Raw genomic sequence first — 57,671 nt, forward strand, 5'->3', positions numbered from 1 at the left:
TCTTGCTCAGCCACATGTCACGCATCGAACCATCCTTGATCTGCATCGGATAGACGTGCTCGGAACGATCGATCGCGATGTCGATGAACACCAGCCGGTCTTTCATCGCAAAGGCCTCTTCCAGCTTGGGCTTGAGATCTTTCAGGCTGGTGATGCGAATACCGACGTGGCCATAGGCCTCGGCCAGCTTGATGAAATCGGGCAGCGACTCGACATAGGAGTGCGAGTGGCGACCGTTGTAGGCCATGTCCTGCCATTGGCGGACCATGCCCAACACACCGTTGTTCATGTTGACGATCTTCACCGGCAGGCCGTACTGCATGCAGGTGGACAGCTCCTGAATGTTCATCTGGATGCTGCCTTCGCCCGTGACGCAGGCGACGTGGTCGTCAGGGAAGTTGAGCTTGACGCCCATGGCTGCGGGGAAACCGAAGCCCATGGTGCCCAGGCCGCCGGAGTTGATCCAGCGATTGGGCTTGTTGAAGCGGTAGTACTGCGCGGCGAACATCTGGTGCTGGCCGACATCGGACGTGATGTAGGCATCGCCGTTGGTGACTTCGCACAATGTTTCGATCACGGTCTGCGGCTTGATGACGTCGCCGTCGCCCTTGTCATAAGGGAACAGGCCGCGGTCGCCACGCCATTCGTTGATCTGCTTCCACCAGGCATCGGCGGCCGCTTTGTCGGGCTGCTCGCCGATTTCCTTGAGGATCGCCTGCATTTCCGTCAGCACGCTGTCGACAGGGCCCACGATGGGCACGTCGGCCTTGATCAGCTTGGAGATCGAGGCAGGGTCGATGTCGACATGAATGATCTTGGCATTGGGGCAGAACTTGGCCGGGCCATTCACCACACGGTCATCGAAACGCGCGCCAACGGCGAAGATCACGTCGGCATTGTGCATGGTCATGTTGGCGGTGTAGCTGCCGTGCATGCCGAGCATGCCGATGAACTGATCGTCGCTGCCCGGGAACGCACCCAGACCCATGAGGGTGTTGGTCACCGGCAGATTCAGCGATTTGGCGATGGCCGTGAGCGCTTCGGAGCCGCCGCCCAGGATCACGCCACCGCCGGCGTAGACCACCGGACGCTTGGCGGCCAGGAGCATTTCGGCGGCCTTGCGAATCTGCCCGGAATGGCCACGTACAGCGGGGCTGTAGGAGCGCAGCTTGACCTTCTTCGGATAGACGTACTCGAACTTTTCAGCCGGGTTGGTCATGTCTTTGGGAATGTCGACCACGACGGGACCAGGGCGACCGGAGTTGGCCAGGTAAAACGCTTTCTTGAGGATTTCCGGGATCTCGCTGGCGTGCTTGATCATGAAGCTGTGCTTCACGATCGGACGCGAGATGCCGATCATGTCGGTTTCCTGGAAAGCATCGGTCCCTACCATGGTGCTGGGCACCTGGCCAGACAGGATCACCATCGGGATCGAGTCCATGTAAGCGGTGGCGATGCCGGTAATGGCATTGGTTGCGCCGGGGCCGGAGGTGACCAGCACCACGCCTGCCTTGCCGGTGGCTCGGGCATAGCCATCAGCCATGTGAGTGGCGGCCTGCTCGTGGCGAACCAGGATATGTTCGACTTCCGGTTCCTTGAACAGGGCGTCGTAAACATGAAGGAGAGCACCACCAGGGTACCCGTAGATATGCTTAACGCCTTCGTCGCGCAAAAAACGGACGACCATTTCAGCGCCGGATAAGAGCTCCACGATGTTCACCTCTAAAACGCCAGAATACCGTCCTTGATGGACGGGTCTTAATAGGTTTACTGCCAAGCAGAGCATGAGCGAAAACGTCAGCACTGACTGAGCAAGTATTGGGATCACCCCAGAGTGTTGCGGGGGGTCCCACCCAGCGCGAGGTAACGCGTTGCGGGGTGTAACAGGCGGCGCGGGTATGCGCCTCATGATCTGCTTGGCGGGTCTGCTTCTGGCAGTCCCCCTACAGCGGAAACTGGATTCTTCTGATTCAGCGGCTTCAAGTCAAGAAAAATTATTGCCGATATTTCATCAGGATGATTAGTTGCCACCACGTTTATCTTTTGTTGCAGCAGAAAAACGAACATTCCAACGAAAAAGAGCCGCAATCTGCGGCCCTTGGAGTAAAAAGCGAAGAAATCAGGCGGAGGGATCGATCAAACGGTCGAAGGCTGCCAGTAGTCGGCGCAGCTCGCGACTCTGCTCCGGACGGCTGGCAAACACCGTTTCGGCCATCACCAGAACACCAGACGCATTGGGCAGCGCATGGCCGCCCTCGATGATCTGGGCCATGCGCGGCAGGAAAATCCATTGCAGCCACTGCTCGAAGGGCATGGTGTCGACGGCAAACGGGACGGTACTGGCCAGCGCCTGCGCGCTGGGCGCTTGGGTCACCCACCAGCCTTGCACCTTCAATTCTCGCTCGATGAGCAGGAGGTGGTCAGCGATGTCCAGCACGCGCTGCTCGACCGTCACAGGCTGACCTTGGCTTTCTGCCGTGCCAGCGCTGCCCCGGCGCTATCGCCTTGCTTATCACGGGCCTGGGCAATGGTGTTCCACAGTTCGGCCTGCAGGCTTGGGCGACCATTGGCGTACGTCAGCGCGCGACGCGCGAGCTGCTCGGCCTGCGGCGCATCACCCTGATTCAAGCGCACTTGCGCCAGGCGGAAGAGCACCTGGGGTTCACGCGGCGCGATGCGCTGCGCGCGCTCGAGGCTCGATGAAGCGCCATTGAAATCGCCACTGACCTGCTGTTGCTGCGCCGTCGTCAACAACGCCAGCACCGGACCGTCGAGTTGCTCGTCGGCAGACAGCTCGGTGGAACGCGTGTTCTGCGGAATGCCCGAGGGCGTGCTGGCCCGCGGTGCGGCTTGCGGGCTGGACATCGAAGCGATGTCGAAAGGCTCGTCTGCCACCGGATTGGGGTCGGAGGTGACAGGTGCGGTATTGATCGGCGCCGTGCTGATCGGTGCGGCAGTGCTGCCAGCCGGGAATGATTGGATCGGCGAGGCGCCCGCGCCCTGCGGGATCATCACCGTCACCCCGGAATCCTCTGGCAGCGACTGCGCCTGAGCCGTTCCGTTCCTGGGCGTTGCGGCAGCCGTTTGCCGTTGCTGGATGCGCTCGCTGTTGGACACGCGAGAACTGGAATCAACCACCGGGATGTTGCCGCGCGGCACGCTGGCACACCCCTGCAGTACGGCCATGGCCGTCAAGACTGGAACCCACCACTTGTTCAATTCACGCCCTCTCATGCTCTAGTGCTCAATTGATCCAGCCCTTGACCCAATCCATCACCGAATCATCAGGCGCTTGCTGGCTCGCGCAGGCAGCGCCGGCCGCGGGCTCACTGCCGCGAATATACGGCATCTGAACGGCACCCGGACAGCTCTGGTCCGAGCCCTGCCCGGTGTTTGGATCGATCCACGCCTGGATGACGTTGTCAGGTTGTGGCATGTCCAGCGGCAGCGGATCGGCCTTGTGCATAAAGCTGGTCCAGACCTGCAAGGCACCGGTCGCGCCGGTGAACGGCGTGGTGCCGTTGTCGTCACGGCCCAGCCAGACCACTGCCAGCAGGTCCTGGCTGAAGCCGGAGAACCAGCTGTCACGCGAATCGTTGCTGGTGCCGGTCTTGCCCGCCAGGGTCAGGGAGCTTGGCAGGACACTGTAGACCGAGCGCCCGGTGCCTTCACGCATCACCCGCTGCATGGCGTTCTGCACCAGATAGATGGCGCCCCCATCGAAGGTCTGCTGAACCTGGAACGGGTAACGCTTGAGGGGTTCGCCTTCCGCGGTCAGCACGCTGCGGATGCCACGCATGGGCGTGTTGAACCCCCCATTTGCAATGGTCTGGTACATGGTCGCAACCTGCATCGGCGACATGCCACCGGCGCCCAGCAACATGGCCGGGTACGGCTTCCAGTCCACATCCACCCCGAGCCGGCCGATGGTCTTGATCACACTCGGCACGCCCACTTGCAGGCCGATCTTGGCCGTGGAGAGGTTGTAGGAGTTGGCCAGCCCCTGATACAGGTAGATGGTGCCGTGTGGCCGGCGGTCGTAGTTCTGCGGACGCCATACCTGGCCATCGGCGCCCTTGACCGAGAAGGCCTCGTCTTGCACCAGGCTGGTCAGGGTGAAGGTGCCCGGTTTTTCCAGCGCGGTCAGGTAAACGGCGGGCTTGACCAACGAGCCGATCGGTCGTACTGCGTCGATGGCCCGGTTGAAGCCGGCGAAACCGGACTGACGGCTGCCGATCAGCGCCTGTACTTCGCCGGTTTCCGGATTGCTGACCACCATCGCCGACTCGACAGCATCCGAGCCCTTGCGTCCTGCCAGACGCTTGAAGGTCTCGGACATGGAGGTTTCGGCCTTCATCTGCAGGATCGGATCGAAGCTGGTGAAGATGCGCAGGCCTTCTTCGGTCAAGTCTTCGTCGCGGTAGTCCTGGCGCAGCTGGCGCTTGACCAGGTCGAGGAAGGCCGGGAACGAGCTGTCCGCCAGGCTGCCACGGGTGGTGACGCCCAAGGGCATTTTTTTCGCGGCATCGACCACCTCCTGGCTGACCACCCCTTGCTGGGCCACCAGGTCGAGCACCAGATTACGCCGCTGCAGGGCGCGCTCCGGATAGCGACGCGGGTTGTAGTAGGACGGCCCCTTGACCATGCCGACCAACAAGGCGATCTGGTGCAGTTTGAGCTCCGATAGCGGCTGGCTGAAGAAGAACTGGCTGGCCAGGCCGAACCCGTGCACAGCACGCTGACCATCCTGGCCGACGAAGACTTCGTTGAGGTAGGCCTCGAGAATTTCGCGCTTGTCGTAATGCAGTTCCAGCAGCACCGCCATCATGGCCTCGGTGAGCTTGCGGCTGAGGCTGCGCTCGCTGGTGAGGTAGAAGTTCTTGACCAGCTGTTGAGTCAGGGTACTGCCGCCCTGGCGCATGGTACCGGCCGACGTGTTGACCCAGATCGCGCGGGCGATGGATTTGGGTGATACACCGTGGTGGCTGTAGAAATCCCGGTCTTCGGTGGCGATCAGGGTTTCGAGCAGGTACGGAGGGACCTGATCGATATTGATGAGGATGCGGTCTTCGAGATTCTTCGGGTAGATGCCGCCGATCATCAGCGGTTCGAGCCGTACCACATCCAGCTTGCCGCCGTTGGCGCCCGCCAGGCCGGCGACGTAGTCGCCCGAGAAGCGCACACGCACGAACTGCGCAGGCTCCATGCCTTCATAGAACTGGAAACCGCGCGTGTTCAGGTCGACCGTGTTGCCGTTGACCGAGGCCTGGCCCGGGCTGCCGGCCGCGGTTTCACGGCGGTAGCCCAGCGCGTCGAGTTCGGTGAGGAAATCGTTCTTGCTCAGCTTCTGGCCGACGAACAGCTCAAGCGGCCGTGCGTACACCTTTGCCGGGATGGTCCAGCGCTTGCCCGAAAACTTCTCTTGCACGGTGGCATCGAGATAGACGGCAAAGCCTGCAAGCAGCACCAGGCCGACCAGACTGAGCTTCAGGGCCCAGCCCAAGAGGACGCGGGCGCGGCCAGGAACGGGTTTTTTCGCGGTACGGGATTTTCGGGATCGAGTCATGGCGGCGGATTATACGCACTTTACTTTGGCTGGGCAGACATCCCAGCGGTTTGCAGGGGAGGCCCCATTGACCATAATGACCCCTTTGAATTCCCTGCCCTCTTGAAGGATCGCTCGTGAGCCAAGCCCTGATCAACGCGCTGCAGAACAGCGCCCTCTACCCTCACCCTGTGGACGGGTTCGAACTCATCGAGACCCACATCTCCTGGGTCCTGCTCACCGGCGAATACGCCTACAAGATCAAGAAACCGATGAACTTCGGCTTCCTCGATTTCACCGAGCTGGGTCAGCGCCAGCATTTCTGCCAGGAAGAGCTGCGCCTCAACCAGCGCCTCACCGACGACCTGTACCTGGACGTGCTGCCGATCACCGGCAGCGCCGAAGCGCCCTGCATCGGTGGCGAGGGTGAAGCGATCGAGTATGCGCTGAAAATGCGCCAGTTCCCGCAACGCCAGATGCTCAGCGCCTTGCAGGCCGACGGCGAACTGACCGCCAGCCACATCGACCAGATGGCCCGGCAAATTGCCGAGTTCCACCTTGCGGCACCGAAGGTGGACGACAGCAATCCACTGGGCTCGCCAGACAGCGTGATGGCACCGGTGGAACAGAACTTCGAGCAGATCCGCCCGTTTCTCAAGGACGCGGCAGACCTGCAACAACTCGACAACCTGCAAGCCTGGGCGCACAGCAGTTTCGAGCGCCTGCATGCACTGCTGGCGTCGCGCAAGGCCAACGGGTTCGTGCGCGAGTGTCACGGCGACATCCACCTGGGCAATGCGACGCTGATCGACGGCAAGGTGGTGATTTTCGACTGCATCGAGTTCAACGAGCCGTTCCGCATGACCGACGTCTATGCCGATATCGCGTTCCTGGCCATGGACCTCGAGGACCGCGGCCTGAAATGGCTGGCGCGGCGGTTCATCAGCCAGTACCTGGAGCTGACCGGGGATTACCAGGGCCTCGAACTGCTGAACTTCTACAAGGCCTATCGCGCACTGGTGCGGGCCAAGGTGGCGCTGTTCAGCCTGGCGCCGGACGCTGATGGCGTACAACGCGCTACGACCCTGCGCACTTACCGCAACTACGCCAACCTGGCAGAGAGCTACAGCGCCATTCCTTCGCGCCTGCTGGCGATCACCCACGGCGTCTCGGCGGTGGGCAAGAGCCATGTGGCAATGCGTCTGGTCGAGGCGCTGGGGGCCATTCGGGTACGTTCGGATGTCGAGCGCAAGCGTCTGTTCGGTGAGCAAACGGCAGACGCCGGCTCGCTGGCCAGTGGCATCTACGACGCCGATGCCAGCACGGCGACCTACCAGCGCCTGCATGAACTGGCGACGATGATTCTCAAGGCCGGCCTGCCGGTGGTGCTTGACGCCACCTACCTCAAGCAGCATCAGCGCCAGGCCGCTGCGCACATTGCCAACGACACGGGCGTGCCGTTCCTGATTCTCGATTGCCAGGCGCCGGAGGCGGTGATCATGAGCTGGCTGGAGCAACGTCAGGCCGAGCAGGTCGATCCGTCCGATGCCACGCTCGAGGTGGTCAAGGCTCAGCAAGCGAGCCGTGAGCCGCTTGACCCGCACGAGCTGCTGCAGAGCAAGCGGGTCGACACGCACCAAGCCAGCGGCATGGATCAGCTGATCGAGCAGATTCGTCAGCGCCTGCCAGGCCTGTAACGTCGCTGAAACACCTTCGTCGGGGCCCGGTCGCGGCCCCGCACGGCGCGCATGCGCCTTGCCCATGCCCCGCTACACTTGTGATGCTCACTCGCTGAAGATTTCCCCAAACGACACCGTTCAGCCATCGCAAGGAGGCCCGATGAATGATGAGTTGCGGCATCTCAAGAACCTGGGCAAGACCTCCACACAATGGCTTCACGCCGTTGGCATCCACACCATTTCCGATCTGCGTCGCCTGGGCGCGGTCGGCGCGTACCGTGCGGTACAACTGCGCGGATTTCGCGTCTCGAAGGTGTTGCTGTATGCGATAGAGGGCGCTCTGCAGGATGTTCACTGGAACGACCTGCCAGCAGAACGCAAGCAAGCACTGCTCGGGCAACTGGACGCCAAGTCCTGAACGCAAAAATAGTGAAATAAAAGATCACAAAGGGTTGACGTAGAAATGAGAATCGTTATGATTCTCACAACTGGTCGCGAGACTGGTTGGATAAGCTGAAAGCCCTTGGTTCGGACTCTCAGATTATCTCCTCATCAGGCTAATCACGGTTTTTGACCCGGCAATTTGCCGGGTCTTTTTTTGGCCGACGCTTTTGTGGATGAGGGGGGACGATGATCTGGTCCATCATCTGCCGCAACCAGATCAGGGGCCGTTCTCATGCGCCTTTCACGGCTTGCGTATGAGAGCGGCCCCTGCGCGGGTCAGCCTTTGCGAATTCACGATCAGCGCATGATGATCAGGGGATGCCCGCGTTCCGGGTGCGCTTGCACCAGCACGTCGATCCCGAACACTGCGCGCAATGCCTGGGGTGTCAGCACCTGGGCCGGCGTATCCAGCGCATGGCAAGCCCCCTGCGCCAGCAGCAGGATGCGGTCGCAATAGCGCGCCGCCAGGTTCAGGTCGTGCAGGATCACCATCACCGCCGCACCACGTTCGGCCACCCCACGCACCGCTTGCAAGGTCGTGTGCTGGTGCAGCGGATCGAGCATGGACGTCGGCTCGTCGAGCAGCAAGGTGGTTCCCGCCTCACCCGGCCACAGCTGGGCGAGCACGCGCGCCAGGTGCACCCGCTGCCGCTCACCGCCAGACAGCTCCAGGTAGCTACGCTCACACAGATGCCAGGCATCGGCAGCCTGCAAGGCGGCTTCGATCACCTGCCGATCGTGCTGCTCGCCGGTATCGAAAGGCAGCCGACCCAGGCCCACCACTTCCTCGACACTGAATGAAAACCCCAGGCTCGACACCTGCGGCAAGACCGCCAGGCAACGTGCCCGAGCCTGCCCGGCCCAGCTGGCCAGGTCACGGCCCTGCAGACTGACCCGCCCCGAACTTGGCCTGAGCTCACCACACAGCACACTCAGCAGGCTGCTCTTGCCCGCCCCATTGGGCCCGAGCACGCCCACGACCTGGCCGCTGTGCAGTTGCAGGTCGATGCCGCGCAGCACCTGCGTGGTGCCACGACGCAGGTGTACCCCCTGGACCTCCAGCATCACCCGCGTCCTTGTATCAGCAGAAACAGAAAGAACGGCGCGCCGATGAAGGCCGTGACAATCCCGATGGGTAGTTCAGCCGGCGCCAGTGCCAACCGCGCGATGAGGTCGGCGAACAACAGCAGCGTACCGCCCGCCAGCAACGAGGCTGGCAACACGATGCGGTGATCGGGCCCCGCCAGCATCCGCACCAGGTGCGGCACCACCAGACCGATGAAGCCGATCAGCCCGGCCGCCGCCACGGCCGCACCGACGCCAAGGGCGGTACAGAACACCAGTTCGCGCTTGAGCCGTTCCACGTCGACACCCAGATGACGCGCTTCCGATTCGCCGAGCAACAGCGCATTGAGGGCCCGGGCCCGGCGCGGCAACCATAGCGCGACGCCGCCGGCCACCAGCAGCAATGGCCACAAGCGCGGATAACTGGCGCCATTGAGGCTGCCCAGGTTCCAGAAGGTCAGGGTGCGCAGTGTGGCGTCGTCGGCCAGGTAGGTGAACAGCCCTACGGCGGAACTGGCCAGTGCGGTCAGCGCGATGCCCGCGAGCAGCATGGTCGCGACGCTGGTCTGACCGTCACGGCGGCCCAGGCGGTAGACCAGCGCCGTCACTCCCAGCCCTCCGAGAAAGGCGCAGACCGATAACAGATACGGCGCGAACGCCTCATTGATGCCGCCCAGCCAACTGCCGCCCACGATCGCCACGGCCGCGCCCAGTGCAGCGCCACTGGCCACCCCGACCAACCCAGGATCGGCCAGCGGATTGCGAAACAAGCCCTGCATGGCCACCCCAGACAACGCCAGCACGGCGCCAACCGCCAGCCCCAGCAAGGTGCGGGGCAGACGAATCTGCCCCAGGATCAGCTCGGCCTGCCCCAGCCCTTCACCCGACAGTGGCATGCCCAGCAGCCGCAGCCCGGCCCGCAGCGTATCGCTCAGCGGCAAGCTGACCGGCCCCAGCGCCAACGACAGCCAGACGGCCAGCAGGCACAACAGGCTCAGGCTGATGAACAGCGTTCGCGGCGCCAGCAGCCGCCTCATTGACCCGAGCTGACCTGGCTGTCGGGATAGAACGCCTGCAGCAATGACTGCAAGGTCGCCGGCAGGCGTGGCCCGAGGCCGCCCACCAGCAGGGTGGGATCGAGCGAGATGACACGTTTTTCACGCACCGCCCGCGAGCCCGCCAGCGCCGGGTTTTTTCTTGAGCAACGCCTGCAAGGCTGCGTCGCCCGCCAGCGCGCGGTCGGACACCACCAGCACGTCCGGATCGAGCGCGGCCAGCGCTTCCACCGACAGCGGTTTGTAACCCTGATGAGCGGCCAGGTTGCGCCCGCCGGCCTGCTGCAACAGCCACTCGGCGGACGTGCCCTGCCCTGCCATCAGCGGCTTGCCGCCCGCATGGCCGACCAGCAGCAGTACACCAGGTGCCGGTTGCCGGGCTTGAGCACGTTTGACAGCCGCAGCGATGGCGTCGATCTGCTGGTGATAACGGCTTGTCAGTGCTGCCGCCTGCTGCTCGGCGCCGAGCAACACACCGAGCCGCTCGAGGTTGTCATCCAGCGCGGTGAGGGTAGCGTCGCTGGAAAACAGCTCCACCCGCACACCGGCCCCCTGCACCTGCTGCACGACCGGCGGCGGGCCCATTTCATCGGTCCCGACCAGCACATCAGGACGCAGGCTGAGAATGCCTTCGGCCGACAACTGTCGCTGATAGCCCACACTCGGCAAGGCCTTGAGCGATTCAGGGTGCTGACTGGTGGTGTCGACCCCCACCAGACGCGCTTCCCCGCCCAGTGCACTGATCCACTCGCTCAACGCACCGCCGGCACTGACCCAGCGCTGCGGCAGGTCAGCGGCAGGGGCCAGGGTGGGCAACGCGACAACGGCGCACAGGGCGAGCAGAGCGAGTGGCTTGCGTATCATCGGAAATCCTCGTTCAAAGCGGGTGACGCGCCTTGTGCGGCACGACGCAACTGCGCACCCTACACGGCCGGCACGAAGCGTGGCGGCAATTTGATAATTATTCGCATTGAAGCGTCAAGCGACGCCCGCGTTCCCAAGGTTGAACCGTCCATGGATTTTCTGTGCCCCTCCAATGCCCTGCCCGAAGGCACCAGCCGCACGTTCAGTGTGGGCGATCTCGAACTCTTCGGGGTGCGTCGGCAGGGCCGCGCGTACCTGTACCGCAACCGCTGCCCGCATCGCGGCATCGCCTTGCAGTGGTCTGCCGAGGCCAGCCTGCTGGAGCCCGGCGCGCAGCTGATCGAATGCGCCCATCACGGCGCACTGTTTCTCATCGACAGTGGTGAGTGCGTCGCCGGGCCTTGCGAGGGCGAAATGCTCGAATCCCTGGGCTGCCATGAAGACGAGCGCGGCCTCTGGCTCACGCGCCCAGCAGCACCGGAATCGCCCGATCGATGAAGATCTGCCCGGCATCGAGCCTGGCGCCATAGGCCAGGACCTCCACGCCGTCGGCAACCGCGGCGCGCAATGCCTGGCCATACGCGGCATCGATTTCATCGGCCGGGCGCACGGCCTCCACGCCTGTCAGGTTCACGCAGTACAACTGCACTGCGCGCACGCCCTGCCGCGCCAACGTGGCCAGCTCGCGCAGGTGCTTGGCGCCGCGCTGAGTCACGGCATCGGGGAACGCCGCCACCGACGAGTCGGGATAACCCAGCGTCACGCTCTTGACCTCGACATACGCCGGGCCGCTGGGATAGTCCAGGCGAAAGTCGATACGGCTGCGCTCTTCCCCATACGCGACTTCACGCTTGAGCGCGGTGAAGCCGGCCAGCTCGCGGATCACCCCGCCACGCAACGCCTCTTCGACCAACGCGTTGGCGCGGCCGGTATTGACGCAGGCCAACCGCCCTTGCGGGGTCTCGCTGAGCTCCCAGGTGCCGGGCAGCTTGCGCTTCGGATCATTCGAGCGGCTGAACCACACTTGCCCGCCTTCGACCATGCAATTGAACATCGAGCCCGTATTCGGGCAGTGGATGGTCAGTTGCTCACCGCTGGGCAACTCGATATCGGCCAGAAAGCGCTTGTAGCGGCGCAGCAAGCGACCTTCTTCCAGCTCGGGTTGAAAGCGCATCAGCCCTGCCAGCTCCGCAAGCCGCGAGCAATACGCTCCACCGCCTGTTCCAGGCGCGGCAGGCTCTGGGTGTAAGCGAAGCGCACATGGTGACCGGCCAGGTGACGGCCAAAATCCAGCCCTGGCGTGAAGGCCACGTGCTCGGTTTCGAGAAAGTGCCGGCAAAAGGCAAAGGCATCGCCGCCGAATGCGCTGATATCGGCGTACAGGTAGAACGCGCCCTGAGGCTCCACGGCAATCCCGAAGCCCAGGTCGCGCAAGGCGGGCAGCAGGTAGTCACGGCGGCGCGCGAACTCGGCGCGGCGCTGTTCGAGGATGCCCAGGGTGTGCGGCTCGAAACAGGCCAGGGCCGCATGCTGGGCCATGCTCGGGGCACTGATGTAGAGGTTCTGCGCCAGCTTTTCCAGGTCAGCCACCGCCGCCGGCGGCGCCACCAGCCAGCCCAGGCGCCAGCCGGTCATGCCGAAGTATTTGGAAAAGCTGTTGAGGACGAAGGCCTGGTCGTCGACCTGCAGCACGCTTGGGGCATCCATGCCGTAGGTCAGGCCGTGGTAGATCTCGTCCACCACCAGATGGCCGTGCCGCGCATGGACTGACCGGGAGAGGCTGGCCAGCTCGTCCTTGTCCAGCACCGTGCCAGTAGGGTTGGCAGGCGACGCCACCAGCGCGCCCACGGTGTCGGTATTCCAGTGCCGCTCGACCAGGCCTGCGGTCAGCTGGTAGTTCACCTCGGGCCCGACCGGTACCAGTTGCGCGCCGCCTTCGACCAGGCGCAGAAAGTGCCGATTGCACGGGTAGCCTGGGTCGGCCAGCAGCCAGTGCTTGCCCGGATCGACCAGCAAGCTGCTGGCCAGCAGCAAGGCGCCTGAGCCCCCGGGGGTGATGAGGATGCGTTGCGGATCGATGTCGAGCCCGTAGCGCTGGGCATAGAAGCCGGCGATGGCCTCGCGCAGCGCGGGCAATCCGCGCGCGGCGGTGTAGCGGGTGTGGCCGGCAGCCAGGGCGGCCTGACCCGCGGCAACGATGGGCGCGGCAGTGGTGAAGTCGGGCTCGCCGATCTCCAGATGGATAACGTCGTGGCCCGCGGCTTGCAGCTCGTTGGCCCGCGCCAGCAAGGCCATGACGTGGAAAGGTTCGATGGCGCGACTGCGTGCGCTGTAGGGCTGCGTCATGGGCGGCTTCTCGCTGAAGGCTGGGCTGGAAGATTTCTTGCTACCCCGCGCCGAACGCGCCAGACACGGCGCTGTCAATACGCAGGATCGGGCAGGGTAGCGCACCCCCGATCTATCTGGTAAGTTCGGCGGCTCGCAGTCGCAGGGCCGGCGGTCGCCGGAGATGGAGCATCCTGCGCATAGGATCAGATGAGTGAGAGGCGGTCTATTCATGTCCACCGTAGAAAAGCAAAAAACCGGTCAGACCATGTACGGTGTCGAGCCCTATAAGGAAACGAAGGGCGAAGAGTACATGGGTGAGCCCATGAGCAAGCACTTCACCAAGCTGCTGACCGCTTGGAAAGGTGAGTTGATGCAGAGCGTCGACCGCACCGTGGACCACATGAAAGACGAGGCAGCGAACTTCCCTGACCCGGCCGACCGCGCCAGTCAGGAAGAAGAGTTCGCTCTGGAGCTGCGCAATCGCGATCGCGAGCGCAAGCTGATCAAGAAGATCGACAAGACCCTGCAGAAGATTCTTGACGAAGAATACGGCTGGTGTGACAGCTGCGGCATCGAGATCGGCCTGCGCCGACTGGAAGCCCGCCCAACTGCCGACCTGTGCTTCGACTGCAAGGAAATTGCCGAGAAGAAGGAAAAGACCAGCGGCAAGGGCTGATGCTTGTCAGTTGAGTCGAGTTGAATGAGCTGGGGCTGCCTGGCAGCCCATCGCGGCTGACCGGAGCGCCGGACCGGCTGCTCCCACACACTGGTATCAACCTACAAGATGGCACCAGACTGTTGGAGCAGCCCGTCAGCCGCAGTGGGCCACCAACTGGCTCCGATCATTCAACTGGCTGGCATCAAGCGGCGAAGGCCAATCTTCTTCCATCTGAACGGGGCGCACTGAGCGCCCCGTTTCGTTTGTGTGCACTCCCTGATCATGACCGACTCTCGCTACATCGGACGTTTCGCTCCCACCCCCAGCGGCCTGCTGCACTTTGGCTCGCTCGTCGCGGCGCTGGCCTCCTGGCTCGATGCTCGCGCCGTGGGGGGCCGCTGGTTGCTACGTATCGAAGACACCGACCCGCCCCGGGAAATGCCCGGCGCTCGCGACGCCATCGTGCAGACCCTCGAATGCTATGGCCTGGAATGGGACGGTGAGGTGGTGGTGCAGAGCGAGCGGCATGCGGCTTATGCCGGCGTGGTGGATAGACTGTTCAACCTGGGCCTGGCGTACGCCTGCACCTGCTCGCGCAAACAACTGGAACGCTACAACGGCGTTTATCCCGGCTTCTGTCGGAACGCGGGCCATGCGCGGGAAGGCGCGGCCATTCGTCTGCGTGTGCCAGAACTGCTCTACCGTTTCACTGATCGCGTGCAAGGCAACGTCGAGCAGCACCTGGGGCGCGAGGTGGGCGATTTCGTCATTCAGCGCCGTGACGGCCTGTACGCCTACCAACTGGCCGTGGTGCTGGATGATGCCTGGCAGGGGGTCACGGATGTGGTGCGCGGCGCCGACCTGCTGGACAACACCCCGCGCCAGCTCTATCTGCAGGAACTGCTGGGCTTTCCCCAGCCGCGCTACCTGCACATCCCGTTGATCGTGCAGCCCGACGGACACAAGCTGGGCAAGACCTACCGCTCGCCTGCGCTGGCCGCCGACCAGGCCACGGCACTGCTGCTGCGCGCCTTGCGGGCGCTGGGGCAGGCCACCGAGCCTGCGCTGCTGCAGGCCTCCCCTGCCGAGGTACTGGCCATCGCCCGCCAGCGCTGGCAGGTCGAGGCCATCCCGCGCCGGGGCAGCCTCGCCGAAGCCGACCTTCACTAGAAGACTTGCCCCAACGGCCGAAGCCCAATAGATTCGGCCCCTTGGTTTCAAGGCAGGGAAGCGAGCCCCCTGGCGTCGCCCCTGCTCGACCTGCCTGTGTCCGCACGCCCACTCATCGAGGCCAGCATGTACATCTATCGTTTGGTCCTGCTTCTGGTGGTGGGGATCTACCTGTTCTCCCCCGCCATCATGGACTGGTGGATCGACCCCACCGGCGCCTGGTACCGACCGTACCTGCTCTGGCTGATCCTCATCGTCGTCACCTTCATTCTGCAGAGCCAACGAGATGCCGATGAGCTTTAGCCTCACCCAGATGATCCTGCTCAGCGCCGGCTACCTGCTGGTGCTGTTCGGGGTGGCCTGGATCAGTGAACGCGGCCTGATTCCGCGCGCCGTCATCCGCCACCCGCTGACCTACACCCTGTCCCTCGGGGTCTACGCCAGTGCCTGGGCCTTCTATGGCTCGGTCGGCCTGGCCTATCAGTACGGCTATGGTTTTCTCGCCTGCTACCTGGGGGTGTCGGGCGCCTTCCTGCTGGCACCCGTGCTGCTCTACCCGATCCTCAAGATCACCCGCACGTATCAGCTGTCGTCGCTGGCCGACCTGCTGGCGTTTCGCTTTCGCAGTACCTGGGCAGGCGCGCTGACCACGATCTTCATGCTGATCGGCGTGCTGCCGCTACTGGCGCTGCAGATCCAGGCCGTGGCCGACTCGATCAACATCCTCACCGGCGAGCCGGTCAAGGCACGGGTCGCCCTGGCGTTCTGCGTGCTGATCAGCCTGTTCACCATCTTCTTCGGCTCACGCCACATCGCCACGCGCGAAAAGCACGAAGGGCTGGTGTTCGCCATTGCCTTCGAATCGGTGATCAAGCTGCTGGCGCTGGGCGGCATCGGCTTGTACGCGCTGTACGGCGTGTTCGGCGGACCGCACGAACTGGAAGTCTGGCTGCTGCAGAATCAGACCGCGCTCGCCGCCCTGCATACGCCGTTGCAGGAAGGCCCTTGGCGCACGCTGCTGCTGGTGTTCTTCGCCTCGGCCATCGTCATGCCGCACATGTACCACATGGCCTTCACCGAGAACCTCAACCCGCGCTCGCTGGTGAGCGCCAGCTGGGGGCTGCCGCTGTTCCTGCTGCTGATGAGCCTGGCGGTGCCGCTGATTCTCTGGGCCGGCCTGCGCCTGGGCGCCAGCACCAACCCTGAATACTTCACCCTGGGCCTGGGCATTGCCGCCAACAACAAGGCCCTGGCGTTGCTGGCCTACATCGGCGGGTTATCCGCCTCGAGCGGGCTGATCATCGTCACCACCCTGTCGCTGTCAGGCATGGCGCTGAATCACCTGGTGCTACCGCTGTACCAACCGCCAGCAGAAGGCAACATCTACCGCTGGTTGAAATGGACGCGGCGCGCCTTGATCGTCGCCATCATCGCCGCCGGGTTCGTCTTCTACCTGACCCAGAACAACCACCAGAGCCTGGCCAATCTGGGCATCGTGGCCTTCGTTGCCACGCTGCAGTTTCTGCCGGGCGTGCTGTCGGTGCTGTACTGGCCGACCGCCAACCGGCGCGGCTTCATCGCCGGTCTGCTGGCGGGAATATCGGTGTGGATGGTGACCATGCTGTTGCCGCTGGTGGGCAATGTGCAGGGCTTCTATATCCCGCTGCTGGACATGATCTACGTGCTCGACGACACCAGCTGGCACATGGCGGCCATCGCCTCGCTGGCGGCCAACGTCTTGCTGTTCACCCTGATCTCGCTGTTCACCAACGCCAGCAGTGAAGAAGTCAGCGCCGCCGAAGCCTGCGCGGTGGACAACGTGCGCCGCCCGCAGCGACGCGAACTGCATGCCGCCTCACCGCAGGAATTCGCCACGCAACTGGCCAAGCCACTGGGCGCCAAGGCGGCGCAAAAAGAGGTGGAACAGGCCCTGCGCGACCTCTACCTGCCGTTCGACGAGCGTCGGCCTTATGCCCTGCGGCGTTTGCGCGACCGCATCGAGGCCAACCTGTCCGGCCTGATGGGCCCGAGCGTGGCGCAGGACATGGTCGAGACCTTCCTGCCGTACAAGTCGGGCAATGAAAACTACGTCACCGAAGACATTCACTTCATCGAGAGCCGGCTGGAGGATTACCACTCGCGCCTGACCGGCCTGGCTGCCGAACTCGATGCGCTGCGCCGCTATCACCGGCAGACCCTGCAAGAGCTGCCGATGGGCGTGTGCTCGCTGGCCAAGGACCAGGAAATCCTCATGTGGAACCGGGCCATGGAAGAACTGACCGGCATCGCCGCCAAACATGTGGTCGGCTCACGCCTGATCACCATCGGCGAACCCTGGCGCGGCCTGCTGCTGGGCTTCATCAACCTGCCCGATGAACACCTGCACAAGCAGCGCCTGGCTCTGGAAGGCCAGCCCCGTTGGCTCAACCTGCACAAGGCGGCCATCGACGAGCCACTGGCGCCGGGCAACAGCGGGCTGGTACTGCTGGTCGAAGACCTCACCGAGACCCAGGCGCTGGAGGACAAGCTGGTGCATTCCGAGCGGCTGGCCAGCATTGGTCGGCTTGCCGCCGGGGTGGCGCACGAGATTGGCAACCCCATCACCGGCATCGCCTGCCTGGCGCAGAACCTGCGCGAAGAACGCGAGGGCGATGGCGAGATCATCGAGCTGTCGAGCCAGATTCTCGAGCAGACCAAGCGGGTGTCGCGCATCGTTCAGTCACTGATGAGCTTCGCCCACGCCGGCGGCAGCCAGCAGAACAGCGAAGAGCCGGTGTGCCTGGCCGAGGTCGCACAGGATGCCATCGGTCTGCTGGCGTTGAACCGGCGCAATTTCGAAGTGCAGTTCTTCAACCTGTGCGATCCGCAGCACTGGGTCGAGGGTGATCCACAGCGCCTGGCCCAGGTGCTGATCAACCTGTTGTCCAACGCCCGCGATGCCTCGCCACCCGGCAGCGCAGTGCGGGTACGCAGCGCCTTGAGCGAAGCCAGCGAGCACATGGTCGACCTGATCGTCGAAGACGAGGGCAGCGGCATTCCGAAGAACATCATGGACCGCCTGTTCGAGCCGTTCTTCACCACCAAGGACCCGGGCGAAGGCACCGGCCTGGGCCTTGCGCTGGTCTATTCGATTGTGGAAGAGCATTATGGACAAATCACCATCGACAGCCCCGCCGACCCCGAACGGCAGCTAGGCACCCGGATCCGCGTTACCCTGCCACGGCATGTCGTAGCGACGTCCCCAGACATTCGAGACCGTCGAGAGAATTGAATCAATGCCGCACATTCTGATCGTCGAAGACGAAACCATCATCCGCTCAGCCTTGCGCCGCCTGCTCGAGAGAAATCAGTACCAGGTCAGCGAAGCCGGTTCGGTACAGGAAGCCCAGGACCAGTTCAGCATTGCCACGTTCGACCTGATCGTCAGCGACCTGCGCCTGCCCGGCGCACCCGGCACCGAGCTGATCAGGCTCGGTGAGGGCACGCCCGTACTGATCATGACCAGCTATGCCAGCCTGCGCTCGGCCGTGGACTCGATGAAAATGGGTGCGGTGGACTACATCGCCAAGCCGTTCGACCACGACGAGATGCTCCAGGCGGTGGCGCGCATCCTGCGCGACCGACCCAAGGCGGCCACACCGGCACCGGCGGCTGAAATCCGCAGCGGCGGTGGCGGCCGATCAGCGGCAGCGGACAAACCGGCCAGCGCCAATGCCTCCGGCGACATCGGCATCATTGGCTCCTGCCCGCCGATGCTCGACATGTTCAGCAAGATCCGCAAGGTCGCGCCCACCGACTCCAATGTACTGATCCAGGGTGAGTCCGGTACGGGCAAGGAACTGGTCGCGCGGGCGCTGCACAACCTGTCGCGACGGGCCAAGGCCCCGATGATTTCGGTCAACTGCGCAGCCATTCCGGAAACCCTGATCGAGTCCGAGCTGTTCGGGCATGAAAAAGGCGCCTTTACCGGTGCCAGCGCCGGGCGCGCCGGTCTGGTCGAAGCGGCGGACGGTGGCACGCTGTTTCTCGATGAAATCGGCGAACTGCCGCTTGAAGCGCAGGCACGGCTGCTGCGTGTGCTGCAGGAAGGTGAAATCCGTCGAGTGGGTTCGGTGCAGTCGCAGAAGGTCGATGTGCGCCTGATCGCTGCGACCCACCGCGACCTCAAGAGCCTGGCCAAGGCCGGGCAGTTCCGCGAAGACCTGTACTACCGGCTGCACGTCATTGCCCTGAAGCTGCCGGCACTGCGCGAGCGGGGCGGTGACGTCAACGAGATCGCCCATGCCTTCCTGGCCCGCCAGCGCACCCGCATCGGCCGTGATGACCTGAGCTTTTCTGCAGAGGCCGAGCAGGCCATTCGTCACTACAGCTGGCCAGGCAACGTGCGCGAGCTGGAAAACGCCATCGAGCGTTCGGTGATCCTCAGCGAGAGCCCGGAAATCTCTGCAGACCTGTTGGGGATCGACATCGAACTGGGTGATCTCGATTACCGTGATCCGCTGGACCAGCTGCCCTCCTCGGCGACGGTCAGTGGCAATGCCAGCCATGATCCGAGCGAGGACCTGTCGCTGGAGGACTACTTCCATCACTTCGTGCTGGAACACCAGGACCACATGACCGAAACCGAGCTTGCGCGCAAGCTTGGGGTCAGTCGCAAATGCTTGTGGGAGCGTCGCCAGCGCCTGGGCATTCCACGTCGCAAGAGCAATGCCACCAGCGAGAGCTGATCGTCATCAGGGTGCGGGGCTCCCGCACCTGTCCCGCTACGCCCCCCGCCCTGAAAAAAGCTGTTACCTCTACACGAGACGTAACAGTCCACGAGGCAAACGGTAACGAATAAGCTTATTCCAAACCGCCTCGGCACCCCTCGAAAAACGCCAAAACCCCCGAAATCACTGGGTCTTGCCAAAGTTGGCACGGCACCTGCTATATGTTTGGTACAAGAACAATAACAAGCACCGCAACTCACAATAAGAACAACACGAAACGGCTCACGCATAACAAGAACAAAACGGCGGAGACGCAGCTAACTGATTCTTTTGGAGACGTGTTGTATTTGGGGCTCGCCCCATGGCCAGGCAGAGAACAACAAAAACTGCACTAAAAAGCAGCGCCTGAACTGGTTGGATCACACGATCGATACAGCTCAACGATCAAAGCAATCCGTTTGCTCTTCACCCCTCCATGAGGGGTTGTTCACCCGCTAGACGCTGGGTGAACGGGCACTCAACAAAAACAAGAAGCCCGACATAATAAAAACAAGAGCACGCAACGACTTGATGGGGAGCCTAGGCTCCCCATGTCGTTTCCCCCCTTCAGCGACTTCCCGCACTCCGCCTACACCATTCTCAGAGTAAATGCTAGAATCCCCGCCCATCATGCGGCCATTCTCCTAGCACTGGCCGAACATTCCTTCAAACAGTGCCTCCCATGCTGAAGAAGTTGTTCCAGTCTTTCCGCCCCCCGGTACCAGGTCAACATCACGTGCGCACCACGCCAGAGGTGATCCACAAGAGCCAGCACTCGCTGCCGCGCAACCAGTTCAGCCGCCATGCGGTGGGCATCGTCGAACGCCTGCAAGCCGCGGGTTACCAGGCTTACCTGGTCGGTGGCTGCGTGCGTGACCTGCTCCTGGGTATTACCCCCAAGGACTTCGACGTCGCCACCAGCGCCACCCCTGAACAGGTCCGTGCCGAGTTCCGCAATGCGCGCATCATCGGCCGCCGTTTCAAGCTGGTGCATATCCAGTTCGGTCGCGAAATCATCGAGGTTGCCACCTTCCGCGCGCCGCATTCGGACGAGGACCAGGTCGACAGTCATCGTTCCTCGCACAATGCCAATGGCCGCATCCTGCGCGACAACGTGTACGGCACGCTGGAAGAGGACGCGCAACGCCGCGACTTCACCATCAACGCCCTGTACTACGATCCTGTCAGCGAGCGCATCCTCGATTACGCCAACGGAGTGCCGGATATCCGCAATCGTCTGCTGCGCTTGATCGGCGATCCTACCCACCGCTTCCAGGAAGACCCGGTGCGCATGCTGCGCGCCGTGCGCTTTGCCGCCAAGCTCGATTTCGGCATCGAAAAGCACACCGTCGCGCCGATCCGCGAACTGGCGCCATTGCTGCGCGAGATCCCGCCGGCGCGCCTGTTCGAGGAAAGCCTCAAGCTGTTCCTGTCGGGCCAGGGCGCGATGGTCTTCGAGATGCTGGTCGACCTCGAACTGTTCGAGCCGCTGTTCCCGGCCAGTGCCCAGGCGCTGGAAGACCGTCCGAGCTATACCCACACCCTGATCAGCAAGGCGCTGATCAATACCGACCTGCGTATCGCCCAGGGCAAGCCGGTAACACCGGCATTCCTCTATGCCGCCCTGCTCTGGCCTGCGCTGCCGGCGCGCGTACTGTTCCTGCAGAACCAGGGCGTGCCGCCGATTCCGGCCATGAACGGTGCAGCTCACGAGCTGATCGTCGAGCAGTGCCAGCGCATTGCCGTGCCCAAGCGCTTCACCCTGCCGATCCGTGAAATCTGGGACATGCAGGAACGTCTGCCACGACGCAGCGGCAAGCGCGCCGACCTGCTGCTGGACAACCCGCGCTTCCGTGCCGGTTACGACTTCCTGCTGCTGCGCGAAAGCGCCGGTGAGCAGACCGATGATCTTGGCCAGTGGTGGACCGACTACCAGGAAGCGCACGACGGCAACCGCCGCGACATGATTCGCGAGCTGGGCAGCCGCGACGAGGGCGCCGCGCCGCGCAAGCGCAAGCGCGCCAACAGCCGGCGCAAGCAAGGTGACGACGAGGCCTTTGATTGAGCACTCGCGTCTACATCGGTCTGGGCAGCAATCTGGCTGACCCAGACAGCCAATTGCGCAGTGCCCTCACTGCGCTTGGCCAGCTTGCGCAAACTACGCTGGCCGCGGTGTCGGCGTTCTACGCCAGTGACTCGCTGTTGCCCGGTCAACCCCGCTACACCAACGCCGTCGCAGCACTGGACACCGAGCTGCCACCGCTGGCGCTGCTCGATGCCCTGCAGGCGCTGGAAAACGACCACGGTCGGGTAAGAGCCGAGCGCTGGGGCCCGCGGACCCTCGACCTCGATATCCTGCTGTTTGGCGAGCAACGAATCGACTGGCCACGCCTGCAGGTCCCCCACCCGCAGATGCCGGTGCGCGCCTTCGTGCTCTACCCCCTCGCCGAGTTGCTGCCCGCCGACCACCGCCTGCCCGATGGCCATTTGCTTGCCGAGCGCCTGGCAGCCTGCCCGTTCATGGGGCTGGAGCGCCTTTGAAACAGGCGCCAACGGCCTCGGTAACGCCTGTAACACCTGCCCCGTAACAATGCGGTAACAGGTCATTGACTTCCCCCCCCTCCCTCACGACTATAGGCCTCCCGCGGCACCCCAGGTGCCCATAGCCTTTGGGCCCAGGCGGCCTGTAACAAACATCGCGAACGACGATGTAGCGCCCTGAACGATGAATGCCAGCCTGCACGGCGGCATTCCTGCAGCGCCTGAACGAGGACTTTCGACATGCCCGACGTTACCCTGACCACCCTCAACGGCCTGAAGGCCAAGGGTGAAAAAATCACCATGCTGACGTGCTACGACGCCACTTTCGCCAAGGCAGCCAGTGAGGCGGGCGTTGAAGTGCTGCTGGTGGGGGACTCACTGGGCATGGTTTTGCAGGGGCACGACAGCACCCTGCCCGTCTCCACGGCCGACATGGCCTACCACACCGCTTGTGTCAAACGCGGCAATGCTGGCGCGTTGATTCTGGCCGACCTGCCGTTCATGGCCAATGCCACCGCTGAACTCACCTTCAGCAACAGCGCCCTGCTGATGCAGGCCGGCGCGCACATGATCAAGATCGAAGGCGCCGCCTGGCTGGCGGACACCATCACGCTGCTGGCGCAACGCGGCGTGCCGGTGTGCGCGCACCTGGGGCTCACACCCCAGGCGGTCAACGTCTTTGGTGGCTACAAGGTGCAAGGTCGCCAGCACGCGCAGGCCGAGCAGTTGCGCCAGGATGCGCAGGCGCTTGAACAGGCTGGCGCCGCCATGCTCCTGCTCGAATGCGTACCCACGGCGCTGGCCAGCGAAATCAGCCAGGCGATGAGCATTCCTGTGATCGGCATCGGTGCCGGCAGCGGTACCGACGGGCAGGTGCTGGTCTTGCACGACATGCTTGGCCTGTCGCTCAGCGGCCGGGTGGCGCGCTTCGTGCACAATTTCATGGCCGGGCAGAACGACATCCAGGGTGCTCTGTCCGCTTACGTCAAAGCCGTCAAGGACGTTACCTTCCCAGGCAGCCAACATGGGTTCAGCGCATGAATACAGTCAAGACCGTCCGTGAGTTGCGCGCCGCCGTCGCCCGCGCTCGCGGCGAAGGCAAACGCATCGGCTTCGTGCCCACCATGGGCAACCTGCACAGTGGCCATGCTGCGTTGGTCACCAAGGCGGCGCAACGCGCTGATTTCGTGGTCGCGAGCATCTTCGTCAACCCGCTGCAGTTCGGCGCCAACGAAGACCTCGCCAGCTACCCGCGCACCCTGGCCGCCGATCAGGCGCGCCTGCTCGAAGCTGGCTGCAACCTGCTGTTCGCACCGACCGTGGACGAGATGTACCCCGACGGCACGGCGGCGCAGACCCGTGTCAGCGTGCTGCAGTTGTCAGAAGGCCTGTGCGGCGCGAGCCGGCCCGGGCACTTCGAGGGCGTGGCGACGGTGGTCAACAAGCTCTTCAACATGGTCCAGCCAGACCTCGCCGTGTTTGGCGAAAAGGACTACCAGCAGTTGGCGGTGATTCGGGCCATGGTTCGCGACCTGAACATGCCGATCCAGGTCTTCGGCGAACCCACAGTGCGCGCTGAAGACGGTCTGGCGTTGTCTTCGCGTAACGGCTACCTCAGCGCCGATGAACGTGCGATCGCACCGGTGGTGTACCGCACCCTCACGCACCTGGCCGACGGTCTGCGCCGCGGCCGCCGCGACTACCCCGCCCTGCTGGCAGACGGCAAGGCCCAATTGCAGGCGGCCGGGCTGCGCACCGATTACCTGGAAGTGCGCCACGCGGTGTCGCTGCGACCGGCGCAGATCGACGACCGTGACCTGGTCATTCTGGTGGCCGCCTACCTGGGCAGCACACGTCTGATCGACAACCTCTACCTGCAACTGCACGCACCCAGCGCCTGAAGCCCCACGCCGTAGCGAACTCCCGCTACGGCATTTCCCTTTCAGCGCGACCAGGATTGCCTATACTCCGAGGCGACTCGCAACTGCCGAGAACGGCGAGTGTCCAACGCAGCAACTCGTATCCAGGAAATCATTCTTAATGGCGTATTACCGCACTCCTCACGATGTCACCACCTTGCCGGCCTGGCAGGCACTCCAGCAACACCGCGAGGCGCTGCAGGACTTCAGCATGCGCGAAGCGTTTGCCGCTGATCCCAAGCGTTTCGACGAGTTTTCCCTGAGCAGTTGTGGCCTGTTCCTCGACTACTCGAAGAACCTGATCACCGAACAGACCCGCACCCATCTGGTGGATCTGGCGGATCAGGTGGGCCTGGCCGATGCCATCAAGTCGATGTTCAACGGTGAAATCCTCAACGCTTCGGAAGGCCGCCCGGTGCTGCATACAGCGCTGCGCCGCCCCTTCGGCGACAAGCTCAGCGTCAACGGCGTCAACGTCATGCCCGAGGTGCACAAGGTCCTCAACCAGATCACCGAGCTGGTCACTCGCATCCACGATGGTCTGTGGCGTGGCTACACCGAAAAGCCGATTACCGACATCGTCAACATCGGCATCGGCGGTTCCTTCCTCGGCCCCGAGCTGGTCTCCGAAGCCCTGCTGCCCTACGCACACCGCAGCGTGCGCTGCCATTACCTGGCCAATATCGACGGCAGCGAGTTCCACGAGCTGTCGGCCAAGCTGCACGCCGATACCACGCTGTTCATCGTCTCGTCCAAGTCGTTCAACACCTTGGAGACCCTGAAAAACGCCATGGCGGCGCGCACCTGGTACTTGGCCCAGGGCGGTTCGGAAGCCGAGCTGTATCGCCACTTCATCGCAGTGTCGAGCAACAAGCAGGCTGCCATGGCCTTTGGTATCCGTGAAGAGAACATCTTCCCGATGTGGGACTGGGTCGGCGGTCGCTACTCGCTGTGGTCGGCCATCGGCCTGCCGATCGCGCTGGCCATCGGCATCGCCAACTTCAAGGAGCTGCTGTCTGGCGCCTACACCATGGACCAGCACTTCCAGACCGCCCCGTTCGAGCAGAACATGCCCGTGCTGCTGGGCCTGCTGGGTGTGTGGTATGGCAACTTCTGGAACGCCCACAGCCACGCGATTCTGCCGTACGACCATTACCTGCGAAACATCACCAAGCACCTGCAGCAGCTGGACATGGAGTCCAACGGCAAGAGCGTGCTGCAGGATGGCAGCCCGGTTCCGGTGACCACCGGCCCGGTGATCTGGGGGGGTGTGGGCTGTAACGGCCAGCACGCTTACCACCAGTTGCTGCACCAGGGCACGCACCTGATCCCGGCCGACTTCATCGTGCCGGTGGTGAGCTTCAACCCGGTGGCCGATCACCACCAGTGGCTGTACGCCAACTGCCTGTCGCAGAGCCAGGCCCTGATGCAGGGCAAGACCCGCAGCGAGGCCGAGGCCGAGTTGCGTGCCAAGGGCATGAACGAAGCCGACATCGAGAAGCTGGCTCCGCATAAGGTGATTCCCGGCAACCGCCCCAGCAACACCTTGGTGGTCGAGCGCATCAGCCCGCGTCGCCTCGGCGCACTGGTGGCAATGTACGAGCACAAGGTGTTCGTGCAGAGCGTGGTCTGGGGCATCAACGCTTTCGACCAGTGGGGCGTGGAACTGGGCAAGGAGCTGGGCAAGGCGGTCTACCAACGCCTGGTGGGCAGCGAAGAAGATGCTGCCGAAGACGGCTCGACCCAGGGCCTGATCGACTACTTCCGCAGCCGCCATCGCGGTTGATGATTGTGCAGCACCGCAAACGGGCGCCTCGGCGCCCGTTTTCATGTATTGAAACCGCCTGTGCGGGTGTGCTGTCCTAGCAGTAATCGATGCTGTGCACTCAGCGCCACCCCCGCGCTGAGCCTCAGCCCGCTGCCATGACAAGAACAGGACGACCCGCCATGTTCGATCTACGCACGTACCCCGATGCCTATGCCGTCAGCCAGAGCGCCCGCCTGAGCGAAGCAGACTACCGACGCCTGTACCAGCAGTCGATTGACCACCCCGACGCCTTCTGGGCCGAACAGGCCGAGCGCCTGGACTGGAGCACCCCCTTCACCCGCGTTCAGCAGTGCGACATCCACAGCGGTGACGCCCGCTGGTTCGAGGGTGGCGAGCTCAATGTCAGCCACAATTGCATCGACCGTCACCTGGCCACCCGTGGCGAGCAGACCGCCTTGCTCTGGGAAGGCGACGCACCTGCCGACAGCCTGGCGATCAGCTACCGCGAACTACACCGTCACGTCTGCCGCCTGGCCAACGTGCTCAAGGCTCGCGGCGTCGGCAAGGGCGATCGCGTGTGCATCTACATGCCGATGGTGCCCGAGGCAGCTTACGCAATGCTGGCCTGCACGCGGATCGGCGCCGTGCATTCGGTGGTCTTTGGCGGGTTTTCCCCGGACGCTCTGCGCGACCGCATCCTGGATGCCGATTGCCGCACGGTCATCACTGCCGATGAGGGCGTGCGCGGCGGCAAACGCATCGCCCTGAAGCAGAATGTCGACCAGGCCCTGGCCAGTTGCCCGCTCGTGTCGACCGTGCTGGTGGTCAAGCGCACCGGCGCCGAAGTGGCCTGGGATGCGCAGCGCGACCTGTGCTATGCCACGGCCACGGCGCAGGCGGCAGACGATTGCCCAGCCGAGCCCATGGCCGCCGAAGATCCGCTGTTCATCCTCTACACCTCAGGCAGTACCGGCAAACCCAAGGGCGTGCTGCACAGTACGGCAGGCTACCTGCTGCAAGCGACGATGACCTTCGACGTGGTATTCGACTATCGCCAGGGCGAGGTCTTCTGGTGCACGGCAGACGTCGGCTGGGTCACCGGGCACAGCTACATCGTCTATGGCCCGCTGGCCAATGGCGCCACCTCCCTGATGTTCGAGGGCGTGCCCAACTACCCGGACAGCTCGCGTTTCTGGCAGGTCATCGACAAGCACCAGGTGAACATCTTCTACACCGCGCCCACCGCTCTGCGTGCATTGATGCGTGAGGGCAGCGGACCGTTGCAGAGTACCTCGCGGGAAAGCCTGCGCCTGCTTGGCAGCGTCGGTGAGCCGATCAACCCCGAGGCCTGGGAGTGGTACTTCAAGGCCGTCGGCAAGCAGCGCTGCCCGATCGTCGACACCTGGTGGCAGACCGAAACGGGCGGCATCATGCTCACGCCGCTGCCAGGCAATGCGCGCCTGAAGCCTGGCTGCGCGACGCAGCCCATGTTCGGTGTGCAGCCCGTGCTGCTGGACGATCAAGGCGCGCTGATCGAGGGGCCGGGAGCCGGCTTGCTGGCGATCAAGGCCAGTTGGCCTGGGCAGATCCGCAGTGTGCATGGCGACCACGCGCGCATGGTCGAGACGTATTTCAAGCCGTTTCCCGGCTATTACTTCACCGGCGACGGCGCGCGCCGAGACGCAGACGGTGACTACTGGATCACCGGTCGGGTCGACGATGTGATCAACGTCTCCGGCCACCGCATCGGCACCGCCGAGGTCGAAAGCGCCCTGGTCCTGCACGAGCGCGTTGCCGAAGCGGCGGTGGTCGGTTACCCGCACGACCTCAAGGGCCAGGGTGTCTATGCCTTCGTCACGCTGATGGACGGCGTGGTGGCGGACGACGCCTTGCAGGCCGAGCTGCTGGCCTTGGTCGGCAAGGAGATCGGCAGCTTCGCCAAGCCGGAACGTTTGCAGTGGGCCCCGGCGCTGCCCAAGACGCGGTCCGGCAAGATCATGCGGCGAATCCTGCGCAAGATCGCCGGCAACGAACTGGACAGCCTGGGCGATACCTCGACCCTGGCCGACGCCGGCGTGGTGCAAGGCTTGATCGACGAGCGCCTGAATCGATGATGGGGGCGCGCGCGGGCCTTTCAGACGCGGGCTGACGAGGTCGCTGCGGCTGATGCTCAGCCGCGCCAGCGGAACCGTTTTCACGTGTCATACTCCAAGCACTTCCGCCCGCGACCTGACGACGCCCTCCATGCTCAAAGGATTGACCCGCGCCCTTGGCACCCTGCTGGCCTTGTTGACCCTGTACAGCCTGCTGGGCTTTCTAGTGCTGCCAGGCGTTGCGCTGCGCATCGCCAACCAGCAACTGGCGCAGTACGCCACGGTGCCGGCGCATCTGCAACGTATCGAATTCAATCCGTTCACCCTGGAGCTGACCCTCTGGGGGCTGGAGGTCGGCGAGCCGGGCAAGGCGCAGGTCGGTTTCGAGCGGCTGTATGCCAATCTGCAGCTGGACAGCCTGTGGCGTCGCGCCCTGCACCTGGAGTCGGTGACGCTGGACGCACCGCGTACCGAATTGCTGTTCAACAAGCGTGGCCAGCTCAACCTCACGCGGCTGTTCGCGCTACCGCCCAGTGAACCGCCCGCCGAGCAAGCGGCCGGCGAGCCCTTCCCGCTGCGCGTGGATCACCTGGCGATCAACGAGGGCTACCTGCATTTTCGCGACCTGCGCCCCAGCGAGCCGATCGAATTTCTCTACGACTCGATGAACGTGCAGCTGAAAAACCTCAGCACGCTTGCCGACGACAACGCCGACATGAGCCTGGTCGCAAAAAGCCCGGCCGGTGGCCGCATCGACTGGCAAGGCAGCCTGAGCCTCTCGCCCATCGCGTCCAAGGGCATTTTGAAGGTCACGGATGCCAAGATGAAGCTGTGGTGGCCCTACGTACGCGATGCCCTGCCGCTGGTGCTGCAGGACGGCGTGCTGAGCCTCGAGACCCAGTACACCTTGAACCTGGCCAAGAACACCGAGCTGCGCCTGGACCAGGCGTCGGTGCGCGTGGCGCCACTGGCCATCAACGCGCCAGACGGCCGCCCACTGGCGCATCTGGCCAGCCTGAAGATCAGCGAGGCGTCCGTCGACCTGGCCCGGCAGAAGGTCGTGGTGGGCAAGGTGCGCAGCGAAAAGCTGGAAACCTGGGCTGCGCTGGAGCGCGATGGGCAGCTGGACTGGCAGGTGCTGTTCGCCGGCGAGCCGGGCACACCCGCCAGGCCTGACGCCAAGGCCAAAGCGGCCCCGGCCACCGCAGCGCCGGTGAGCAAGACCCCGACGGCGCCTGCCAAGCCCTGGCAGGTGGTGCTCAAGGATGTGCAGACCCGTGGCGCCCTGATTCACCTGGCAGACCGCCGGCAGAAAGAGCCGGTGGCGCTGGATGTCGGCCCTCTGAACCTGAGCATGACCGGGTACGACAGCCTCAATCGCTCACCCTTTGCGCTCAAGCTCGACACCGGGATCGGCAAGCAGGGCAAGCTGCAGGCCACAGGCCAGGTCAACCTGGCACCGGTCAGCGCCCAGCTTGACGTGAGCACCCAGGATATCGACCTGCGCATTGCCCAGGCGTATATCAGCCCCTATATCCTCCTCGAGCTGCGCAGCGGCATGCTGAGCAGCGCGCTGAACGTGAATGTCAGCAGCATCGAGCCCGTGGCGTTGACGGTGATCGGCAACGCTCAGGTCGACCAGTTGCACACCCTCGACACCATCAAGAATCGTGACCTGATCAAGTGGGAGCGGATCAATGCCGACGGCATCCGCTACGTGCATGGCGACGCGGTGTCGATCGACACGATCCGCCTGCAGCAGCCCTACGCCCGTTTCATCATCAACGAAGACCGCAGCACCAACATCGACGACCTGCTGATTCCCCAGCCGGCAGGCGCTCAAGCCGCGAGCGAGCCCCCTGCCGCCCGCCGTGCGGAGAAACCCCTGGGAATTCGCATCGGCCGGATCGACATCGCCGACGGCTCGGCCAACTTCGCCGACATGACCCTCACCCCCAACTTCGCCACCGCCGCCCAGCAGCTCAACGGCGTGGTCGGGACCCTCGACAACCGCCAGTCGCTGCGGGCCAACGTCGATATCCAGGGCAAGGTAGACCGTTACGCACCGGTGATCATTCATGGCGCCCTCAACCCCTTCAACCCCATGGACAGCCTGGACATCGCCGCCAGCTTCCGCCGCGTGGAGCTGACCACCCTAACCCCGTACTCGGGCAAGTTCGCCGGCTACCGTATCCGCAAAGGCCGGCTCAACCTCGACCTGCATTACGTGATCACGCAAGGCCAGCTCAAGGCGGAGAACAGGGTGGAGGTCGAGCAGCTGCAACTGGGCGATCGGGTGGACAGCCCGGATGCCGTGGACTTGCCCATCCGCCTGGCTGTCGCGCTGCTCAAGGACACCCACGGCAAGATTTCCATCGAGCTACCCGTGTCGGGCGACCTCAACAATCCGCAGTTCAGCGTGATGCCAATCGTCTGGCAGACCTTGCGCAACCTGGCGCTGCGCGCCGTGCAGGCGCCATTCAAGATCCTCGGTGGGCTGGTGGCAGGCGGCCAATCGCAGGACCTCAGCACAGTGGCCTTCGCGCCGGGTTCGAGCGAGCTCGGCCCTGATACGCGCGCTGCGCTGGACAAACTGGCCAGTGGCCTCAAGGCGCGGCCACAGTTGCGCCTGGAGATCGAGGGCACCAGCGCGCAGTCCAGTGACGGGCCCTTGCTGGCCCAACAGCGCCTGGACCGGGAATATCAGGCCACCTGGTACAAGATCTTGCAGCGCCGTGGTGACAAGGTGCCTGCCAATGCCTCGCAGTTGGTGGTGAGCGACGATGACAAGCCCGCCATGCTCGAGGGCATCTACCGCCTGCGCCTGAAACAGCAGCCGCCGGCGCAGTGGGAGCAGCTGAGCCGTGACGAGCGTACGCGCCTGCTGCGCGACGCCGTCTTGAAGTACTGGTCAGAGAGCGCCACGCTGCAACGTCAGCTCGGCCAGGATCGGGCCAGCAGCATCAAGGACTATCTGGTCGACAAGGGCGGGCTTGAGGATGATCGGGTGTACTTCATCGATACCGCCCTGGGGCAGGCCGAGAAAGATGGCAAAGTCGTCACGCCGCTGCACTTGGATGCGGGATGACGGGCTGAAGGAGCGCAACAGCGGGATATCCGATCAACCGGTTGCAGTGCACATCAGCCAAAGCGCTGTGAGCAATTTGCGCTGCACTCGACCCTGTGGTCATGGGCCCAAGGGGTCTCGATAAGTCTCTTGGCTGAAGGTGTCCTGGCTGAGCGGCCGCCTGATCTGGCATTCACGTCTGGCAAGCCAGCGACCTGCTTGCGCTACCGCGCCATTACGCTGGAAACGCGTGCGGTCAGAACTCGATAAAACCCGGAAACGAAACAGCCCCGGCATCACTGCCGGGGCTGCTGGGTGCTCGAGAAATCGAGCAGCAGACGCGTATTACTGAGTTTTCAGCGCTTCGGTGGTAACGCTCTTCACGCCTTTGATTTTCTTGGTGATAGCAACGGCGGTAGTTTTCTGAGCTTCAGTCAGGGTAACGCCATCGTTGGTGGACAGTGCGACTACACCGTGGGTAGTTTCAACGGTGATGTCCGAGCCTGGAATGCCTTTCTCGGTCAGCAGGTCAGCTTTGACCTTGGTGGTGATCCAGGTGTCGCTGGTTTCTTGCTTGGCTTTGGTTGCTTCGCCGGCCGCCATGATCAGCGGAGCCTGGGAAGTTTGCTGGGCAGCGAAGGCCGCGTTGGTCATGGTCAGGGTCAGAGCGGTGGCGGCGGCGGCAGCAATAGCGAACTTCTTCATACAAGACACTCCTGTTTTTCGAAAAGTCTGCGCCGTGGTTGCCGGCTGCAGGTAATAAATAGATTGCAGAGGCTGTGCCAGGTTCATTAATTAATAAATATCCTTTTAAATCAATGACATAAGTAACAACCACCGCACCCGCTCTCGTGCATTTTGCAAGCAGCCATCAAATCGTGCATGCAAGATGCAAGTCCACCAATAAAAACGACAGGCAAAAAGAAAGGGCCCACTTGAGGCCCCTTCCCTTTATTGCTGGATCACGCTTACACGCCGGACGATTTAGCCGCCGCTACGTCTTTGATCGACAGCTTGATACGGCCGCGGTTATCCACGTCCAGTACCAGTACTTCAACGTCCTGGCCTTCCTTGAGCACGTCGGTGACCTTCTCCACGCGCTCGTTGCTGAGCATGGAGATGTGCACCAGGCCGTCTTTGCCGGGCAGGATGTTGACGAATGCGCCGAAGTCGACGATGCGCTCGACCTTGCCGACATAGATCTTGCCGATCTCGGCCTCAGCGGTGATACCCAGTACACGCTGACGGGCAGCTTCTGCCGCTTCCTTGCTCTCGCCGAAGATCTTGATCGAGCCATCGTCTTCGATGTCGATCGAGGCTTTGGTTTCTTCGCAGATGGCACGGATGGTCGCGCCGCCTTTGCCGATCACGTCACGAATCTTGTCGGTGTCGATCTTCATCGCGATCATGGTCGGGGCGTTGGCCGACAGCTCGGTACGCGACTGGGCAATGATCTGGTTCATCTGGCCGAGGATGTTCAGGCGCGCTTCCAGGGCCTGGCCCAGAGCGATTTCCATGATCTCTTCGGTGATGCCGTTGATCTTGATGTCCATCTGCAGCGCGGTGACGCCTTTGGCGGTACCGGCTACCTTGAAGTCCATGTCGCCCAGGTGGTCTTCGTCACCCAGGATGTCGGTGAGGATGGCGAACTTCTCGCCTTCCTTCACCAGGCCCATGGCGATACCGGCAACCGGCGCCTTCATCGGCACACCGGCGTCCATCAGGGCCAGGGAAGCACCGCAGACCGAGGCCATGGAGCTGGAGCCGTTGGACTCGGTGATTTCCGATACGACACGGATGGTGTACGGGAACACATCGGCACCTGGCAACATGGCCTGGACCGAACGGCGAGCCAGACGGCCATGGCCGATTTCGCGACGGCCAGCGCCGCCCATGCGACCACACTCACCGACCGAGAACGGTGGGAAGTTGTAGTGCAGCATGAAGGGGTCTTTCTTCTCGCCTTCGAGGGTGTCGAGCAGCTGTGCGTCACGGGCGGTACCGAGGGTGGCAACGACCAGCGCCTGGGTTTCGCCACGGGTGAACAGCGCCGAACCGTGAGTCTTGTCCAGAACACCGACTTCGATGTTCAGGCCACGCACGGTACGGGTGTCACGGCCATCGATACGCGGCTTGCCGTTGACGATGTTCTCGCGCACGGTGCGGTATTCGATTTCGCCGAAGATTTCCTTGACCTGGCCGGCGCTAGGCTGACCTTCTTCACCGGAGAACTTGGCGATCGCCTGGTCACGCAACTCGCCCAGACGCGCGTAGCGGTCGGCCTTGACGGTGACGGTGTAGCCTTCGGAAACCGCTTGGCCGAATTCAGCGCGGATGGCGTTGAACAGTTCGGTGTTGGCAGCTGCAGGTTTCCAGTCCCAAGTCGGCTTGGCAGCTTCGGCAGCCAGCTCTTTGACCGCCTTGATCACGGACTGGAACTCGTCGTGGGCGAACAGCACAGCACCCAGCATCTGGTCTTCGGTCAGCTCCTGGGCTTCGGATTCGACCATCAGCACGGCGTCGGCAGTACCGGCAACCACCATGTCCAGGCTCGAGGCAGCCAGTTGCTCGTAGGTCGGGTTCAGCAGGTAGCCGGTGCTTTCATGGAACGCTACGCGCGCAGCGCCGATCGGGCCTTCGAACGGGATACCGGAGATGGCCAGAGCTGCCGAGGTACCGATCATCGCAGCGATGTCCGGATCGGTTTTCTTGCTGGTGGAGACGACGGTGCAGACGACCTGCACTTCGTTCATGAAGCCTTCGGGGAACAGCGGACGGATCGGACGGTCGATCAGGCGCGAGGTCAGGGTCTCTTTCTCGGAAGGACGGCCTTCGCGCTTGAAGAAGCCGCCGGGGATCTTGCCGGCAGCGTAGGTTTTTTCCTGGTAGTGCACCGACAGAGGGAAGAAGCCCTTGCCTGGATCGGCCTGCTTGGCACCGACCACGGTCACCAGTACGGTGACATCGTTATCGACGGTGACCAGCACGGCGCCGCTTGCCTGACGGGCAATGCGGCCGGTTTCTAGCGTGACGGTCGACTGACCGAACTGAAATTTCTTGATTACCGGGTTCACGGTTTCCTACCTTTTCAATGGCTCTGGGGGAACTGGTTTCTTGCGAATTCTTGGGCAGTACAGGGAATCGGCCCTGTTGACCGTCCAGATACAACACGAGGCTGGGAGCCTGACTGCCGTGCGGATGAACCGCACGGAGTCAGGCTGCCAACCTCGAAGATACGCGTGGCGTGTCCGACGGTAACGCTGCCGAGCAGCGTTGCCGAAGCCTGCGACACGCCATGCACACCACTGGCCAGGCCGCTATTAGCGACGCAGGCCCAGGCGACCGATCAGGGTGCTGTAACGCGTGGTGTCTTTGCCCTTCAGGTAATCCAGCAGCTTACGACGCTGGTTGACCATACGAATCAGACCACGACGGGAGTGGTGGTCTTTGCCGTTGATCTTGAAGTGACCTTGCAGCTTGTTGATGTTGGCGGTCAGCAGAGCAACCTGCACTTCCGGGCTACCGGTGTCACCGGCGGCTTGCTGATAGTCGGCAACGATCTGGGCTTTGTCTTCAACGCTGAGTGCCATCTGGCTTCTCCTGATAAACGGAATCCGTAAACGAATCCCAATAGGCCGGGGAAAACCCCGTATTGATAAAGAAAGGTATGACCGCGCCTAATAACAGCCACCCTTTTTTATCCACAGGCTGGGGCAAACGCCTTTGCCTGTGGCTTCGGTCATTCCGACCGAATCAGTCGACGCGGCGCGATGCGCCCGTCTTCGCTCACTTCACCGATACCCAGGAAGCGACCGTCTTCGTCTTTGACCCGAACCATGCCGAACTGCGGCGCCTCAGGCGCCCGTACGGCTTGGCCATGCAGCCAGTAAAACGCGCTGTTGGCCGACAAGCATACCAGCGGCCAATGCAAAAGACCGCTGTCGGACGGCATCAGGAATCGATCGAGGGCTTCACTGCCACCTTCGGCGTGCGCCTGCTCCAACGCTTCCAGCGTCACGGTCTGTGCCAGTTCGAACGGCCCGGCCTGCGTGCGCCGCAACTCCGCGACATAGGCGCCACAGCCAAGGACTTCGCCGATGTCTTCCACCAGCGTGCGAATGTAGGTGCCTTTTGTGCAGCCTACCGTCAGCCTGGCCCGGGTTGCCTCGCTCTCGAGGAGCTCAAGGCGGGTAATAGTAACAGAACGTGCTTCACGCTCCACTACCTCTCCAGCGCGCGCCAGCTTGTACAGCGGCTGACCGTCGCGCTTGAGGGCCGAGTACATGGGCGGTATCTGGCTGATCGGACCACGAAAACCGGGTAACGCCGCTTCGATATCGGCACGACCAACGGTCACCTCGCGGGTCTGCAGCACCTCGCCTTCGGCATCACCGGTATTGGTGGTCTGGCCGAGTTGCATGACCGTCTCGTAGCCTTTGTCGGAGTCGAGCAGGTACTGGGAAAACTTGGTGGCCTCACCGAAACACAACGGCAGGACGCCGGTGGCCAACGGGTCGAGGCTGCCAGTGTGGCCGGCCTTTTCCGCATTGAGCAGCCAGCGGACCTTTTGCAGGGCCGCATTGGAGGTGAACCCCAATGGCTTGTCGAGCAGGAGGATGCCGCTGACGTTACGGCGGATACGTTTGACCTGGGCCACCGCTTACTCCTTGTTGGTGTCCGGTTCGTCGTCCGCCTGATGCTGGCGATCTTCTGACACGGCACGCTCGATCAAGGCTGACAGGTGAACGCCACGGCTGACGCTCTCGTCATAGTGGAAGTGCAGTTGCGGCACGCTGCGCAGCTGCATGGAACGCCCCAGGTGCAAGCGCAGGAAGCTCGCAGCGCTTTTCAGGGCCTTCAGGGTTTCCGGCACTGCGGTGCCGTCTTCGTCACCCATCACGGTGATGAACACCTTGGCGTGACCCACATCGCGGCTCACATCGACGGCAGTGATGGTGACCAGCCCGACGCGCGGGTCTTTGACTTCACGGCGAATCAGCTCGGCCAGCTCACGCTGCATCTGATCGCCAATGCGTTGGGTACGGCTATATTCTTTTGCCATGCTTGTTGCTACCTGTTTCTAGAGCGGCAAACGCCCGGTGAGGCTGAAGCCTGACCGGGCGCTACCTGGTGAGGCGTCGCACACCGCAGCAATACGGTGGCGGCGCCCGGCACGACCCTTACAGGGTACGCGCCACCTGGACTTTCTCGAACACTTCGATCTTGTCGCCGACCTTGACGTCGTTGTAGCTCTTGACGCCAATACCGCACTCCATGCCATTACGCACTTCGGCAGCATCGTCCTTGAAACGACGCAGCGATTCCAGCTCGCCTTCGAAGATCACCACATCGTCACGCAGTACACGGATCGGACGGTTGCGGTAAACGGTACCCTCGATGACCATACAGCCAGCGATGGCGCCGAACTTCGGCGAACGGAACACGTCACGCACTTCGGCAACGCCGAGGATGTTCTCGCGAACATCGCTGCCAAGCATGCCGGTCAGGGCCTTCTTGACGTCTTCGATGATGTCGTAGATGACGTTGTAGTAACGCATGTCCAGCGCTTCTTGCTCGACGATCTTGCGCGCACCGGCATCGGCACGTACGTTGAAGCCGAACAGAACAGCGTTGGAGGCCAGGGCCAGGTTGGCATCGCTCTCGGTGATACCACCGACACCGCCACCAATCACACGCACCTGCACTTCGTCGTTACCCAACCCGCCGAGCGAGCCATGCAGCGCCTCGAGCGAGCCACGAACATCGGTCTTGAGCACGATGTTGAGGGTCTTCTTCTCTTCCTGACCCATGGTCTCGAAGATGTTTTCCAGCTTGCCAGCGTGAGCACGGGCCAGCTTGACCTCGCGGTACTTGCCCTGACGGAACATGGCAACTTCGCGGGCCTTCTTCTCGTCAGCCACCACCGACAGCTCGTCACCGGCTTCCGGGGTGCCATCCAGGCCGAGGATCTCGACCGGGATCGACGGGCCGGCTTCCTTCACAGGCTTGCCGTTCTCGTCGAGCATGGCACGCACGCGGCCATAGTTCGAACCGCACAGGACCATGTCACCCTGACGCAGCGTACCGTCCTGAACCAGGATGGTGGCGACCGGACCACGGCCCTTGTCCAGGCGCGACTCGACCACGACACCACGACCAGGCGCGGTTGGGGTGGCAGTCAGCTCCAGGACCTCGGCTTGCAGCAGGACGGCTTCGAGCAGATCGTCGACACCGGTACCCATCTTGGCCGACACCTTGACGAATGGAGTATCGCCACCCCACTCCTCGGACGTCACGCCCTCGACCGACAGCTCGTTGCGAATGCGATCGAGGTCAGCACCTGGCTTGTCGATCTTGTTCACCGCAACGACCAGTGGCACGCCGGCCGCCTTGGCATGCTGGACGGCTTCGCGGGTCTGCGGCATGACGCCGTCGTCCGCAGCCACGACCAGGATGACGATGTCGGTCGCCTTGGCACCGCGGGCACGCATCTGGGTAAACGCGGCGTGGCCCGGGGTGTCGAGGAAGGTGACCATGCCACGGTCGGTTTCGACGTGGTAGGCACCGATGTGCTGGGTGATACCACCGGCTTCGCCAGCAGCAACCTTGGCACGACGGATGTAGTCGAGCAGCGAGGTCTTACCGTGGTCGACGTGGCCCATGACGGTCACGACCGGCGCGCGGGACTCAGCCACACCTTCGAACTTCAACGACTCAGCCAGGGAATCTTCCAGGGCACTGTCGCTGATCAGCTTGACCTTGTGGCCCAGCTCTTCGGCGATCAGCAGCGCGGTTTCCTGGTCCAGGACCTGGTTGATGGTGACCGGAGTCCCCATCTTGAACATGAACTTGACCACTTCAGCGCCTTTGACGGACATCTGGTTGGCCAGCTCGGAGACGGTGATGGTCTCGCCGATGTTCACGTCACGCACGAGCGGACCGGTCGGGCTCTGGAAGCCATGCTGATTACGCTTCTTCAGCTTGCCTTTGCCGCCACGGCCACGACGAGCGCCATCGCTCTCTTCGTCGGTGGTGCGAGGCGCTGCACGTGGAGTCGGCGCCTTCTCTTTTTCCTTCACCTTGACCTTGATCGAAACGCGCGGTGCTTCACCACGACGCTCGCCACCACGGCGATCGTCCTCGCGAGTGCGGGTTTCGTTACGACGGGTCTCGTCTTTCTTGCGCTCGGCGGCACGCGCCACCGCATCGTCGGCGACGGGTGCGTTGGCAACGCCAGGCGCAGCAGCAGGTGCAGCGGCAGGCTTGGCCGCAGGCGCCGGGGCCTGGGTTTCGGCTGCCGGACGACGAGGCTGTTCTTCGCTGCGCTGACGATTTTCAGCTTCGCCCTTGGCGCGCTCGGCGTCCTCGGCCGCGCGACGCTCTTCCAGCTCACGCTTCTGCTCAGCCTGAATTTCTTCAGGGCTGCGCTGAACGAATACTTTCTTCTTGCGAACTTCTACGCTGATGCTCTTGCTACCGGCCACACGCAAGGTGCTGGTGGTTTTGCGCTGCAAGGTAATCTTGCGCGGCTCTTCCGCCTTGCTCTTGTGGCTGCTTTTCAAATGAGTCAGCAGTACCTGCTTCTCATTGTCGGTCACTACCTGACCGGCGTCGGTGTGTGGCAGACCCGCCTCGCGCATCTGCTGCAGCAGGCGCTCTACCGGTGCCTCGACCTCTTGGGCCAGTTCTTTCACCGTGACTTGCGTCATGCATTTCTCTCCTCAGGCCGCGCCTAATTACTCGAACCAGTGGGCTCGGGCGGCCATGATCAACTTGCCGGCACGCTCTTCGTCGATGCCGTCGATGTCGAGCAGGTCGTCAATCGACTGCTCGGCCAGGTCTTCGCGGTTAACCACGCCGCGCACCGCCAGTTCCGCTGCCAGGTCCGGATCCATGCCCTCGAGAGAGAGCAGGTCTTCGGCCGGATGGGCGTCTGCCAGTTTTTCTTCGGTAGCGATGGCTTTGGTCAACAAACGGTCCTTGGCACGAGCGCGAAGCTCGTTGACGATCTCTTCGTCAAAGCCATCGATGTTGAGCATTTCTTCCAACGGTACGTAGGCAATTTCTTCGAGGCTGGTAAAGCCTTCGTCGACCAGCACTTGTGCCAGCTCCTCGTCGACTTCCAGTTCTTCAACGAAATTACGCAGGATGTCGCCAGTTTCTGCTTGCTGCTTGGCCTGGATATCCTTCTCGGTCATCACATTCAAGGTCCAGCCGGTCAACTGACTGGCCAACCGAACGTTCTGCCCGCCACGACCGATGGCCTGGGCGAGGTTGTCTTCGGCGACGGCGATGTCCATGGCATGGGCATCTTCATCAACGATGATCGCCGCGACTTCGGCCGGCGACATGGCGTTGATGACAAATTGTGCCGGGTTATCGTCCCAGAGGACGATATCGACACGCTCACCACCCAGCTCGCCAGACACAGCTTGTACACGCGAACCGCGCATGCCGATACAGGCACCTTGCGGGTCGATGCGCTTGTCCTTGGAGCGGACGGCGATCTTGGCACGCGATCCCGGATCACGGGAGGCGGCCATGACTTCAATGAGGCCTTCGGCAATTTCCGGGACCTCGATGCGGAACAGCTCGATCAGCATCTGTGGCGCAGTACGCGACAGGATCAGCTGAGGGCCGCGGTTTTCACTGCGAATCTCCTTGAGCAGCGCGCGCAAGCGCACACCGACCCGGAAGGTTTCGCGGGGAATGATGTCTTCGCGAGCGAGCAATGCTTCGGCATTGTTGCCCAGGTCGACGATGATGTTGTCACGTGTGACTTTCTTGACGGTGCCGGAGATGATCTCGTTGACCCGCTCGCGGTAGGCGTCGACCACCTGGGCGCGCTCAGCTTCGCGAACCTTCTGCACGATCACCTGCTTGGCGGTCTGTGCAGCGATACGACCGAACTCGATCGAGTCGATTTTCTCTTCGATGACGTCGCCAACCTGGGCTTCAGGGTGAGTCAGGTGCACCTTGGTCGGCCAGGTTTCGATGGCCGGATCGTCCAGTGCGTCTTCCTCGACCACGGTCCAGCGACGGAACGTCTCGTAGCTGCCGGTGTGGCGGTTGATTTCCACACGCAGATCGACTTCGTCTTCAAATCGTTTTTTGGTTGCGGTCGCCAGCGCTACTTCCAGGGCGTCGAAAATAACGCCAGGGGGTACACCCTTCTCGTTGGATACCGATTCAACAACCAGCAGTACTTCTTTGCTCATCGTACGCCTCGCCTTGCGCAAGCCATTGGGCCCGTATAATCCGGCGGACCCGGCACGTCTCAGTCAAAACTGGGAATAATATTGGCCTTGTCGATCGAGTCGATCGGCAGCAGGAATTCGTTCTGGTCCACCTGGACCACCACATCCTGGTCCTCGACACCACGGAGGAGGCCTTGAAAGTTGCGACGGCCTTCGAACGGCGTGCGCAGCTTGATCTTCACTTGCTCGCCGGCATGCGCGGCGTACTGTTCCAACGTGAACAATGGCCGATCCATCCCGGGCGAGGAAACCTCAAGGGCATACTCACTGGTGATCGGATCCTCTACATCGAGAACGCCGCTGATCTGGCGACTGACCGCTTCGCAGTCTTCGACCATGATGCCGCCTTCTTTGTCGATGTAGACACGCAACACCGTGTGCTTGCCCTGGGAGATGTATTCGATCCCCCAGCATTGAAAGCCCAGCCCCTCGACCACCGGGGCCAACAAGGCCTGCAACTGTTCTAGCTTGCTCGACACCTGAACCCCCTCGTGCATGCTGTGCAAATGAAAAATGGGCGAAGCGCCCATCCCTGAAGACGCCGTTGGACAACGGCGCCGAATACTGTTCGGCTAGCAAAAAGCCCCTGAAAAGGGGCTTTGCTGAAGCTGGTTGCGGGGGCTGGATTTGAACCAACGACCTTCGGGTTATGAGCCCGACGAGCTACCAAGCTGCTCCACCCCGCGACAAAGCTGGGGCAAAAGTATAAGACTGAACCCCTTTTGGGTCAATCCGACCTCCACCTGCAAGAAAGCCCGCTACAGCGGGCTCTCATGCTTCAATTGGTACCGAGAAGGGGACTCGAACCCCTACACCCTATGGGCACAACCACCTCAAGGTTGCGTGTCTACCAATTCCACCACCTCGGCAAAACTACATGTAAAGCGTATTACTTTGATTCTTCAGCGGCAGGAGGTACATCACCTTGCTGGGTGGTTTCGCTCTTTTGTTGCTTCAGAACCGGTACATCATCATTTACCGCCGGCTTGGGCTCTTTAACTTCAAGAACTGCTGGATCTGGCAAACCTGCTTGAGTCAGCTCGTGAGCCTTCTCCTTTGCGAAGTATCCTAACCCAAGTGCAGTTAAAAAGAAAGTGGCAGCAAGTATAGCAGTGAATTTACTTAAGAAAGTCGCCGAACCCTGACTTCCGAACACAGTATTGGAGGCACCTGCGCCGAAAGATGCACCTGCTTCAGCACCTTTACCCTGTTGCATCAACACCAGCGCCACAAGCGACAGTGCTGCTAACAGATGAAAAACAACTACGACTGTTTCCAGCATTTCAGTTTCCTGCGGCGCGACAAATTGCACCGAATTCGTCTGCGTTCAAGGAAGCTCCACCAATGAGCCCCCCATCGATATCCGGCATGCCGAACAGTTCGGCCGCATTGGCCGCCTTGACGCTGCCACCGTAGAGCAGCTGAAGATTCGCAGCCACCTCGGCGTCCTTCGTCGCGAACTGTGCGCGAATGGCCGCATGCACATCCTGGGCTTGCTGCGGAGAGGCCGTAAGCCCCGTACCAATGGCCCATACAGGCTCATAGGCAACCACCGCATTGGCAAAAGCGGCAACACCGAAAGCTTCGATGATACTGCTCAACTGACGCCCAACGACTTCAAGCGTCTTGCCCGCCTCGCGCTCTTCAAGGGTTTCCCCAATACAAAGCACCGGCTTCAAACCACAGGCCTGAGCGGCTGCAAACTTCTGCTGCAGTACTTCTTCACTTTCACCGATGATCTGGCGACGTTCGGAATGACCTATCAGCACCAACTTGCAGCCCATTTCAGCCAATTGACTCGGGGCAACTTCCCCGGTCAACGCGCCCTGTTCGGACTGTATTGCAGAATTCTGTGCACCGACGGTAATTCCGCTACCTTCTAGCCCATCGATTACTTGCGCGATGTGCAAAGAAGAAGGAAAAACCGCAACTTCGACCTCACTCGACATGGGCATATGGTTCAGCCCTTCGAGCAGTTCAGCGACACCGGCGCGGGTACCGTGCATCTTCCAGTTACCAGCTACCATGGGGCGACGCATGCTTTACCTCACAGGTCGAAGTGGGCGCAGATCTTACCCAACCAGAAACGCGCTGGCAAGCGACTTTCAAGCACAAACTTGAGAGACGAGTTTCGCCAGCGTCTCGGCATGCAGGCGGACCTGGCTTTCGTCATCACCCTCGACCATGACCCGCACCAGGGGCTCGGTGCCCGACTTGCGCAGCAGTACCCGCCCGCGCCCAGCCATCGCCTGCGTGGCATCGGCACTGGCCTGTTGCACCGCCGGGTTTTCCAATGGGTCATCCTGCCCCGCGGCAAAACGTACGTTGATCAACACCTGCGGGCACTTGCGGATGGCCTGACGCGCCTGGGCCAGGGTTTCACCGCGACGCTTGAGGGCCATCAGCACCTGCAGCGCGGCAATGATGGCATCCCCCGTGGTGGTGTGGTTGGCGCACACGACGTGACCGGAATTTTCTCCGCCCAGCTGCCATTCGCGCGCCGTCAGCTCGGCCATCACGTAGCGGTCACCGACCTTGGCACGAACAAACGGAATGTCGAGGTCTTTCAGCGCAAGCTCCAGGCCGAGGTTGCTCATCAGCGTACCCACAACGCCGCCCTGCAACTTGCCACGGTCCTGCAGATCACGGGCCAGGATGAACAGCAGTTCGTCACCATCGACGATCGCGCCGGTGTGGTCGACCATCAGCACCCGATCGCCGTCGCCATCGAAGGCGATGCCCAGGTCGGCATGGCCGATCAGGACCGCCGCCTGCAGGGACTCGATGTGCGTCGAGCCACAGCCTTCGTTGATGTTCAGCCCATCGGGCTGCGCGTGCAGCACGGTGACAGCCGCGCCCAGCTCCTGGAACACGCTGGGCGCCACCTTGTACGTGGCGCCATGGGCACAGTCGACGACCAGTTTCAGGCCTTCGAAGCTGGTGCCCGTCGGCACACTGCCCTTGCAGAATTCGATGTAGCGCCCGGCGGCGTCGGTAATGCGCGACACTTTGCCCAGCTTGCTGGAGTCCACCACCGTCATCGGCTGATCGAGCAATTCCTCGATCATCTGCTCGATATCGTCCGGCAGCTTGGTGCCCTTGCCGGAGAAGAACTTGATGCCGTTGTCATCGTGCGGGTTGTGCGAGGCACTGATCACGATGCCGGCTTCGGCGTGGAAGGTCCGTGTCAGGTAAGCGATGGCAGGCGTGGGCATCGGGCCCAGCAGCATCACATCGGCGCCGGCCGCAGACAATCCGGCCTCCAGCGCAGATTCGAACATGTACCCGGAAATACGCGTGTCTTTGCCGACCAGCACGCGGCAGTGGCCAAGCTTGCGGAACGCCATACCGGCCGCCCAGCCGAGCTTGAGCATGAAATCAGGCGTAATGGGGAACTGCCCGACGCGACCGCGAATGCCGTCGGTGCCGAAGTATTTTCTGCTCATGTGTCACTCCAATTATTCTATTCGGCGCTCTGCACGGCTGTGATCATCCGCACCACATCGATTGTTTCGGCAACGTCGTGCACCCGCAGAATTCTCGCACCCTTGGTCATGGCCAAGGCGGCCAGCGCCAGGCCGCCATACAGGCGCTGATCCACAGGACGCTGCAGCGTCAGGCCGATCATACTCTTGCGCGAAACACCGACCAGCAACGGCCGAGCAAGTTCCGCGAGCGCTTCGAGGTGCTTGAACAGGCTCAGGTTATGTTCGAGCGTCTTGGCAAAGCCAAATCCCGGGTCGAGCACGATACGCTCTGCAGGAATGCCCGCTGCGGCGCAAGCCGTCATGCGCTGCTGCAGATAGCGGGCGACTTCGGCCGTCACGTCGTCATAGTGAGGCGCGTCCTGCATGTTGCCCGGCTCACCGCGCATGTGCATCAGACACACCGGCAGGCCGGTCGCAGCGGCAGCGTCCAGCGCCCCGTCACGCTCGAGCGCACGCACATCATTGATCATGCCGGCGCCGACACGGGCCGACTCACGCATCACCGCAGGTGTCGAGGTATCGACGGAGACGATGACGTCCAGCCGAGCGCTGATGGCCTCGACCACCGGCGCGACGCGCTCCAGCTCTTCAGTCACCGACACAGGGCGTGCACCTGGGCGCGTGGATTCGCCGCCGATGTCGATCAGCGTGGCGCCGGCTTCGACCATGGCTTGAGCGTGGAACAGCGCCTGATCGCGCTGGGCGAATCGGCCGCCGTCCGAGAAGGAATCGGGCGTGACATTGAGGATACCCATGACGTGGGTACGCGAAAGGTCAAGCACCCGGCTGCCGCAAGGCAACCGGGTGGGATATTGCGTGGAGGTCATAGAAGCCCTTAGTGATCCGCGGCTGGACCGCCAATCGGGGACTCGGGGCGGTCGCCCTGAGCGGCAGGGTTGCCAGGGGTGCCGGCATCGTTGTCCCAGTCACGCGGCTCGCGCGGGGCGCGACCGGCCATGATGTCGTCGATCTGGTCTGCGTCGATGGTTTCGTACTTCATCAACGCATCCGCCATGGCATCGAGCTTCTCGCGGTTCTCGGTGAGGATCTGCTGCGCAGTGGCGTAGCACTGGTCGATGATGCTGCGCACCTCGGAGTCGATCAGCTTGGCGGTCTCACCCGAAACGCTGGACTGCTGCGAACCGCCACCACGACCCAGGAACACTTCGCCCTCTTCCTCGGCATACATCAACGGCCCGAGTTTTTCCGACAGCCCCCACTTGGTAACCATGTTTCGGGCGATCTGGCTGGCACGCATGATGTCGTTGGACGCGCCAGTGGTCACGCCGTCGAAACCGAGCGTCATCTCTTCGGCGATACGACCACCGTACAGCGAGCAGATCTGGCTGATCAGCGCGCGCTTGGACAGGCTGTAACGGTCTTCTTCGGGCAGGAACATGGTCACACCCAGGGCCCGACCACGCGGAATGATCGATACCTTGTAGACCGGATCATGCTCAGGCACAACGCGGCCGACGATCGCATGGCCAGCTTCGTGATAGGCGGTGTTACGCTTTTCCTTGTCGGACATGACCATGGTCTTGCGCTCGGCGCCCATCATGATCTTGTCTTTAGCCAGCTCGAACTCTTTCATTTCCACCGTGCGCTTGCCAGCGCGGGCGGCGAACAGAGAGGCCTCGTTGACCAGGTTGGCAAGGTCGGCACCGGAGAAGCCAGGGGTGCCACGCGCGATGACCGCTGCATTGACGTTGTCGCCCGCTGGCACCTTGCGCATGTGGACTTTCAGGATCTGCTCGCGACCGCGAATGTCTGGCAGGCCGACCACGACCTGACGGTCGAAGCGGCCCGGACGCAGCAGCGCGGGGTCAAGCACGTCAGGACGGTTGGTGGCAGCGATGACGATGATGCCATCGTTCATTTCAAAGCCGTCCATCTCGACCAGCAACTGGTTGAGGGTTTGCTCACGTTCATCGTGACCACCGCCCATACCGGCACCACGGTGACGACCCACGGCATCGATTTCGTCGATGAAGATGATGCAAGGCGCGTGCTTCTTGGCCTGCTCGAACATGTCGCGCACACGGCTGGCGCCCACACCGACGAACATTTCGACGAAGTCGGAACCGGAAATGGTGAAGAACGGCACCTTGGCCTCGCCCGCGATCGCCTTGGCGATCAGGGTCTTACCGGTACCCGGTGGGCCGACCATCAGCACGCCGCGTGGAATGCGACCGCCCAGGCGCTGGAACTTGCCCGGATCGCGAAGAAACTCGACCAGCTCGCCGACTTCTTCCTTGGCTTCGTCACAACCGGCAACATCTGCCAGGGTGGTTTTCACCTGGTCTTCGGACAGCAGGCGCGCCTTGCTCTTGCCAAAGCTCATCGGGCCGCCCTTGCCGCCTGCCCCGCCCTGCATCTGACGCATGAAGAACATGGCCAGCGCCATGATGATCAGGATCGGGAAGCTGGCCACCAGCAACTGGGTCCAGATGCTCTGCTGCTCAGGCTGCTTGCCTTCGACAACCACGTGGTTGTCGACCAGATCGCCAATCAGGCCGTTGTCGGCAATGGCAGGACGGATGGTCTTGAAGGTGTCGCCATCGGAACGCTTGCCATTGATGACGGCACCGTCGACCGTGACGCGCTCGACCTTACCGTCCTTGACCTGCTGGATGAAGTCGGAATAGTTGAGGGTCTGCGGCTCGTTCGGGCTGGAGAAGTTGTTCATCACCGTCACCAGGACTGCCGCGATGATCAACCACAGGATCAGATTCTTTGCCATGTCGTTCAATTAGCTACCCTCAGAGGTCGGCGCACGACGCAGCCGTGCCTCGCATGATATACAGCGCCCTAACTTACTACATTACCTACGCACCCGCAGGCACCGTCTGTAACCCTTTGTGAAATTCAGCCTACACGAAGTTCAGAGATTGCTGACGCGACCGCCGATTGCAAATAACTATCGCCGGCCAAGCCTGACACCTTGCCTCCTCAACCCTTGAAGCCCTTGCCCAACAGATATTGCTCGCGAGAGCGGTCTCGGGAAGACGACGGTTTGCGCATCTGCACCTTGTCGAAACGGGTGCGGACATCCTTCAGGTAGCTGTCAAAGCCTTCACCCTGGAAGATCTTGATCAGGAAATCACCGCCGGGGCGCAAGACGCGGCTGGCCAGATCCAGCGCCAACTCGCACAGGAACATGGCGCGCGGCATGTCGACCTCGGGCGTACCACTCATGTTGGGGGCCATATCGGAAATCACAAGGTCGACATGCGAATCGCCGACCGCCTGCAGGATCTGCTCAAGCACCGAATCGTGGGTGAAATCGCCGTGGATGAAGGTGACATCGGGGATGGAGTCCATCTCGAGGATGTCCGACGCGATCAGCCGGCCCTGACCACCGATCAGACGACTGGTCACCTGGGACCAGCCACCGGGCGCCGCGCCGAGGTCGATAACGCTCATGCCAGGACGAATCAGACGGTCCTTTTCCTGGATCTCCAGCAGCTTGTAGCTGGCTCGGGAACGGTAGCCATCCTTCTGCGCTTGCTTGACGAAGGGGTCGTTGAAATGCTCTCGCAGCCAGTTCTGGCTGCTTTTGGAACGTTGCGCCACGGGGCACCTCGATGATATGCGTGGTGATTGACTGGGCGAGCCAGGGGCCCTCGGGTAAAATGCCGGTCAATTTTACAGAATCAGACGAAAAGGGTCAGATTATGCCGCTCAATAACGAGCAGAAGAAGCAGTACAAATCCATTGGTCATGACCTCAAGCCGGTCTTGATCATCGCCGGCAACGGTCTGAATGAGGGTGTGATCGCCGAGCTTGAGCGTGCACTGGCAGACCACGAGCTGATCAAGGTGGAAATCCGTTCCGAAGATCGCGAGGAACGCGCCGCTACCATCACAGCGCTGTGCAAGGCCGGCCGCGCCGAGCTGGTGCAGACCATCGGCAAGAAAGCCCTGGTCTATCGCAAGAACCCGCAGCCGAACAAGCAACTGTCGAACATCCACCGCTACAAGTAACGGTGGTTTCGGTCAGCGGCGCGCCAGGCGCGTCCTGACCGGCACCGGCTGGGCCACCAGCACGATGCCGGAAAAGCCCAGAACCAGAAAGCAGAACATCTGCCAGCGCTCACCCACCGAAATGCCATAGCGCAACGTGTAGTAGCCCACACATGCGCTGAAGCCGAGCAGCAGCATCTGCCCGCGGAACTGTCGCCACCACGCTGCCAGGCCCTCAACCCTCGCCAATACCGCCAGCTGGGTCAGCAGACCGAGCAACGCCACGCCAATCAACCAGCGATCGATCTGCGCCGCGATGTCCTGCACCAGCAACGGTGCCAGGCCCGAGACCTTGAGCGCAGGCACCAGGCCAACGTGAAACACCCACAGGCCGCCGACCCAGAAAACCTGGGCCAGTTGCCAGAGGATGCCTTCGAGCGATGGCGCCCGCAGGCGTCGGTCAGATGTGCTGGACTTCGACAATCTCGTACTCGACTGTGCCGCTTGGTGTCTTGATCACGACGATATCGCCTTCGCTCTTCGCAATGATGGCGCGGGCAATCGGGGCGCTGGCCGAGATTTTGCCCTGTTTGATGTTGGCTTCGTCTTCGCCGACGATCTGGTATTTCACCCGCTCGTCGGTTTCGGTATTGGCCAGCTCGACGGTGGTGCCGAAGATCACCTTGCCGGTGTGAGCGATGGTCGTCACATCGATGATCACCGCATTCTGCATGCGGCCTTCGATGTCACGAATCCGCGCCTCGACCATGCCCTGCTCCTCACGGGCGGCATGGTATTCGGCGTTTTCCTTGAGGTCACCCAGTTCGCGCGCTTCACCGATTGCCTGGCTCAGGCGGGGGCGTTCGGTCTTGCTCAGGAACAGGTGTTCTTCTTCCAGGGCGCGAGCGCCCTGGACGGTCATCGGGTACTTGGTAATGCTCATGCGTTCAACCCTGCGTGCAGATCCTGCAAGCGGCGAACGGTCTTTTCCGGACCGAACTTCAGCGCTTCACAGATGGCTTCACCCGCGGCAATGGTGGTCGTGCAGTAGATCTTGTGCTGCAGCGCATTGCGGCGGATCGAGTAAGAGTCGGCAATCGACTGACGGCCTTCGGTGGTGTTGATGATCAGCGACACTTCGTCGTTCTTGATCATGTCGACCACGTGCGGACGACCTTCGGTCACCTTGTTCACGCGACGGACTTTCAGGCCGGCAGCCTCGATCACCTTGGCGGTGCCGACGGTGGCCACGACTTCAAAGCCCAAGGCGATCAGGTCACGGGCAACGGCTGCCACCTGTGGCTTGTCGTCGTCACGCACGCTGATGAAGGCGGTGCCGCCGGTCGGCAGCACTTCGCTGGCGCCCATCTGGGCCTTGGCGAACGCTTCACCGAAGCTGTCACCCACGCCCATCACTTCACCGGTCGATTTCATCTCAGGGCCGAGGATCGGGTCAACACCCGGGAACTTGGCGAACGGGAACACGGCTTCCTTGACGCTGTAGAAGTTGGGCACGATTTCTTTGGTGAAACCGAGCTCTTTCAGCGATTTGCCGGCCATGACGCGCGCGGCGATCATGGCCAGCGACGTGCCGATGCACTTGGACACGAACGGTACGGTACGCGAGGCACGCGGGTTGACTTCGATCACGTAGATCTTGTCGCCCTGCAGCGCCAGCTGCACGTTCATCAAGCCGACCACGCCCAGCTCCAGGGCCATCTTGGAGACCTGTTCGCGGACCTGATCCTGCACGTGCTTGCTCAGCGAGTACGGCGGCAGCGAGCACGCCGAGTCGCCGGAGTGAACGCCGGCCTGTTCGATGTGCTGCATGATCGCGCCGATCACCACGTCGGTGCCGTCGCAGACCGCGTCCACGTCCATCTCGATGGCGCAGTTGAGGAAGTGATCGAGCAGCACCGGGCTGTCGTTGGACACTTGCACCGCATCACGCAGGTAGCGCTTGAGCTCGTCCAGTTCGTAGACGATCTCCATGGCGCGACCGCCCAGCACGTACGAAGGACGCACCACCAGCGGGTAGCCGATGACGCCTGCCGCCGCGACGGCTTCTTCTTCACTGCGCACAGTGGCGTTAGGCGGCTGCAGCAGGTTCAGGCGCTGCACCATCTGCTGGAAGCGCTCGCGGTCTTCGGCGCGGTCGATGGCATCAGGGCTGGTGCCGATGATCGGCACACCGGCTTCTTCCAGCGCGCGGGCCAGCTTCAGCGGGGTCTGGCCGCCGTAGTGGACGATCACGCCCTTGGGCTTCTCGACGCGGCAGACTTCCAGCACGTCTTCCAGCGTCAGCGGCTCGAAGTACAGACGGTCGGAGGTGTCGTAGTCGGTGGAAACGGTTTCCGGGTTGCAGTTGACCATGATGGTCTCGTACCCGTCTTCACGCAGCGCCAGGGCAGCATGCACGCAGCAGTAGTCGAACTCGATGCCTTGGCCGATACGGTTCGGGCCGCCACCCAGGATCATGATCTTGTCGCGGGTCGACGGGTTGGCCTCGCACTCTTCCTCGTAGGTCGAATACAGGTAGGCGGTGTCGGTGGCGAACTCGGCGGCGCAGGTGTCGACGCGCTTGTACACCGGGAACACTTCCAGCTTGTGGCGGTGGCGACGCAGGTTCTTGTCGCTGATGCCCAGCAGTTTCGCCAGGCGCTGGTCCGAGAAGCCCTTGCGCTTGAGGCGCAGCATGTAGTCCTTGTCGATGGTCGACAGGGCCAGGGTCTTGACCTTCTCTTCTTCCTTGATCAGGTCTTCCATCTGCACCAGGAACCAGTGGTCGATACCGGTCAGGGCGAAGATCTCGTCGCAGGTCATGCCAGAACGCATGGCGTCGGCGACGTACCAGATGCGCTCGGCGCCCGGCACGGTCAGCTCGCGTTTGAGGATGCTGGCGGCATCGGCGCTGGCCAGGTCGACTTTCGGGTCCAGACCGCAGACGCCGACTTCCAGGCCGCGCAGGGCTTTCTGCAGGGATTCCTGGAAGGTCCGGCCAATGGCCATGACTTCACCGACCGACTTCATCTGCGTGGTCAGGCGGGCATCGGCCTTGGGGAATTTCTCGAAGGCGAAACGCGGCAGCTTGGTGACGACGTAGTCGATCGACGGCTCGAAGGACGCCGGGGTGCGGCCGCCGGTGATGTCGTTCTGCAGCTCGTCGAGGGTGTAACCCACGGCCAGCTTGGCGGCGATCTTGGCGATCGGGAAGCCGGTGGCCTTGGAGGCCAGCGCCGAGGAGCGCGAGACACGCGGGTTCATCTCGATCACGACCATGCGGCCGGTGTCCGGGCAGATACCGAACTGCACGTTGGAACCGCCGGTTTCCACACCGATTTCACGCAGCACCGCCAGCGAGGCGTTGCGCATGATCTGGTATTCCTTGTCGGTCAGGGTCTGCGCAGGGGCCACGGTGATCGAGTCACCGGTGTGCACGCCCATCGGGTCGAAGTTTTCGATGGAGCAGACGATGATGCAGTTGTCCTTCTTGTCGCGGACCACCTCCATCTCGTATTCCTTCCAACCGATCAGCGATTCGTCGATCAGCAGTTCCTTGGTCGGCGACAGGTCCAGGCCACGGGCGCAGATTTCCTCGAACTCTTCGCGGTTGTAGGCGATGCCGCCGCCGGTGCCACCCATGGTGAAGGACGGACGGATGATGCACGGGAAGCCGAGCTTCTCGAGCACCGCATTGGCCTCGTCCATGCTGTGGGCGATGCCGGAACGCGGGCATTCCAGGCCGATGGCCTTCATGGCCTTGTCGAAGCGCGAACGGTCTTCGGCCTTGTCGATGGTGTCGGCGTTGGCACCGATCATCTCGACGCCGAACTGCTCCAGCACGCCGTGGCGCTCCAGGTCGAGAGCGCAGTTCAGGGCAGTCTGGCCACCCATGGTCGGCAGCAGTGCGTCAGGGCGCTCTTTCTCGATGATCTTGGCCACGGTCTGCCATTTGATCGGCTCGATGTAGGTGGCGTCGGCCATCGACGGGTCGGTCATGATGGTGGCCGGGTTGGAGTTCACCAGGATGACGCGAAAACCTTCCTCGCGCAGGGCCTTGCAGGCCTGGGCGCCGGAGTAGTCGAATTCACAGGCCTGGCCGATCACGATCGGGCCAGCGCCGAGAATCAGGATGCTTTTGATGTCTGTACGTTTTGGCATGGTGGTCACTCAATTCCGCGGGTCAGTCGGCAAGCCGTCTTGAACAATCTGGGTCAGGCGCGTCCGGGTGCGGCGTGGGCCGCCCCGGGGCCTTGCTGCAGGATGCTCAGCGGCGCTTGGCCATGGCATCGATGAAACGATCGAACAGCGGCGCGACGTCAGTCGGGCCTGGGCTCGCTTCAGGGTGGCCCTGGAAGCTGAACGCGCTCTTGTCGGTGCGCTCGATGCCCTGCAGGGTACCGTCGAACAGCGACTTGTGGATGGCGCGGACATTGCCCGGCAAGGTGGTTTCGTCAACCGCGAAACCGTGGTTCTGGCTGGTGATCATGACCACGCCGGTGTCCAGATCCTGGACCGGGTGGTTGGCACCGTGGTGGCCGTGGCCCATTTTCAGGGTCTTGGCGCCGGAGGCCAGGGCCAGCAGCTGGTGGCCCAGGCAGATGCCGAAGACCGGGATGTCGGTTTCGAGCACGTCCTTGATCGCCTGGATGGCGTAGTCGCAAGGCTCCGGATCGCCAGGGCCGTTGGACAGGAACACGCCGTCCGGGCTCAGCGCCAGCACGTCGCTGGCCGGGGTTTGCGCCGGCACCACGGTCACGCGGCAGCCGCGGGCCACCAGCATGCGCAGGATGTTGACCTTGACGCCGTAGTCGAATGCCACGACGTGGTACGGCAGGTCTGCCGCGTCGATCGTGGCGTGGCTGTCGGTCTTCAGTTCCCAGACGCTGGAACGCCACTCGTAGCGCTCGGTGGTGGAGACGACCTTGGCCAGGTCCATGCCCTTCAAGCCCGGGAAGGCACGCGCGGCGGCGATGGCGGCTTCTTCGGTGATCCCGTCACCGGCCAGGATGCAGCCGTTCTGGGCGCCTTTTTCACGCAGGATGCGGGTCAGGCGACGGGTGTCGATGCCGGCGATGGCGACCACGTTGTTGGCCTTGAGGTAATCGGGCAGCGACTGCTTGTTGCGCCAGTTGCTGGCGAGCAGCGGCAGGTCACGAATGACCAGGCCTGCGGACCAGACGCGGTTGGACTCGGCGTCTTCAGGCGTGGTGCCGGTGTTGCCGATGTGCGGGTAGGTCAGGGTAACGATCTGCTGGGCGTAGGAAGGGTCTGTAAGGATTTCCTGGTAGCCGGTCATAGCGGTGTTGAACACCACCTCTCCAACGGTCTGACCGTCGGCTCCAATGGCTTCGCCGCGAAAAATGCTGCCATCGGCAAGGGCGAGTATGGCTGGCTTTGTCAAGAAGACCTCCCGTAAGTAGAACCTGAAAGGGCGATCGCAGGTTGCAAAAAAGCGGAATGACGTATGGACACGTCACCCCGCTTTCATATGCTGAATTATTCTGCGCGCTTTTAGTGGACACACTAAAGCTGTAGCTTACAGAAAAAGTGGTTTTTGGTCTACCGTGAATGCGCCATTAAAACGCGGCATTCCGCTAGGGCACGCGTACCACGGCAACGTGCCAAGCCGATCGACCCGCATGCGTGCCTGAGCACCGACACGCGAATCGACCGTCATTCAGCCCTCGATCAGTGCAGATCGAGCACGTCCTGCATGTCATACAAACCCGCATCGCGGCCATCGAGCCACAGCGCGGCGCGCACTGCACCCTTGGCGAAGGTCATGCGGCTGGAGGCCTTGTGGGTGATCTCGACACGTTCACCTTCGGCGGCGAACAGCACCGTGTGGTCACCCACCACGTCACCGGCACGTACCGTGGCAAAGCCGATGGTCTGACGCTCACGCGCCCCGGTCTGCCCTTCGCGGCCATACACGGCCACTTCGCGCAGATCACGCCCCAACGCCTGGGCCACGACCTCGCCCATGCGCAGCGCCGTACCCGACGGTGCATCGACCTTGTGCCGGTGGTGCGCCTCGAGAATCTCGATGTCCACATCATCGCCCAGCACGCGCGCTGCGGTGTCGAGCAACTTCAGGCACAGGTTCACACCGACACTGAAGTTGGCGGCGAAGACAATCGGAATGTCCTTGCCCGCCTCGACCAGCAACTGCTTTTCCTGCTCGCTGAAGCCGGTGGTACCGATGACCATGGCCTTGCCCGCCTTGCGGCAGAACGCCAGGTTTCTCAGGGTGACCGAAGGGTGCGTGAAATCGATGAGCACATCGAACTCGTCGCTGACCTTGCCCAGGTCATCGGAGATGGGCACGCCAATACGCCCCAGCCCCGCCAGCTCACCGGCATCGGCATTGACCAGGGTGCTGTCGGGGCGATCGATCGCCGCCGTCAGCCCGGCCTTCGGCGCCTGTTGCTGCACCGCCTCGACCAGGACCTTGCCCATTCGCCCCGCGGCGCCCATCACTGCAATACGTCGCATAATCGAATCCTTGTCAGAGGTCGCCGAAGAAGCGTTTCACACCCTCGAACCAGCCACTGGCCTTGGGCGAGTGGGAGCTATCGCCTTCGAGCGTATCGCGCAGCTCTTCGAGCAGCTCGCGCTGGCGACGGCTGAGGTTGACCGGGGTTTCCACCGCGACGCGGCACAGCAGGTCACCGGCACCACCCCCACGCACCGGCGCGACGCCCTTGCCACGCAGGCGGAACTGCTTGCCCGTCTGCGTACCTTCCGGGATGCGCAGCTTGACGCGGCCATCGAGCGTCGGTACTTCGAGTTCGCCACCCAGGGCGGCCTCGGTGTAGCTGATCGGCACTTCGCAGTACAGGTGTTTGCCATCGCGCTGGAAGATGTCGTGCTCGCGCACGTTGATGACCACGTACAGGTCACCGGTCGGCCCGCCATGGGCACCCGCTTCGCCTTCGCCAGACAGGCGAATGCGGTCACCGGTGTCCACGCCCGGCGGCACTTTCACCGACAGGGTCTTGTACTCTTCGACCCGGCCTTCGCCATGGCAGGCCGCGCACGGATCGGTAATGATCTTGCCCTGGCCGTGGCAGCGCGGGCAGGTCTGCTGCACCGAGAAGAAGCCTTGCTGCATGCGTACCTGGCCGATACCGCCGCAGGTCGGGCAGGTGGCCGGGGTCGAACCCTTCTTGGCGCCGGAGCCATCGCAAGGCTCGCAGTTGACCAGCGTCGGCACGCGGATGTTGACCGACGTACCGCGCACCGCTTCCTCCAGGTTCAGCTCGAGGGTGTAGCGCAGGTCGCTGCCGCGCTGAGCGCCGCCACGTCCACCACGACCACCGCCGCCGCCAAAGAAGTCGCTGAACACATCGCCGAAGATGTCGGAGAAGTTCGCGCCGCCGAAGCCGGCACCACCGGCACCGCCCTGCTCGACACCGGCATGACCGTACTGGTCATACGCAGCGCGTTTGCTGGCGTCCGACAACACTTCGTAGGCTTCGTTAGCCTCCTTGAACGCGTCTTCGGCTTCCTTGTCACCCGGATTGCGATCAGGGTGGAATTTCATCGCCAGACGGCGATAGGACTTCTTGAGATCCGCTTCGCTGGCGCCGCGTTCGACACCCAGGACCTCGTAATAATCACGCTTTGCCATAAGTCATTTGCACTCTTGGGGGCGTTCGGCAAATCTCTGCGCAGAAAGCTGCGCCGTGCCGCAAGCAAGCACCTGCCGCCACATACGAAAGTGCCCTGACAGATGCTGTAAAAATTCTCGTATTCCAGACACGCCAACGCGGGAGCAAGCCCCCGCGCGGCGACATCCTACCAGCTCACCGCCCGAAGGCGGCTCACCGGCCGACAACTTGCAGGGATTACTGCTTGTTGTTGTCTTTGACTTCCTCGAACTCGGCGTCAACCACGTCATCGTGCTTGGCTTCGGGCTCGGCCTGCTGCGCGCCGCCCTGAGGCTGCTCGCCCTGCTCGGCGTACATCTTCTGAACCACTGGCGCGGAAACCTTCGACAGTTCCTCGACCTTGGCGTCGATCGCCGCCTTGTCGTCGCTCTTCACGGCCGATTCCAGCGCAGCCACTGCAGTTTCGATGGCAGCCTTCTCTTCGGCGGTCACCTTGTCACCGGCGTCGGCCAGCATCTTGCGGGTCGAGTGAACCAGTGCGTCACCCTGGTTACGGGCTGCGGCCAGCTCTTCGAACTTGCGGTCTTCGTCGGCGTTGGCCTCGGCGTCACGCACCATGCGATCGATTTCTTCGTCCGACAGACCGGAGTTGGCCTTGATCACGATCGACTGGGTCTTGCCAGTGGCCTTGTCTTTGGCGCCGACGTGCAGAATGCCGTTGGCGTCGATGTCGAAGGTCACTTCAATTTGCGGCACGCCACGTGGAGCCGGTGGAATGTCGGCCAGGTCGAACTTGCCCAGCGACTTGTTCTGAGTCGCTTGCTTACGCTCACCCTGCAGTACGTGGATGGTCACCGCGCCCTGGTTGTCGTCGGCCGTGGAGAAGGTCTGCGACTTCTTGGTCGGGATCGTGGTGTTCTTGTCGATCAGCGGGGTCATCACGCCGCCCATGGTTTCGATACCCAGGGTCAGCGGGCTGACGTCGAGCAGCAGGACGTCCTTGACGTCACCGGCCAGTACCGCACCCTGGATGGCCGCACCAATGGCGACGGCTTCGTCAGGATTGACGTCTTTACGCGCTTCTTTACCAAAGAAGTCGGCAACGGTTTTCTGCACCAGCGGCATGCGCGTTTGGCCACCCACCAGGATGACCTCGTCGATCTTGCTGACGTCGATGCCTGCGTCTTTCAGGGCAGTGCGGCACGGCTCGATGGTGCGCTGCACCAGGTCTTCGACCAGGGCTTCGAGCTTGGCGCGGGAAATCTTGACGTTCAGGTGCTTCGGACCGGTCGCGTCAGCAGTGATGTACGGCAGGTTGACATCGGTCGACTGCGCGGACGACAGCTCGATCTTGGCCTTCTCGGCGGCTTCCTTCAGGCGCTGCATGGCCAGAGGGTCGCCCTTGAGGTTCATGCCCGACTCTTTCTTGAACTCATCGACCAGGTAGTCGATCAGCACGATGTCGAAGTCTTCGCCACCCAGGAAGGTGTCGCCGTTGGTGGCCAACACTTCGAACTGGTGCTCGCCATCCACTTCGGCGATTTCGATCACCGACACGTCGAAGGTGCCACCACCGAGGTCATAAACGATGACGGTGTGGTCGCCCTTGGCCTTGTCCATGCCGTAGGCCAGTGCAGCGGCGGTCGGCTCGTTGATGATGCGCTTGACATCGAGACCCGCGATGCGACCGGCATCCTTGGTGGCTTGACGCTGGCTGTCGTTGAAGTAGGCCGGCACAGTGATGACCGCTTCGGTGACGGTCTCACCGAGGTAGTCTTCAGCGGTCTTCTTCATCTTTTTCAGAACTTCGGCGCTGATCTGCGGCGGCGCCATTTTCTGACCGTTGACTTCGACCCAGGCGTCACCGTTGTCGGCTTTCGAGATCTTGTACGGGACCATCTGGATGTCTTTCTGTACGACCTGCTCTTCAAAGCGGCGGCCGATCAGACGCTTGACTGCGTACAGCGTGTTGTGCGGATTGGTGACAGCCTGACGCTTGGCCGACTGACCGACGAGGATCTCGCCATCGTTGGCGTAAGCGACGATCGACGGCGTGGTGCGACCGCCCTCGGCGTTCTCGATGACCTTGGCCTTACCGTTCTCCAGGACGGACACACACGAGTTGGTGGTCCCCAGGTCGATACCGATGATTTTACCCATGTTAACTCTCCCGAAACTTGAATGAGGTAGCAGCGACTAGCTCTCGCCAACTGCGGCAATACTTGAAGGCTTGATTTCTAAATGGGGATGCCCTGAAAGATTTCAAGCCTTTTCATTGATAGAAGGCTGAGCTGCCGCCGGCGCCTTGCTGACCACCACCATGGCGGGGCGCAGCAGACGGCCGTTGAGCAGGTAGCCTTTCTGGAACACTTTCAACACGCTGTTCGGCTCGACCTCGGCA

Annotated in this window: 46 protein-coding genes, 2 tRNA genes and 1 pseudogene (1 of these 49 running past the window's edge); 16 read left to right on the forward strand and 33 right to left on the reverse strand. The window is 62.5% G+C overall.

Features of this window, described 5'->3' with window-relative positions:
- The 4 genes from RT028_RS02840 to mrcB all read right to left on the reverse strand — a co-directional run.
- Window positions 1-1,711: acetolactate synthase 3 large subunit (locus RT028_RS02840; protein WP_312932246.1), on the reverse strand; the 1,711-nt coding region annotated here is incomplete at its 3' end.
- A 408-nt stretch (window positions 1,712-2,119) separates the two neighbouring features.
- Window positions 2,120-2,455: a YqcC family protein gene (locus tag RT028_RS02845; RefSeq protein WP_312932248.1), complete on the reverse strand. Its 336-nt coding sequence runs from the start codon at window positions 2,453-2,455 to the stop codon at window positions 2,120-2,122.
- Complete coding sequence (locus tag RT028_RS02850) at window positions 2,452-3,234, reverse strand: tetratricopeptide repeat protein (RefSeq protein ID WP_312932250.1); 783 nt, start codon at window positions 3,232-3,234, stop codon at window positions 2,452-2,454. The genes RT028_RS02845 and RT028_RS02850 overlap by 4 nt, the downstream gene beginning before the upstream one ends.
- A gap of 10 nt (window positions 3,235-3,244) precedes the next feature.
- Entirely contained in the window at window positions 3,245-5,566 is a 2,322-nt protein-coding gene (gene mrcB / locus RT028_RS02855; protein ID WP_312932252.1) for a penicillin-binding protein 1B, read from the reverse strand.
- A 116-nt stretch (window positions 5,567-5,682) separates the two neighbouring features.
- Between mrcB and RT028_RS02860 the strand changes: the two genes are divergently transcribed.
- Window positions 5,683-7,242 (forward strand): AAA family ATPase, encoded by a 1,560-nt coding sequence (locus RT028_RS02860; RefSeq protein WP_312932254.1) that lies wholly within the window; start codon window positions 5,683-5,685, stop codon window positions 7,240-7,242.
- 142 nt (window positions 7,243-7,384) lie between these two features.
- Entirely contained in the window at window positions 7,385-7,642 is a 258-nt protein-coding gene (locus RT028_RS02865; RefSeq protein ID WP_312932256.1) for a TfoX/Sxy family protein, read from the forward strand.
- A 323-nt stretch (window positions 7,643-7,965) separates the two neighbouring features.
- Here the strand turns inward: RT028_RS02865 and RT028_RS02870 are convergent, their stop codons facing one another.
- From RT028_RS02870 to RT028_RS02880, 3 genes and pseudogenes are all read right to left on the reverse strand, one after another.
- Window positions 7,966-8,733, reverse strand: a complete 768-nt coding sequence (locus tag RT028_RS02870; RefSeq protein ID WP_312932258.1) for a heme ABC transporter ATP-binding protein — start codon at window positions 8,731-8,733, stop codon at window positions 7,966-7,968.
- Window positions 8,733-9,716: an iron ABC transporter permease gene (locus tag RT028_RS02875; protein WP_312932349.1), complete on the reverse strand. Its 984-nt coding sequence runs from the start codon at window positions 9,714-9,716 to the stop codon at window positions 8,733-8,735. Before RT028_RS02875 ends, RT028_RS02870 begins: the two co-directional genes overlap by 1 nt.
- Before the next feature lie 50 nt (window positions 9,717-9,766).
- Window positions 9,767-10,652: pseudogene (locus tag RT028_RS02880) on the reverse strand (hemin ABC transporter substrate-binding protein).
- 150 nt (window positions 10,653-10,802) lie between these two features.
- Here RT028_RS02880 and RT028_RS02885 point away from each other — a divergent pair.
- Window positions 10,803-11,150, forward strand: a complete 348-nt coding sequence (locus tag RT028_RS02885) for a Rieske (2Fe-2S) protein (RefSeq protein WP_312932260.1) — start codon at window positions 10,803-10,805, stop codon at window positions 11,148-11,150.
- Here the strand turns inward: RT028_RS02885 and sfsA are convergent.
- Together sfsA and RT028_RS02895 are read right to left on the reverse strand one after the other, a co-directional pair.
- Window positions 11,113-11,826, reverse strand: a complete 714-nt coding sequence (gene sfsA, locus RT028_RS02890; protein WP_312932262.1) for a DNA/RNA nuclease SfsA — start codon at window positions 11,824-11,826, stop codon at window positions 11,113-11,115. The two genes, RT028_RS02885 and sfsA, sit on opposite strands and share 38 nt — an antisense overlap.
- Complete coding sequence (locus tag RT028_RS02895) at window positions 11,826-12,998, reverse strand: pyridoxal phosphate-dependent aminotransferase (RefSeq protein WP_312932264.1); 1,173 nt, start codon at window positions 12,996-12,998, stop codon at window positions 11,826-11,828. Before RT028_RS02895 ends, sfsA begins: the two co-directional genes overlap by 1 nt.
- 211 nt (window positions 12,999-13,209) lie before the next feature.
- On the opposite strand from RT028_RS02895, the gene dksA reads away from it, so the two are divergent.
- From dksA to RT028_RS02955, 12 genes are all read left to right on the forward strand, one after another.
- On the forward strand, window positions 13,210-13,656 hold the full coding sequence (gene dksA, locus RT028_RS02900; protein WP_312932266.1) for an RNA polymerase-binding protein DksA: 447 nt from the start codon (window positions 13,210-13,212) through the stop codon (window positions 13,654-13,656).
- 264 nt (window positions 13,657-13,920) lie between these two features.
- Entirely contained in the window at window positions 13,921-14,808 is an 888-nt protein-coding gene (gene gluQRS / locus RT028_RS02905) for a tRNA glutamyl-Q(34) synthetase GluQRS (protein WP_312932268.1), read from the forward strand.
- Between the two features lie 126 nt (window positions 14,809-14,934).
- Window positions 14,935-15,111, forward strand: coding sequence for a hypothetical protein (locus RT028_RS02910; RefSeq protein WP_010796831.1), 177 nt, complete (start codon window positions 14,935-14,937; stop codon window positions 15,109-15,111).
- Complete coding sequence (locus RT028_RS02915) at window positions 15,095-18,079, forward strand: ATP-binding protein (RefSeq protein WP_312932270.1); 2,985 nt, start codon at window positions 15,095-15,097, stop codon at window positions 18,077-18,079. The genes RT028_RS02910 and RT028_RS02915 overlap by 17 nt, the downstream gene beginning before the upstream one ends.
- A gap of 4 nt (window positions 18,080-18,083) precedes the next feature.
- Window positions 18,084-19,535 (forward strand): sigma-54 dependent transcriptional regulator, encoded by a 1,452-nt coding sequence (locus RT028_RS02920; protein WP_312932272.1) that lies wholly within the window; start codon window positions 18,084-18,086, stop codon window positions 19,533-19,535.
- A gap of 703 nt (window positions 19,536-20,238) precedes the next feature.
- Window positions 20,239-21,621 carry a polynucleotide adenylyltransferase PcnB gene (locus tag RT028_RS02925; RefSeq protein WP_312932274.1) on the forward strand — a complete coding sequence of 461 codons (1,383 nt, stop codon included), beginning with the start codon at window positions 20,239-20,241 and terminating at the stop codon, window positions 21,619-21,621.
- Window positions 21,618-22,097: a 2-amino-4-hydroxy-6-hydroxymethyldihydropteridine diphosphokinase gene (gene folK, locus RT028_RS02930; protein WP_312932276.1), complete on the forward strand. Its 480-nt coding sequence runs from the start codon at window positions 21,618-21,620 to the stop codon at window positions 22,095-22,097. The genes RT028_RS02925 and folK overlap by 4 nt, the downstream gene beginning before the upstream one ends.
- A gap of 240 nt (window positions 22,098-22,337) precedes the next feature.
- Entirely contained in the window at window positions 22,338-23,138 is an 801-nt protein-coding gene (gene panB, locus RT028_RS02935) for a 3-methyl-2-oxobutanoate hydroxymethyltransferase (RefSeq protein ID WP_312932278.1), read from the forward strand.
- On the forward strand, window positions 23,135-23,998 hold the full coding sequence (panC, locus tag RT028_RS02940) for a pantoate--beta-alanine ligase (RefSeq protein WP_312932280.1): 864 nt from the start codon (window positions 23,135-23,137) through the stop codon (window positions 23,996-23,998). The genes panB and panC overlap by 4 nt, the downstream gene beginning before the upstream one ends.
- Before the next feature lie 139 nt (window positions 23,999-24,137).
- Window positions 24,138-25,802, forward strand: a complete 1,665-nt coding sequence (pgi, locus tag RT028_RS02945) for a glucose-6-phosphate isomerase (RefSeq protein ID WP_312932282.1) — start codon at window positions 24,138-24,140, stop codon at window positions 25,800-25,802.
- A gap of 161 nt (window positions 25,803-25,963) precedes the next feature.
- On the forward strand, window positions 25,964-27,898 hold the full coding sequence (acs, locus tag RT028_RS02950; RefSeq protein ID WP_312932284.1) for an acetate--CoA ligase: 1,935 nt from the start codon (window positions 25,964-25,966) through the stop codon (window positions 27,896-27,898).
- 130 nt (window positions 27,899-28,028) lie between these two features.
- Window positions 28,029-30,965, forward strand: coding sequence for a DUF748 domain-containing protein (locus RT028_RS02955; RefSeq protein ID WP_312932286.1), 2,937 nt, complete (start codon window positions 28,029-28,031; stop codon window positions 30,963-30,965).
- A gap of 324 nt (window positions 30,966-31,289) precedes the next feature.
- On the opposite strand, the gene RT028_RS02960 is transcribed toward RT028_RS02955, so the two are convergent.
- The 16 genes from RT028_RS02960 to rlmE form a co-directional block, all read right to left on the reverse strand.
- Complete coding sequence (locus RT028_RS02960; protein ID WP_312932351.1) at window positions 31,290-31,649, reverse strand: BON domain-containing protein; 360 nt, start codon at window positions 31,647-31,649, stop codon at window positions 31,290-31,292.
- 263 nt (window positions 31,650-31,912) lie between these two features.
- Window positions 31,913-34,018 (reverse strand): polyribonucleotide nucleotidyltransferase, encoded by a 2,106-nt coding sequence (gene pnp / locus RT028_RS02965; RefSeq protein ID WP_312932288.1) that lies wholly within the window; start codon window positions 34,016-34,018, stop codon window positions 31,913-31,915.
- A 246-nt stretch (window positions 34,019-34,264) separates the two neighbouring features.
- Window positions 34,265-34,534 carry a 30S ribosomal protein S15 gene (rpsO, locus tag RT028_RS02970; RefSeq protein ID WP_312932290.1) on the reverse strand — a complete coding sequence of 90 codons (270 nt, stop codon included), beginning with the start codon at window positions 34,532-34,534 and terminating at the stop codon, window positions 34,265-34,267.
- Between the two features lie 149 nt (window positions 34,535-34,683).
- Window positions 34,684-35,601 (reverse strand): tRNA pseudouridine(55) synthase TruB, encoded by a 918-nt coding sequence (gene truB, locus RT028_RS02975; RefSeq protein ID WP_312932291.1) that lies wholly within the window; start codon window positions 35,599-35,601, stop codon window positions 34,684-34,686.
- Window positions 35,602-35,604: 3 nt separating this feature from the next.
- Window positions 35,605-36,006 (reverse strand): 30S ribosome-binding factor RbfA, encoded by a 402-nt coding sequence (rbfA, locus tag RT028_RS02980; protein ID WP_312932297.1) that lies wholly within the window; start codon window positions 36,004-36,006, stop codon window positions 35,605-35,607.
- Between the two features lie 118 nt (window positions 36,007-36,124).
- Complete coding sequence (gene infB / locus RT028_RS02985; RefSeq protein ID WP_312932298.1) at window positions 36,125-38,653, reverse strand: translation initiation factor IF-2; 2,529 nt, start codon at window positions 38,651-38,653, stop codon at window positions 36,125-36,127.
- Window positions 38,654-38,680: 27 nt separating this feature from the next.
- Window positions 38,681-40,162 (reverse strand): transcription termination factor NusA, encoded by a 1,482-nt coding sequence (gene nusA / locus RT028_RS02990; RefSeq protein WP_312932299.1) that lies wholly within the window; start codon window positions 40,160-40,162, stop codon window positions 38,681-38,683.
- A gap of 59 nt (window positions 40,163-40,221) precedes the next feature.
- Window positions 40,222-40,680, reverse strand: a complete 459-nt coding sequence (gene rimP / locus RT028_RS02995; RefSeq protein ID WP_312932353.1) for a ribosome maturation factor RimP — start codon at window positions 40,678-40,680, stop codon at window positions 40,222-40,224.
- Window positions 40,681-40,810: 130 nt separating this feature from the next.
- Window positions 40,811-40,887, reverse strand: a tRNA-Met gene (locus RT028_RS03000).
- 97 nt (window positions 40,888-40,984) lie between these two features.
- A tRNA-Leu gene (locus RT028_RS03005) sits at window positions 40,985-41,070 on the reverse strand.
- Window positions 41,071-41,090: 20 nt separating this feature from the next.
- On the reverse strand, window positions 41,091-41,483 hold the full coding sequence (gene secG / locus RT028_RS03010; protein ID WP_312932301.1) for a preprotein translocase subunit SecG: 393 nt from the start codon (window positions 41,481-41,483) through the stop codon (window positions 41,091-41,093).
- A gap of 1 nt (window position 41,484) precedes the next feature.
- Window positions 41,485-42,240, reverse strand: coding sequence for a triose-phosphate isomerase (tpiA, locus tag RT028_RS03015; protein ID WP_312932303.1), 756 nt, complete (start codon window positions 42,238-42,240; stop codon window positions 41,485-41,487).
- A gap of 66 nt (window positions 42,241-42,306) precedes the next feature.
- Window positions 42,307-43,647: a phosphoglucosamine mutase gene (gene glmM, locus RT028_RS03020; RefSeq protein WP_312932305.1), complete on the reverse strand. Its 1,341-nt coding sequence runs from the start codon at window positions 43,645-43,647 to the stop codon at window positions 42,307-42,309.
- Between the two features lie 17 nt (window positions 43,648-43,664).
- Entirely contained in the window at window positions 43,665-44,516 is an 852-nt protein-coding gene (folP, locus tag RT028_RS03025) for a dihydropteroate synthase (protein ID WP_312932307.1), read from the reverse strand.
- A gap of 8 nt (window positions 44,517-44,524) precedes the next feature.
- Window positions 44,525-46,432: an ATP-dependent zinc metalloprotease FtsH gene (ftsH, locus tag RT028_RS03030; protein ID WP_312932309.1), complete on the reverse strand. Its 1,908-nt coding sequence runs from the start codon at window positions 46,430-46,432 to the stop codon at window positions 44,525-44,527.
- Between the two features lie 209 nt (window positions 46,433-46,641).
- Entirely contained in the window at window positions 46,642-47,265 is a 624-nt protein-coding gene (gene rlmE / locus RT028_RS03035) for a 23S rRNA (uridine(2552)-2'-O)-methyltransferase RlmE (RefSeq protein WP_312932311.1), read from the reverse strand.
- Between the two features lie 101 nt (window positions 47,266-47,366).
- Here rlmE and yhbY point away from each other — a divergent pair, with 101 nt between their 5' ends.
- Entirely contained in the window at window positions 47,367-47,675 is a 309-nt protein-coding gene (gene yhbY / locus RT028_RS03040) for a ribosome assembly RNA-binding protein YhbY (protein ID WP_312932313.1), read from the forward strand.
- 12 nt (window positions 47,676-47,687) lie between these two features.
- Here yhbY and RT028_RS03045 read toward each other — a convergent pair whose 3' ends face one another.
- The 8 genes from RT028_RS03045 to grpE form a co-directional block, all read right to left on the reverse strand.
- Window positions 47,688-48,137: an MFS transporter gene (locus RT028_RS03045; protein WP_312932315.1), complete on the reverse strand. Its 450-nt coding sequence runs from the start codon at window positions 48,135-48,137 to the stop codon at window positions 47,688-47,690.
- Complete coding sequence (greA, locus tag RT028_RS03050; protein WP_312932317.1) at window positions 48,115-48,597, reverse strand: transcription elongation factor GreA; 483 nt, start codon at window positions 48,595-48,597, stop codon at window positions 48,115-48,117. The genes RT028_RS03045 and greA overlap by 23 nt, the downstream gene beginning before the upstream one ends.
- On the reverse strand, window positions 48,594-51,815 hold the full coding sequence (gene carB / locus RT028_RS03055; RefSeq protein ID WP_312932319.1) for a carbamoyl-phosphate synthase large subunit: 3,222 nt from the start codon (window positions 51,813-51,815) through the stop codon (window positions 48,594-48,596). Before carB ends, greA begins: the two co-directional genes overlap by 4 nt.
- A gap of 106 nt (window positions 51,816-51,921) precedes the next feature.
- Window positions 51,922-53,058, reverse strand: coding sequence for a glutamine-hydrolyzing carbamoyl-phosphate synthase small subunit (gene carA / locus RT028_RS03060; protein WP_312932321.1), 1,137 nt, complete (start codon window positions 53,056-53,058; stop codon window positions 51,922-51,924).
- Window positions 53,059-53,345: 287 nt separating this feature from the next.
- Window positions 53,346-54,152: a 4-hydroxy-tetrahydrodipicolinate reductase gene (gene dapB, locus RT028_RS03065; protein WP_312932323.1), complete on the reverse strand. Its 807-nt coding sequence runs from the start codon at window positions 54,150-54,152 to the stop codon at window positions 53,346-53,348.
- Between the two features lie 13 nt (window positions 54,153-54,165).
- The gene (gene dnaJ, locus RT028_RS03070) at window positions 54,166-55,290 is read right to left on the reverse strand and encodes a molecular chaperone DnaJ (protein WP_312932325.1); all 1,125 of its coding nucleotides are present in this window, start codon (window positions 55,288-55,290) and stop codon (window positions 54,166-54,168) included.
- Between the two features lie 217 nt (window positions 55,291-55,507).
- On the reverse strand, window positions 55,508-57,430 hold the full coding sequence (gene dnaK / locus RT028_RS03075) for a molecular chaperone DnaK (RefSeq protein WP_312932327.1): 1,923 nt from the start codon (window positions 57,428-57,430) through the stop codon (window positions 55,508-55,510).
- Between the two features lie 102 nt (window positions 57,431-57,532).
- On the reverse strand, window positions 57,533-57,671 hold the final stretch of the coding sequence (grpE, locus tag RT028_RS03080; RefSeq protein WP_312932329.1) for a nucleotide exchange factor GrpE. 416 nt of this gene lie beyond the right edge of the window; 139 of the gene's 555 nt are visible here — the last part of the coding sequence; its start codon lies off the right edge, out of view — the gene reads right to left on this strand; it ends in the stop codon at window positions 57,533-57,535.

The organism is Pseudomonas sp. (assembly GCF_032058845.1).
Classification (GTDB): Bacteria; Pseudomonadota; Gammaproteobacteria; order Pseudomonadales; family Pseudomonadaceae; genus Aquipseudomonas.

Excerpts from the sequence above, each read along its gene's own strand:
- RT028_RS02870 (WP_312932258.1), bottom strand. The coding sequence starts at position 8,733 with ATGCTGGAGGTCCAGGGGGTACACCTGCGTCGTGGCACCACGCAGGTG.
- panB (WP_312932278.1), top strand. The coding sequence starts at position 22,338 with ATGCCCGACGTTACCCTGACCACCCTCAACGGCCTGAAGGCCAAGGGT.
- RT028_RS02895 (WP_312932264.1), bottom strand. The coding sequence starts at position 12,998 with ATGACGCAGCCCTACAGCGCACGCAGTCGCGCCATCGAACCTTTCCAC.
- yhbY (WP_312932313.1), top strand. The coding sequence starts at position 47,367 with ATGCCGCTCAATAACGAGCAGAAGAAGCAGTACAAATCCATTGGTCAT.
- nusA (WP_312932299.1), bottom strand. The coding sequence starts at position 40,162 with ATGAGCAAAGAAGTACTGCTGGTTGTTGAATCGGTATCCAACGAGAAG.
- rpsO (WP_312932290.1), bottom strand. The coding sequence starts at position 34,534 with ATGGCACTCAGCGTTGAAGACAAAGCCCAGATCGTTGCCGACTATCAG.
- glmM (WP_312932305.1), bottom strand. The coding sequence starts at position 43,647 with ATGAGCAGAAAATACTTCGGCACCGACGGCATTCGCGGTCGCGTCGGG.
- RT028_RS02925 (WP_312932274.1), top strand. The coding sequence starts at position 20,239 with ATGCTGAAGAAGTTGTTCCAGTCTTTCCGCCCCCCGGTACCAGGTCAA.
- dnaJ (WP_312932325.1), bottom strand. The coding sequence starts at position 55,290 with ATGGCAAAGCGTGATTATTACGAGGTCCTGGGTGTCGAACGCGGCGCC.
- dnaK (WP_312932327.1), bottom strand. The coding sequence starts at position 57,430 with ATGGGTAAAATCATCGGTATCGACCTGGGGACCACCAACTCGTGTGTG.
- greA (WP_312932317.1), bottom strand. The coding sequence starts at position 48,597 with ATGAGCATTACCAAGTACCCGATGACCGTCCAGGGCGCTCGCGCCCTG.
- RT028_RS02865 (WP_312932256.1), top strand. The coding sequence starts at position 7,385 with ATGAATGATGAGTTGCGGCATCTCAAGAACCTGGGCAAGACCTCCACA.
- carB (WP_312932319.1), bottom strand. The coding sequence starts at position 51,815 with ATGCCAAAACGTACAGACATCAAAAGCATCCTGATTCTCGGCGCTGGC.
- dapB (WP_312932323.1), bottom strand. The coding sequence starts at position 54,152 with ATGCGACGTATTGCAGTGATGGGCGCCGCGGGGCGAATGGGCAAGGTC.
- ftsH (WP_312932309.1), bottom strand. The coding sequence starts at position 46,432 with ATGGCAAAGAATCTGATCCTGTGGTTGATCATCGCGGCAGTCCTGGTG.
- RT028_RS02920 (WP_312932272.1), top strand. The coding sequence starts at position 18,084 with ATGCCGCACATTCTGATCGTCGAAGACGAAACCATCATCCGCTCAGCC.
- gluQRS (WP_312932268.1), top strand. The coding sequence starts at position 13,921 with ATGACCGACTCTCGCTACATCGGACGTTTCGCTCCCACCCCCAGCGGC.
- secG (WP_312932301.1), bottom strand. The coding sequence starts at position 41,483 with ATGCTGGAAACAGTCGTAGTTGTTTTTCATCTGTTAGCAGCACTGTCG.
- tpiA (WP_312932303.1), bottom strand. The coding sequence starts at position 42,240 with ATGCGTCGCCCCATGGTAGCTGGTAACTGGAAGATGCACGGTACCCGC.
- acs (WP_312932284.1), top strand. The coding sequence starts at position 25,964 with ATGTTCGATCTACGCACGTACCCCGATGCCTATGCCGTCAGCCAGAGC.
- folP (WP_312932307.1), bottom strand. The coding sequence starts at position 44,516 with ATGACCTCCACGCAATATCCCACCCGGTTGCCTTGCGGCAGCCGGGTG.
- dksA (WP_312932266.1), top strand. The coding sequence starts at position 13,210 with ATGTCCACCGTAGAAAAGCAAAAAACCGGTCAGACCATGTACGGTGTC.
- RT028_RS02960 (WP_312932351.1), bottom strand. The coding sequence starts at position 31,649 with ATGAAGAAGTTCGCTATTGCTGCCGCCGCCGCCACCGCTCTGACCCTG.
- sfsA (WP_312932262.1), bottom strand. The coding sequence starts at position 11,826 with ATGCGCTTTCAACCCGAGCTGGAAGAAGGTCGCTTGCTGCGCCGCTAC.
- RT028_RS02850 (WP_312932250.1), bottom strand. The coding sequence starts at position 3,234 with ATGAGAGGGCGTGAATTGAACAAGTGGTGGGTTCCAGTCTTGACGGCC.
- pgi (WP_312932282.1), top strand. The coding sequence starts at position 24,138 with ATGGCGTATTACCGCACTCCTCACGATGTCACCACCTTGCCGGCCTGG.
- RT028_RS02885 (WP_312932260.1), top strand. The coding sequence starts at position 10,803 with ATGGATTTTCTGTGCCCCTCCAATGCCCTGCCCGAAGGCACCAGCCGC.
- panC (WP_312932280.1), top strand. The coding sequence starts at position 23,135 with ATGAATACAGTCAAGACCGTCCGTGAGTTGCGCGCCGCCGTCGCCCGC.
- rbfA (WP_312932297.1), bottom strand. The coding sequence starts at position 36,006 with ATGGCAAAAGAATATAGCCGTACCCAACGCATTGGCGATCAGATGCAG.
- infB (WP_312932298.1), bottom strand. The coding sequence starts at position 38,653 with ATGACGCAAGTCACGGTGAAAGAACTGGCCCAAGAGGTCGAGGCACCG.
- RT028_RS02955 (WP_312932286.1), top strand. The coding sequence starts at position 28,029 with ATGCTCAAAGGATTGACCCGCGCCCTTGGCACCCTGCTGGCCTTGTTG.
- mrcB (WP_312932252.1), bottom strand. The coding sequence starts at position 5,566 with ATGACTCGATCCCGAAAATCCCGTACCGCGAAAAAACCCGTTCCTGGC.
- RT028_RS02910 (WP_010796831.1), top strand. The coding sequence starts at position 14,935 with ATGTACATCTATCGTTTGGTCCTGCTTCTGGTGGTGGGGATCTACCTG.
- RT028_RS02915 (WP_312932270.1), top strand. The coding sequence starts at position 15,095 with ATGCCGATGAGCTTTAGCCTCACCCAGATGATCCTGCTCAGCGCCGGC.